Annotated in this window: 59 protein-coding genes (2 of these 59 only partly in view); 41 read left to right on the plus strand and 18 right to left on the minus strand. The window is 28.2% G+C overall.

The features are described from left to right. The 8 genes from INR60_RS10875 to INR60_RS10910 all read right to left on the minus strand — a co-directional run. On the minus strand, nucleotides 1–684 hold the 5' portion of the coding sequence (locus tag INR60_RS10875) for a lanthionine synthetase C family protein (protein ID WP_420797489.1). It extends 222 nt beyond the left edge of the window; the window shows 684 of its 906 coding nt (coding positions 1–684); its start codon is at nucleotides 682–684; the stop codon falls past the left edge of the window. 671 nt (nucleotides 685–1,355) lie between these two features. Next, a complete protein-coding gene (locus INR60_RS10880) occupies nucleotides 1,356–1,805 on the minus strand; it encodes a lanthionine synthetase LanC family protein (RefSeq protein ID WP_194191558.1) in 450 nt (149 codons plus the stop codon). After that, nucleotides 1,798–4,944, minus strand: a complete 3,147-nt coding sequence (locus INR60_RS10885) for a lantibiotic dehydratase (protein ID WP_194191559.1) — start codon at nucleotides 4,942–4,944, stop codon at nucleotides 1,798–1,800. Before INR60_RS10885 ends, INR60_RS10880 begins: the two co-directional genes overlap by 8 nt. A 178-nt stretch (nucleotides 4,945–5,122) precedes the next feature. After that, nucleotides 5,123–5,518 carry a dihydroxyacetone kinase phosphoryl donor subunit DhaM gene (dhaM, locus tag INR60_RS10890; RefSeq protein ID WP_194191560.1) on the minus strand — a complete coding sequence of 132 codons (396 nt, stop codon included), beginning with the start codon at nucleotides 5,516–5,518 and terminating at the stop codon, nucleotides 5,123–5,125. A 29-nt stretch (nucleotides 5,519–5,547) separates the two neighbouring features. Next, a complete protein-coding gene (gene dhaL / locus INR60_RS10895; protein ID WP_194191561.1) occupies nucleotides 5,548–6,171 on the minus strand; it encodes a dihydroxyacetone kinase subunit DhaL in 624 nt (207 codons plus the stop codon). A gap of 15 nt (nucleotides 6,172–6,186) precedes the next feature. Beyond that, a complete protein-coding gene (gene dhaK / locus INR60_RS10900) occupies nucleotides 6,187–7,185 on the minus strand; it encodes a dihydroxyacetone kinase subunit DhaK (protein WP_194191562.1) in 999 nt (332 codons plus the stop codon). 986 nt (nucleotides 7,186–8,171) lie between these two features. Further along, nucleotides 8,172–8,438 carry a hypothetical protein gene (locus INR60_RS10905; protein ID WP_194191563.1) on the minus strand — a complete coding sequence of 89 codons (267 nt, stop codon included), beginning with the start codon at nucleotides 8,436–8,438 and terminating at the stop codon, nucleotides 8,172–8,174. 240 nt (nucleotides 8,439–8,678) lie between these two features. After that, nucleotides 8,679–10,748: a sigma 54-interacting transcriptional regulator gene (locus INR60_RS10910; RefSeq protein ID WP_194191564.1), complete on the minus strand. Its 2,070-nt coding sequence runs from the start codon at nucleotides 10,746–10,748 to the stop codon at nucleotides 8,679–8,681. Nucleotides 10,749–10,875: 127 nt separating this feature from the next. Here INR60_RS10910 and INR60_RS10915 point away from each other — a divergent pair, with 127 nt between their 5' ends. The 7 genes from INR60_RS10915 to INR60_RS10945 all read left to right on the plus strand — a co-directional run bounded on the left by INR60_RS10915 (nucleotide 10,876) and on the right by INR60_RS10945 (nucleotide 18,276). Then, complete coding sequence (locus INR60_RS10915) at nucleotides 10,876–11,547, plus strand: response regulator transcription factor (RefSeq protein ID WP_194191565.1); 672 nt, start codon at nucleotides 10,876–10,878, stop codon at nucleotides 11,545–11,547. Beyond that, nucleotides 11,548–12,537 (plus strand): sensor histidine kinase, encoded by a 990-nt coding sequence (locus INR60_RS10920; protein WP_194191566.1) that lies wholly within the window; start codon nucleotides 11,548–11,550, stop codon nucleotides 12,535–12,537. It begins immediately after the preceding gene. A gap of 89 nt (nucleotides 12,538–12,626) precedes the next feature. Continuing rightward, complete coding sequence (locus INR60_RS10925; protein WP_194191567.1) at nucleotides 12,627–13,394, plus strand: ABC transporter ATP-binding protein; 768 nt, start codon at nucleotides 12,627–12,629, stop codon at nucleotides 13,392–13,394. After that, complete coding sequence (locus tag INR60_RS10930) at nucleotides 13,387–15,345, plus strand: FtsX-like permease family protein (RefSeq protein ID WP_194191568.1); 1,959 nt, start codon at nucleotides 13,387–13,389, stop codon at nucleotides 15,343–15,345. Before INR60_RS10925 ends, INR60_RS10930 begins: the two co-directional genes overlap by 8 nt. A 287-nt stretch (nucleotides 15,346–15,632) precedes the next feature. Next, a complete protein-coding gene (locus INR60_RS10935; RefSeq protein WP_194191569.1) occupies nucleotides 15,633–16,535 on the plus strand; it encodes a helix-turn-helix transcriptional regulator in 903 nt (300 codons plus the stop codon). Nucleotides 16,536–16,601: 66 nt separating this feature from the next. After that, nucleotides 16,602–17,042: a GyrI-like domain-containing protein gene (locus tag INR60_RS10940; protein WP_194191570.1), complete on the plus strand. Its 441-nt coding sequence runs from the start codon at nucleotides 16,602–16,604 to the stop codon at nucleotides 17,040–17,042. Between the two features lie 271 nt (nucleotides 17,043–17,313). After that, nucleotides 17,314–18,276 (plus strand): alpha/beta fold hydrolase, encoded by a 963-nt coding sequence (locus tag INR60_RS10945; RefSeq protein WP_194191571.1) that lies wholly within the window; start codon nucleotides 17,314–17,316, stop codon nucleotides 18,274–18,276. Nucleotides 18,277–18,561: 285 nt separating this feature from the next. Here INR60_RS10945 and INR60_RS10950 read toward each other — a convergent pair whose 3' ends face one another. After that, a complete protein-coding gene (locus INR60_RS10950; protein ID WP_194191644.1) occupies nucleotides 18,562–18,723 on the minus strand; it encodes a hypothetical protein in 162 nt (53 codons plus the stop codon). A gap of 270 nt (nucleotides 18,724–18,993) precedes the next feature. Then, nucleotides 18,994–20,226: a peptidase U32 family protein gene (locus INR60_RS10955; protein ID WP_194191572.1), complete on the minus strand. Its 1,233-nt coding sequence runs from the start codon at nucleotides 20,224–20,226 to the stop codon at nucleotides 18,994–18,996. Nucleotides 20,227–20,438: 212 nt separating this feature from the next. Between INR60_RS10955 and INR60_RS10960 the strand changes: the two genes are divergently transcribed. The 8 genes from INR60_RS10960 to INR60_RS10995 all read left to right on the plus strand — a co-directional run bounded on the left by INR60_RS10960 (nucleotide 20,439) and on the right by INR60_RS10995 (nucleotide 25,730). Beyond that, on the plus strand, nucleotides 20,439–20,948 hold the full coding sequence (locus INR60_RS10960) for a ClbS/DfsB family four-helix bundle protein (protein WP_194191573.1): 510 nt from the start codon (nucleotides 20,439–20,441) through the stop codon (nucleotides 20,946–20,948). Between the two features lie 75 nt (nucleotides 20,949–21,023). Beyond that, nucleotides 21,024–21,551, plus strand: coding sequence for an NUDIX hydrolase (locus tag INR60_RS10965; protein WP_194191574.1), 528 nt, complete (start codon nucleotides 21,024–21,026; stop codon nucleotides 21,549–21,551). 99 nt (nucleotides 21,552–21,650) lie between these two features. Next, nucleotides 21,651–22,184 carry a DUF1697 domain-containing protein gene (locus INR60_RS10970; RefSeq protein WP_194191575.1) on the plus strand — a complete coding sequence of 178 codons (534 nt, stop codon included), beginning with the start codon at nucleotides 21,651–21,653 and terminating at the stop codon, nucleotides 22,182–22,184. Between the two features lie 37 nt (nucleotides 22,185–22,221). Continuing rightward, the gene (locus INR60_RS10975; RefSeq protein WP_194191576.1) at nucleotides 22,222–22,701 is read left to right on the plus strand and encodes an NUDIX hydrolase; all 480 of its coding nucleotides are present in this window, start codon (nucleotides 22,222–22,224) and stop codon (nucleotides 22,699–22,701) included. A gap of 260 nt (nucleotides 22,702–22,961) precedes the next feature. After that, on the plus strand, nucleotides 22,962–23,438 hold the full coding sequence (locus tag INR60_RS10980) for a hypothetical protein (protein ID WP_194191577.1): 477 nt from the start codon (nucleotides 22,962–22,964) through the stop codon (nucleotides 23,436–23,438). 83 nt (nucleotides 23,439–23,521) lie between these two features. After that, nucleotides 23,522–24,142: a nucleotidyltransferase domain-containing protein gene (locus INR60_RS10985; protein WP_194191578.1), complete on the plus strand. Its 621-nt coding sequence runs from the start codon at nucleotides 23,522–23,524 to the stop codon at nucleotides 24,140–24,142. A gap of 132 nt (nucleotides 24,143–24,274) precedes the next feature. Then, nucleotides 24,275–24,877, plus strand: a complete 603-nt coding sequence (locus INR60_RS10990; RefSeq protein WP_194191579.1) for a DUF1349 domain-containing protein — start codon at nucleotides 24,275–24,277, stop codon at nucleotides 24,875–24,877. Between the two features lie 205 nt (nucleotides 24,878–25,082). Further along, on the plus strand, nucleotides 25,083–25,730 hold the full coding sequence (locus INR60_RS10995; RefSeq protein WP_194191580.1) for a hypothetical protein: 648 nt from the start codon (nucleotides 25,083–25,085) through the stop codon (nucleotides 25,728–25,730). A 181-nt stretch (nucleotides 25,731–25,911) separates the two neighbouring features. Here the strand turns inward: INR60_RS10995 and INR60_RS11000 are convergent, their stop codons facing one another. Further along, nucleotides 25,912–26,073 (minus strand): hypothetical protein, encoded by a 162-nt coding sequence (locus tag INR60_RS11000; protein WP_194191645.1) that lies wholly within the window; start codon nucleotides 26,071–26,073, stop codon nucleotides 25,912–25,914. Between the two features lie 273 nt (nucleotides 26,074–26,346). On the opposite strand from INR60_RS11000, the gene INR60_RS11005 reads away from it, so the two are divergent. The 9 genes from INR60_RS11005 to INR60_RS11050 all read left to right on the plus strand — a co-directional run bounded on the left by INR60_RS11005 (nucleotide 26,347) and on the right by INR60_RS11050 (nucleotide 35,424). Continuing rightward, complete coding sequence (locus tag INR60_RS11005) at nucleotides 26,347–26,892, plus strand: nucleotidyltransferase (protein WP_194191581.1); 546 nt, start codon at nucleotides 26,347–26,349, stop codon at nucleotides 26,890–26,892. Nucleotides 26,893–27,190: 298 nt separating this feature from the next. Continuing rightward, nucleotides 27,191–29,830 carry a calcium-translocating P-type ATPase, PMCA-type gene (locus INR60_RS11010; protein ID WP_194191582.1) on the plus strand — a complete coding sequence of 880 codons (2,640 nt, stop codon included), beginning with the start codon at nucleotides 27,191–27,193 and terminating at the stop codon, nucleotides 29,828–29,830. A 51-nt stretch (nucleotides 29,831–29,881) separates the two neighbouring features. Then, nucleotides 29,882–30,604: a helix-turn-helix domain-containing protein gene (locus tag INR60_RS17710; RefSeq protein WP_238480436.1), complete on the plus strand. Its 723-nt coding sequence runs from the start codon at nucleotides 29,882–29,884 to the stop codon at nucleotides 30,602–30,604. Nucleotides 30,605–30,679: 75 nt separating this feature from the next. Further along, nucleotides 30,680–31,657 carry a catalase family protein gene (locus INR60_RS11020; protein ID WP_194191583.1) on the plus strand — a complete coding sequence of 326 codons (978 nt, stop codon included), beginning with the start codon at nucleotides 30,680–30,682 and terminating at the stop codon, nucleotides 31,655–31,657. 123 nt (nucleotides 31,658–31,780) lie between these two features. Then, a complete protein-coding gene (locus tag INR60_RS11025; protein WP_194191584.1) occupies nucleotides 31,781–32,401 on the plus strand; it encodes a TetR/AcrR family transcriptional regulator in 621 nt (206 codons plus the stop codon). Further along, complete coding sequence (locus INR60_RS11030) at nucleotides 32,398–33,288, plus strand: ATP-binding cassette domain-containing protein (RefSeq protein WP_194191585.1); 891 nt, start codon at nucleotides 32,398–32,400, stop codon at nucleotides 33,286–33,288. Before INR60_RS11025 ends, INR60_RS11030 begins: the two co-directional genes overlap by 4 nt. Next, complete coding sequence (locus INR60_RS11035) at nucleotides 33,281–34,078, plus strand: ABC transporter permease subunit (RefSeq protein WP_194191586.1); 798 nt, start codon at nucleotides 33,281–33,283, stop codon at nucleotides 34,076–34,078. The genes INR60_RS11030 and INR60_RS11035 overlap by 8 nt, the downstream gene beginning before the upstream one ends. Before the next feature lie 121 nt (nucleotides 34,079–34,199). Beyond that, a complete protein-coding gene (locus tag INR60_RS17645; RefSeq protein ID WP_207729562.1) occupies nucleotides 34,200–35,219 on the plus strand; it encodes a GNAT family N-acetyltransferase in 1,020 nt (339 codons plus the stop codon). 40 nt (nucleotides 35,220–35,259) lie between these two features. Continuing rightward, nucleotides 35,260–35,424 (plus strand): hypothetical protein, encoded by a 165-nt coding sequence (locus INR60_RS11050; protein WP_194191587.1) that lies wholly within the window; start codon nucleotides 35,260–35,262, stop codon nucleotides 35,422–35,424. Between the two features lie 130 nt (nucleotides 35,425–35,554). On the opposite strand, the gene INR60_RS11055 is transcribed toward INR60_RS11050, so the two are convergent. After that, complete coding sequence (locus tag INR60_RS11055) at nucleotides 35,555–35,977, minus strand: pyridoxamine 5'-phosphate oxidase family protein (protein ID WP_194191588.1); 423 nt, start codon at nucleotides 35,975–35,977, stop codon at nucleotides 35,555–35,557. 117 nt (nucleotides 35,978–36,094) lie between these two features. Between INR60_RS11055 and INR60_RS11060 the strand changes: the two genes are divergently transcribed. Continuing rightward, nucleotides 36,095–37,027, plus strand: coding sequence for a helix-turn-helix transcriptional regulator (locus tag INR60_RS11060; RefSeq protein WP_194191589.1), 933 nt, complete (start codon nucleotides 36,095–36,097; stop codon nucleotides 37,025–37,027). A 273-nt stretch (nucleotides 37,028–37,300) separates the two neighbouring features. Next, entirely contained in the window at nucleotides 37,301–38,026 is a 726-nt protein-coding gene (locus INR60_RS11065; protein WP_194191590.1) for an MBL fold metallo-hydrolase, read from the plus strand. Nucleotides 38,027–38,101: 75 nt separating this feature from the next. Here the strand turns inward: INR60_RS11065 and INR60_RS11070 are convergent, their stop codons facing one another. Further along, the gene (locus INR60_RS11070; RefSeq protein WP_194191591.1) at nucleotides 38,102–38,305 is read right to left on the minus strand and encodes a hypothetical protein; all 204 of its coding nucleotides are present in this window, start codon (nucleotides 38,303–38,305) and stop codon (nucleotides 38,102–38,104) included. A 137-nt stretch (nucleotides 38,306–38,442) separates the two neighbouring features. Here INR60_RS11070 and INR60_RS11075 point away from each other — a divergent pair, with 137 nt between their 5' ends. After that, a complete protein-coding gene (locus INR60_RS11075) occupies nucleotides 38,443–38,976 on the plus strand; it encodes a cysteine hydrolase family protein (protein ID WP_194191592.1) in 534 nt (177 codons plus the stop codon). Between the two features lie 915 nt (nucleotides 38,977–39,891). Beyond that, entirely contained in the window at nucleotides 39,892–42,078 is a 2,187-nt protein-coding gene (gene katG, locus INR60_RS11080; RefSeq protein ID WP_194191593.1) for a catalase/peroxidase HPI, read from the plus strand. Nucleotides 42,079–42,119: 41 nt separating this feature from the next. Here katG and INR60_RS11085 read toward each other — a convergent pair whose 3' ends face one another. Next, nucleotides 42,120–42,752 carry a GNAT family N-acetyltransferase gene (locus tag INR60_RS11085; protein WP_194191594.1) on the minus strand — a complete coding sequence of 211 codons (633 nt, stop codon included), beginning with the start codon at nucleotides 42,750–42,752 and terminating at the stop codon, nucleotides 42,120–42,122. Nucleotides 42,753–42,871: 119 nt separating this feature from the next. Here INR60_RS11085 and INR60_RS11090 point away from each other — a divergent pair, with 119 nt between their 5' ends. From INR60_RS11090 to INR60_RS11125, 8 genes are all read left to right on the plus strand, one after another. After that, the gene (locus INR60_RS11090) at nucleotides 42,872–43,666 is read left to right on the plus strand and encodes a MerR family transcriptional regulator (protein ID WP_194191595.1); all 795 of its coding nucleotides are present in this window, start codon (nucleotides 42,872–42,874) and stop codon (nucleotides 43,664–43,666) included. Nucleotides 43,667–43,814: 148 nt separating this feature from the next. Further along, on the plus strand, nucleotides 43,815–45,749 hold the full coding sequence (locus tag INR60_RS11095; protein WP_194191596.1) for a KUP/HAK/KT family potassium transporter: 1,935 nt from the start codon (nucleotides 43,815–43,817) through the stop codon (nucleotides 45,747–45,749). Between the two features lie 41 nt (nucleotides 45,750–45,790). After that, nucleotides 45,791–46,186 carry a VOC family protein gene (locus INR60_RS11100; protein WP_194191597.1) on the plus strand — a complete coding sequence of 132 codons (396 nt, stop codon included), beginning with the start codon at nucleotides 45,791–45,793 and terminating at the stop codon, nucleotides 46,184–46,186. 165 nt (nucleotides 46,187–46,351) lie between these two features. After that, on the plus strand, nucleotides 46,352–47,509 hold the full coding sequence (locus INR60_RS11105; RefSeq protein WP_194191598.1) for a MerR family transcriptional regulator: 1,158 nt from the start codon (nucleotides 46,352–46,354) through the stop codon (nucleotides 47,507–47,509). A gap of 161 nt (nucleotides 47,510–47,670) precedes the next feature. Next, the gene (gene relB / locus INR60_RS11110) at nucleotides 47,671–48,219 is read left to right on the plus strand and encodes a type II toxin-antitoxin system RelB family anti-toxin (protein ID WP_194191599.1); all 549 of its coding nucleotides are present in this window, start codon (nucleotides 47,671–47,673) and stop codon (nucleotides 48,217–48,219) included. Nucleotides 48,220–48,282: 63 nt separating this feature from the next. Then, entirely contained in the window at nucleotides 48,283–48,741 is a 459-nt protein-coding gene (locus tag INR60_RS11115) for a hypothetical protein (RefSeq protein WP_194191600.1), read from the plus strand. A 23-nt stretch (nucleotides 48,742–48,764) separates the two neighbouring features. After that, nucleotides 48,765–49,379, plus strand: a complete 615-nt coding sequence (locus INR60_RS11120; RefSeq protein WP_194191601.1) for a sugar O-acetyltransferase — start codon at nucleotides 48,765–48,767, stop codon at nucleotides 49,377–49,379. 63 nt (nucleotides 49,380–49,442) lie between these two features. Next, nucleotides 49,443–49,634 (plus strand): hypothetical protein, encoded by a 192-nt coding sequence (locus INR60_RS11125; protein WP_194191602.1) that lies wholly within the window; start codon nucleotides 49,443–49,445, stop codon nucleotides 49,632–49,634. Nucleotides 49,635–49,680: 46 nt separating this feature from the next. Here the strand turns inward: INR60_RS11125 and INR60_RS11130 are convergent, their stop codons facing one another. After that, a complete protein-coding gene (locus tag INR60_RS11130) occupies nucleotides 49,681–50,943 on the minus strand; it encodes a cation:dicarboxylate symporter family transporter (RefSeq protein ID WP_194191603.1) in 1,263 nt (420 codons plus the stop codon). A 483-nt stretch (nucleotides 50,944–51,426) separates the two neighbouring features. Between INR60_RS11130 and INR60_RS11135 the strand changes: the two genes are divergently transcribed. Beyond that, on the plus strand, nucleotides 51,427–52,071 hold the full coding sequence (locus INR60_RS11135; RefSeq protein WP_194191604.1) for a hypothetical protein: 645 nt from the start codon (nucleotides 51,427–51,429) through the stop codon (nucleotides 52,069–52,071). 86 nt (nucleotides 52,072–52,157) lie between these two features. Here INR60_RS11135 and INR60_RS11140 read toward each other — a convergent pair whose 3' ends face one another. Next, the gene (locus INR60_RS11140) at nucleotides 52,158–52,607 is read right to left on the minus strand and encodes a hypothetical protein (protein ID WP_194191605.1); all 450 of its coding nucleotides are present in this window, start codon (nucleotides 52,605–52,607) and stop codon (nucleotides 52,158–52,160) included. 156 nt (nucleotides 52,608–52,763) lie between these two features. Here INR60_RS11140 and INR60_RS11145 point away from each other — a divergent pair, with 156 nt between their 5' ends. Together INR60_RS11145 and INR60_RS17650 are read left to right on the plus strand one after the other, a co-directional pair. Beyond that, the gene (locus tag INR60_RS11145; protein ID WP_194191606.1) at nucleotides 52,764–53,480 is read left to right on the plus strand and encodes a LytR/AlgR family response regulator transcription factor; all 717 of its coding nucleotides are present in this window, start codon (nucleotides 52,764–52,766) and stop codon (nucleotides 53,478–53,480) included. Further along, a complete protein-coding gene (locus INR60_RS17650; RefSeq protein ID WP_194191607.1) occupies nucleotides 53,477–54,718 on the plus strand; it encodes a GHKL domain-containing protein in 1,242 nt (413 codons plus the stop codon). The genes INR60_RS11145 and INR60_RS17650 overlap by 4 nt, the downstream gene beginning before the upstream one ends. Here INR60_RS17650 and INR60_RS11155 read toward each other — a convergent pair. Beyond that, the gene (locus INR60_RS11155) at nucleotides 54,695–54,838 is read right to left on the minus strand and encodes a hypothetical protein (RefSeq protein ID WP_194191608.1); all 144 of its coding nucleotides are present in this window, start codon (nucleotides 54,836–54,838) and stop codon (nucleotides 54,695–54,697) included. The two genes, INR60_RS17650 and INR60_RS11155, sit on opposite strands and share 24 nt — an antisense overlap. A gap of 1 nt (nucleotide 54,839) precedes the next feature. Then, on the minus strand, nucleotides 54,840–55,406 hold the full coding sequence (locus INR60_RS17715; protein ID WP_194191609.1) for an accessory gene regulator B family protein: 567 nt from the start codon (nucleotides 55,404–55,406) through the stop codon (nucleotides 54,840–54,842). Nucleotides 55,407–55,763: 357 nt separating this feature from the next. Here INR60_RS17715 and INR60_RS11165 point away from each other — a divergent pair, with 357 nt between their 5' ends. After that, nucleotides 55,764–56,054 carry a lactococcin 972 family bacteriocin gene (locus INR60_RS11165; protein ID WP_194191610.1) on the plus strand — a complete coding sequence of 97 codons (291 nt, stop codon included), beginning with the start codon at nucleotides 55,764–55,766 and terminating at the stop codon, nucleotides 56,052–56,054. Between the two features lie 56 nt (nucleotides 56,055–56,110). After that, nucleotides 56,111–57,671, plus strand: partial view of a DUF1430 domain-containing protein gene (locus INR60_RS11170; RefSeq protein WP_194191611.1) — the 5' portion only. 461 nt of this gene lie beyond the right edge of the window; the window shows 1,561 of its 2,022 coding nt (coding positions 1–1,561); the start codon lies at nucleotides 56,111–56,113; its stop codon lies off the right edge, out of view.

Genomic DNA, 57,671 nt, shown 5'->3' on the forward strand with positions numbered 1-57,671 from the left:
TAATTTATATAAATTTTTATTAGTATCTCTATACATTTCAGTAAGTATCATTATTAATCCACTTAAACCATGACAGATAGTTGGCGAAATTAATAGTAAATCTTTTGGTGATAAAGAGCACAATTTATTAAAGCATCGTAATGATAATTCAGAGCCTTCAGAGTCTTTTAATAAATTAGATGCAATAAAAATTGAACGTGCAATACTTGGACTACCATAGCACCAGCTGGCTCTATTTTTAACCTTAGATCTTTCAATTTTTTTAAATTCTCCTAGTGTTAATCGACCATACCACCATATTCCTAATTCATTTTCATAATTATAAATCTTTAAAAAGTTTAATATATATTTTATAGATTCCTTTTGGCCTGGCATTTCAATACCATCTTTTAATGATAATGATAAAAAGGAAAGAGGACCAGATATCCCATGGGCCATACCTTGGTCTAAAAGTTCACATTTTTTATCTGAAATAACACCATCTTCAATAAACTTATCATAAATAATAAAGAAATTAGGTAACATTGTTCCATTGTAATTAAATTCTTCTGTAAGAGATAATAATGTTTTAATGATATCTTTTAATATATTATTATTATCAAAAGATTTATTTAATTCTAACAAAACTGTTCCAATGCCTGTTAATCCACCGATTAATAGGAATAGGTAAAAATTTGAGATTATCTCCTTTTTTTCCCCTCCTCCACACCGTACATGAAACTTTCATCTCATACGGCGTTCCATCAATTAAATAATTAATTGACTAGTGGCTATCCCTCCATTTGTTTTAGCAAACTTCAAAGGTACTATGCCACCGCTTTCACTGATATAAAAACAAGTTATACCAAAGGATTTCCTTGTTAACACTTCATAGTAAATAAGTACTCTGTGTTATCAGATTACCACGTTCCAATAATTCTATCCTTAACATATATCCTTAGGTAATTCTTATAGGCCTGCTTGCTTTAAAACCGCCTTTAACAGTAATAAGGTTTTTCATAACGATAACTTTTACTAAACCTTACAAGCGCTACCAATAGGTAGTTAAAGCATTTCTACTTTAATACTTTCTAGACCTGTACATTCAGAAATTTTGTCAGTCATATTTGACATTCTTACCATAGATATTTTATGGACTCCCGACCTATATTACACTCGACCACCTCTGGTTCGCATTTCCTGAAATTAATCTTAGGGTGTAATCTTAGTCGACTTCACCGAGCTTATAACCAAACTTTTCTTATTAAAAATTTAGCTATTCGGAGTATTAGAGAAGCCCTTAAGGGCGTTACCCCTTCATTTGACTTTTCAAATTATTAGTTCTATTAATAAGTATTAATGGCTAATCTTTTAAATTAGCAACGTGTCGCACAATCATAAGTATAGTAAGTTGGCGGATTTGTATTAATGAATTTTTTAATATATTTTTCTGCTTCTTTAGTTAATAGATAATTTAAACTCTTTATGAGCGAATTATATCTTTTGCAGTTGTCTGAAACACGGTAAATAGAGTATAAAATTCCAGACAAACCAATGCTTAGAGAACCATCAATATATCCATTTTTTTCGATTTCTTTTTTCATTTTTAAAACATATTTATAAGCAATATCTAAAGGTTCTTCATCTTTCAAAAAATTACTAACTTCAGCTAAAAAAATCAAAATGGAAGGGTATCCATTAACTAGAGATAATCGCTCAACAGAGGAATTGATAAGGTTTTCCTCTAAAAAAGTATCTATAGAATTTATATCTTTTATTTGGTTATAAGATTTTTCAATTATATTTTTAATAGCTGAATCAAACATTTTTTTTAGCTCCTTTTTTAAAGAATTTAAGAGCATATAAACAATGCCTTACAGTTGCAAATATTTCTTTTTCTTTATTTCTATCAGTTCCGAGAACTCTATTACAAAGCATGTGAAAGGAACTGAAAATAATATTTAACTTTGTATTATAAAGGTTATCAGTGTTATCTATTTCATTAATTTTATCAAAGTAGTCCTTAGTAGATTTATTTTGTAGTGTAAGCAAGTTATATATATCTAATCCGCCTTTCTCAGATCTAAGACCATTCCAATCATCATCAGAATTACAAACTTTTAATAAATATTTTCTATTTTTTTGAAAAAAATCTCTCAATTCATTTTTATTTGAAATAGTATCAAAAATAGATAATTGATCCTCAAATTCTATTTCGCATGATTCCATAATATTTATTAAATTTAATACAACAAAAATATCTGTATTAAATGAGGATTGTTTTTGTTCTTTTAAGTTAAAGAAGCTTTCTATAGCAGAAGATTGATCGCTAAAAAAAGTTTCTGCAGCGTCTATAGTTAAAGGACCACCATATCTTTCAATTTCTCTTACATATGAATCAAGTGAAATATTATTTAGTATTTTATTTTCTAGTAGAAATTTTGTCCAAACACTTAACTCATTTAAGATTACTTTCGATGATTCTTTGCTTTGAGATTTTAGTCTAAGCCTTATATGGCTTCCATTTTCATCATATCGTATAAAAAAATGTTTTTCTAAAGAATTAGTAGATTTTAAATTATCGATTAATTGTTTTATATAAATGCCTATTATTTCACCTTGTTTTTTGGAATTACAATAAAGTTTTAAATAAATCCAATTATCTAATATATTAGTGTTTCTATTAGTATCAAAGCTACTAACTAAACTTCGTTTAGTTGTTAAGTCACTTTGAGTCGGAAAGAGTTTCAAATTTTTATTAATATTATTTTTTTCAAAACTTGTATAATTTTTATATGCTATAGTAGTAATTTCAGTTATATAACTTTGATCATTTATAGATAACCAATTTGAAAAGGAGTCAAACTCAAATTCTGTAAGAACACATTTATTTTTTTTATTTATTTGGTTTAAAATATCTTTTATAGAAGATGAATCTTCTAGATTAATGAGAGTTCTATTATCTGATTCAGTTATATAAACTAAATTTGGGATATTAAGTTCTATTCTTTTTTTAGAAAATTCTTTAGAAAAGTTTTCTAAGTTGTAAGGATCTGTAAAGCTTGTTTTAAATAGATTCCAAGTTGCTGTACGTAGCACTGTATTTTTATATTTTATTCTAGGGACAAAGGTAAACTTATTTAATAAATCATACGTTATAAAGCTAAAAGGTTCTCGTACTTGTCTATAATTACAAACCTCCCTTAAAAATCTATAAACATTACAGCCTTGCTGGTAGTTAAGCATATGATTAGATGAGATTATAATGCGTTTGTTTAGCGATTTACTCTTTAAATAGAATAAATTATTTTCTACACCAACTAAAATATCATCAATATGAATTCTTGTTTTTTCATTGCTAACTGGAACTAAAATATTTACAAAATAATCCCTAAAGATATTAGAAAATGTTATATTGCCATTACGGCCTTTAATAGGTGCAGCTATTATTTCTGCATTTAATGTGTCTTCATATAATTCTGCTTCACGTTTCAATACCTCTTTTTCGATGTTTGATAAATTCAATACATCATTAAAACGACCGAAAGATTTGCCAGCTCCAGGAGAACCAAGGTTTGGAGCTATCGTTAGAGTATAATTACCATTTTCTAAGTCATTACTAGTTAAAGAGGAGAGTAGAAAATTTATCTCTAGTGAATCGAGATATTCTTCAGATTTATATGAAGTTTCTTTAAAATTAATTAAATCGGAATCATTTATAAAAACATCAGTGTTCTTAGCTAATGCCTCTGTAATTTTAAGCATTAAGAAATCTCTCTTTTTTAAATCTTCATTATTTATACTATTGAAGAAAATAGGATTACTTGATGGTGGGTTTGTATAGTCAGAAGGGGAGCCTATCCCAAAATCTTCATTTAGTAGTTCTAAAACAGGGATTTCTCGATAAATTCCATATTTTTCGAGGAATTTATTTACGTGGTCTCTCATTTGATTATTATAGTTATTTGTAAGAGATAGTATAGAAAGCGCATCTATAACATCTTTTATTTCATCTTTAATAAAATTTGGAATGGTTACTTTAAATTGATTTTTATAGTTAACATTTATAAATTTATCATCATCACTGAAATATTTCATTTTGGAATATATTTTTTCTAATATAGAAGTTCCAAAGCCAAATGCAGAGTTATTATATTCGTAAAATAATTTATCAATATCTTCTAGAATTGGTAAGTCATAAAAATTTACAGAATAATGATGGAGTTTATCTATAAGATCTTTTAATGGGTTATTGGTATCAAATGTAGGTCTAAGGTCAGTATATAGATATTCTTCTGATAATAAATTAAGTATAAAATTTTCAATGCGATTAGAATCTAATTTATTGTTTAATTCTTTTAAAGTATCCACTAAATCATTATATTTAATCCCATTTTTAGACTTTTCCAAGATAGCAGATATATAGGGAGAGTTTTTAATGCTTGTAATCTCTAAAGTGTTAGAGTCCGAATCATTTTTTTGAGAGTATTTTGGGGAATAATAATTTATAATACGATTTCCAATACTGAATAAAGCTTCATTAGAAAATAAGGTAACATTTTTTAAATTCCCGTGTAACTCTATAGTTTTTACAACTTTCATAATCCACTTATAATCAGGGCTTATATGTTTTGTTTGATTATAAGTATTTGAATTAAATTCGCACTTGGTGTCTTTAAAATTCCCTAAAGAGACTCCAGCAAATAATCCAAATGGAGTTGCTCTAGTGCATTGCCTTACATAATATTTTTTAATAGAGTTTTTTAAAGCTGAATCAAATTTTACATTTTTTCTTTTGTAGTTAGATATAGTTTCGTGAAGGTTATAACTTGAGATTAAAATTCCTTCTTCTAATAAATTATCATAATAATTTTCCTCACTTTTTGAAGTATTAGAATTATTTAAAAAGGTACTATAAGATTTTAGGGGAGTTCTTAGCAAAAATACATCACTTAATGAATACATAGTTAATCTCCTTTTTGTATAATATTAAATACATTTTACCAATTATTGTAAAAATATGAAAGGCAAATAAAATTTTAATTTAGATATATGTTTTTTAATAGGTATGAAAGTAACAAAATTTTATAAGAAAAGCCCCATGTAAATTTACATGGAGCTTTTAATAATACTATAAAATTTTTTAAGGCATTTTATTTAAAGATAAGTCTTTAAGAGAAGCTTTAATCTCTTCTCTAGATTTACCTAAAAAGCTTTCTACAGCTGCTGTTATTGCGCCTTCTACTAGAGCGCAATCAACTGGTTCTATAATATCTAAATTATAACTTTCAGGGTCTAAAAATTCTTTTGCCATTTCTGTATTCATATAAGCACTTCCAAGGTCAAATAATATTAAAACCCCGTCATCTGAATATACAGATTGTATACCTTCTGATATTTTAAAAGCATCAGTTCCGATTCTCATATCAGAAGTACCACCTGCTGCAATCATCTTTGCTCCATCTGCCATTTGTTTTGACATTTCTACTACGCCTTCTGCGATTTTTGTGCTATGTGAAACTATAACTAAACCTACCATACGTAATCTTCCTTTCTTTATGTCTTTTTTTATACTTCTTCGCTTATTGTTTTTAATATTAAATACATTGAAGTTGCGCCTGCATCAGCATGTCCTATACTTCTATCTCCAAGGTAGCTTGCACGTCCTTTAGTAGCTTTTATAGTTTTAGTAAATTCCACTCCTTTTTTAGCTTTATTTACAGCTCTATTTAAGGCAGATTTATCTAAGTCGCCTTCTTGTATTGCTTTTTCTAGCTCAACTACAGCAGGAGATAATGCATCAATCATAGTTTTTTCACCTTCTGTTGCATGACCTCTTTGCTTTATTCCATCTAAGGCAACTTTTAAAATATTTAAAAAGTCATTTATATCTATCTCAGATTTATTATTTACTATCATAGAACCTTTCATAAAGGCAGTACCATATAGAGGGCCTGAAGCTCCGCCAACACTTGATACTAGAGTCATACCAGATTGTCTTAATATATCCCCTATATCATTTCCATCATGTGATTCTAGTTTAGACATAACAGCCTTTAAACCTTTGTCCATATTTAAACCGTGGTCTCCGTCTCCTATAGAAGCGTCTAATTCTGTTAAATAATCTTTGTTTTGAGAGATTACTTCTGTTACTTTTCCTAATATATCAATTACTTTATTTCCGTTTACCATAATTATTCCTCCAAGTTAGCCAAATATTTTAAATGCTGGTGTATCTGATTTTGAATCTAATAATTCTTTTAATTCATTATCTAATTTAATTAAAGTTACAGAGCAGCCTGCCATCTCTAAAGAAGTCATAAACTCTCCAACAAAAGTTTTGTGAATATTTATTCCCTTAGAAGTTAAAATTTCACGAACTCTTTTATTTACTATATAAAGCTCCATTAAAGGAGTTCCACTTAAGCCATTTACCATAACTGCTACTTCAGAGCCTTTATCTAAAGGCATATCTTTTAATATTTTATCTAGAAGTTGATCTGTTATTTCCTTTGCAGTAGAGATCTTTTCTCTGTGAGTTCCAGGTTCACCGTGAATTCCCATTCCGATTTCTATTTCATCTTCAGCTAAAGAAAAGTTTGCTTTACCAGCAGCTGGCACGATACAAGAGCTTAGAGCCATCCCCATACTTCTAGTATTTTTAACTACTTTGTTTGCGATTTCTGTAACTTCTTCTAAAGTAGCACCAGTTTCAGCTTTAGCACCTGCTATTTTGTGAACGAAAACTGTACCTGCGATTCCACGTCTTCCAGCTGTATATAAGCTATCTTCTACGGCAACGTCATCATTTACAACTACTTGTGAAACTTTTATTCCTTCCATTTCGGACATTTCTTTAGCCATCTCGAAGTTCATTATATCTCCTGTATAGTTTTTAATTATAAGTAAAACACCTTTTCCATTATCAGTAGCTTTTATTCCTTCTAAAACTTGGTCTGGAGTAGGAGATGTGAAAACTGAACCGCAAACAGCTGCATCTAGCATACCGTATCCTACATAGCCTGCGTGTGCTGGCTCGTGACCACTTCCACCACCACTTACTAAAGAAACTTTATCCTTTTTTTGATCTTTTCTAACTATCACATCAAAATTATCAAGTTTTTTTAAGTATTCTGGGTGCGCAAAAACCATACCATCCATCATATCTTGTAAAACTTCATTTGGGTTATTTATTAATTTTTTCATATTAAAAACCTCCTAAATATTTTAACTAATTCTATTTATTAAAATTAAACTGTATTCTTAAATTAATTCTCATAAGTAATTAAGAGCAAAAGCTGTGCCAAAAGTTTTTTAATTTAATAAATATGGCTTTAAGGGTAGGGAAATAGGGAGGTTAGATAGGATTATAGAAAATAGTTTTAAATAATAAAAATAAGGGTTGGTAAAAAAGAACAAAGAAAAAAAGAACAGGTTGTTCCTTTTTACCAAGTGAATTTGAGTTCTTTTTAATTACGATTTTTATAGGTTTATTTAATTATAATGCTGAGTGTAAAACAATAAGACTTAAAAAAGGCGTATACATACTAAAAAAAGGATGATTTACTTAAAAATCACCCTTTATAAATGGTTTAAAAACATCTAAAAAATTTAATTTAGCAAAACCGTATATTAATTTTTTAATAGTTTAGTTATTAAACTATTTAAGATGTATTTGATAATTAATAATAAAAAAAGTAAGGCATATATAATAGTTATATAATCAAAATAAAACAACCAACAGAATATAATCAAAGCTATAATTTGAAATAAAATCTCTAAAGAAAGTATAGATTTTATTTTTATAAATGATTGGTTTGAGTAAGTTTTTTTTGATAAAAGCTTTATATTTAATTCTGAAAGAATAAAATAAAGCAAACAACTAGTATAATCATTTTTTATAAATTTATAAAAAGCAAGTAAACTTAAAAAGACGAAAAAAATTATTAAGATTATCAAATATTTCAAAGATATAACCTCCTATACTAAGCTGGAGTTATTGCTTTTGGTACATATAAAACACAATCCAAACAGACTACTTTTAAATTCTCCTTAAAATTGTAAGGTAGTACAAGCAAATAATATCAAAATAATTTATTAAAAATGTAAATTATGGAATAAAGTTTATAAAAGGTTTATAAACTTTATAAAAATGACAACTGTATTTAGGTTAAATATAAAATATGATTATTTTATATTCCTAGATGCAATATAAAATAATCATTTTCTATAGCGTAAGTGATGAATTTAATTAGATTTGATAACTCATTTATTGATACATTTTTATTAATTAGTGTTAACCCTGATTCAACGTACAGGTCTTCACGACTTGTTATGATAGCTTCTATGCAATCATTTATATTATCTATAAATAATTGTAAATCATTATAAGTGATTTTATTTCTACCATGATAATCTATACGCTGATCAGTTAAGCCGTTAGCTAACTCACACTTCACATCTTTAAGAAAATCATAGAGGTATATAAAAGTCGGATCGGAAACAATGTAGCATAAATCAGGGTTTAAGCCATTTTCATAAAATAACGAAAGAACGGTTTCTATATAAGGATCGTTTTTATGATAACCTGATTTTATAAGTAAGAAATCGTGTCTAAGCATAGTATAACCTCCAAATTATTAATGATTAAATTATAACATAATTTGGAAATGAGGATAAAAACAATCAATCTAGAAATTTTAATTTAATGTATTTTTATCTTTAAAAAGGATTACTTTTTCTATTCCGAAGGCTCTTGCTTTAGCGGCGACTGTTTTGTGAGTTAGACCTAAAGCTTTACCGGCTGCATTAAAGCTTCCGTATTTTTTTAGGGCTTTTTCTATAATTAGTTTTTCGTATTCTTTCATAGTTAAAACTTCGTTTGAATTAGTTATTGTTTCTTCGATTTTATTTTTTTCTTCTTTTTCGAAGGCGTTTAGTTCGCTTCTTATGTGGATAGGTAAATCTTTTAAAGTTATATAGTCGTTTTCTGAAAGGGTAACTATTCGCTCTAAAAGGTTTTGAAGTTCTCTAACGTTTCCAGGCCACTTATAATTTAAAAAACATTCCATAGCGTCGTTATTTATTCCTAAGATTTCTTTTGAGTTATTTTTTGTAAACATCTCTAAAAAATGTCCTATAAGAAAGGCTAAATCTTGCTTTCTTTCTCTTAGGGGAGGAATATTTATAGGGATAACATTTAATCTATAATAAAGGTCTTCTCTAAATTCATAGTTTTTTACCATCTCTTCAAGGTTTCTGTGGGTTGCAGCTATTATTCTAATATTAGTTTTTATAGTCTCTGTGCCACCAACTCTTCCAAACTCCCTTTCTTGAATAACTCTAAGGATTTTAGCTTGCATATTAATTCCCATCTCTCCAATTTCATCTAAAAAGATAGTTCCGTTGTTTGCAAGTTCAAACTTACCTAATTTTCTTTTGAAAGCTCCGCTAAAAGAGCCTTTTTCGTGACCGAATAGTTCACTTTCAAGTAGGTTTTCAGGGATAGCTGCGCAGTTTACTCTTACAAAAGGGCCTTTGTTATTTGAAGAAGAAAGGTGGATTCCTTCTGCTATAAGCTCTTTACCTGTACCACTTTCACCTCTTATTAAGACAGTAGCATTAGTTTTTGCAGCTTTTTTAGCTAGGGCTAGTACATCTAAGGTTGTCCCGCTTCGCCCTATAAATTTAGAAAAAGCTTTATCTGGTTCTTCACGTCTGTAAAGTTCACCTTCTAAGTATTCTGCCTTTGCTGAGATTTCGTTAACCATCTCAGTTAAAATTTGAACTTCTGAAAGGTCTTTAATTATAGATAAAACTCCAACGATCTCTCCATCTAATTTTATAGGAGTGACAGACCCGACGACTACAGTTCCGCTTGGCTTTTTAATAATATTACCTGTAGATACTTTTCCAGTTTTTAAGACCATATGCCTTAGGCCATTTTTTGAGACGTCTTTAATATTTTTATTTAAAAGATTTTCTTCACTTTCACCAGTTAATTTTAAGTAGGCTTTGTTTAGATAAGTAATAAAGCCATCTTTATCTAAGAGACAAATACCATCGTGAACATTTTCAACTATAATTTGAAGTCTTTCTTTTAATTCTTTTACTTCGTATAATTCAGATTTTATTTTCTCAAGATTTGATATATCTTCAAAGATTGAAACAGCACCTTTTAGCTCTTTATTTATCTCTATGACGTTAGTATTTATTAAAAGCATCTTATCTTTTAGGTGAATTTTAGTGCCAAGTCTAGGTTTTTTATCTTTTAAAACTGAACTTATAGGGAATTTAGGTAAAATATCGTTTACATTTTTGCCGACGACATCTTTGTAATTTATAGATAAGATATTATCAGCAGATTTGTTTGTAAGAATTATATCTCCAGTGCTATCTACTACGATTATACCGTTAGAGGTGCTCTTTAAAACTTCTTCGAAAGTTATGTTGTTATCTGTTATTATATCGTCTATCTCTTCTTGAGAAGTTTCATCTACAATAAAATCACCTTCTATAAATTCTGAAAATTCCTTTAAAGGCTTAATATCGTCTGTATCACAAGTTAGATAAATTTCTTCTCCTTTTTTAACCTTTAAAAGAACTAAAGGCATTAAGCTAGTTGCAAGAATCTTTTCTCTATCTTTATATTTTATATATAAATTGCAGTTATATTTTTTATTAATCTCATTTGCTTTTATGACAACCATAGCCACAACACGGGCGTGAAGTCCTTTTTCGTGGTTTATGATAGATTTAATCTGTATCATAAAATTTCCTCCTTAAGTAGTTTAAATTAAGCATAATTTTATTATAGTAGAAAATAGAAAATTGGGCTAATAGAAATATATAGTATAATGAGGGTAAAATAGTAAATTTTAGATAGGAGTTAGATTTATGCACAAAATACTTATAGTAGAAGATGATTTAGTTATAAGCACAGAACTTTGTAATCATATGAAAACTTGGGGGTATGAAACTTTAGCTGTAGAAAACTTTAATGATGTTTTAAAGGAGTTTGTAGAGTTTGATCCTCAAATTGTACTTTTAGATATATCTTTGCCTTTTTATAACGGGTATCATTGGTGCAGTGAAATTAGAAAAATTTCTAAAGTGCCTATAATATTTATTTCTTCTACTTCTGACAATATGAATATATTATTAGCTATAACGCAAGGGGCTGATGATTTTATATCTAAACCTTTTGATTTAAATATAGTAACTGCAAAGGTTCAAGCACTTTTAAGAAGGACTTATGATTTTGCAGTTCAAAATAATCTTATAGAACATAGAGGAGTTATCTTGAATTTAAGTGATGCTTCTTTAAATTATAATGGGGAAAGACTAGAATTATCGAAAAATGAATTTAAGATTTTAGAGATTCTTTTAGAGAATAAAGGAAAGATAGTTTCAAGGTGTAATATAATGACTAAGCTTTGGGAGAGCGATAATTACATAGATGATAACACCTTAACTGTAAATGTTACTAGAATAAGAAAAAAGCTAAAAGATATAGGCTTAGATGATTTTATTTTAACTAAAAAAGGAATAGGATATGTGGTGGAATAGATGAAGCTTATATTTAATTATTTAAAAGATAATCTTAAGTTTTTAGGGGGAGTGCTATCTCTTACCATTATATATTTAATAGTGTTTTTCCTTTATAACTTGCCACTTGAACCTATATTTTACGGGTTAGTTTTATTTTCTGTAGCGGTTATTATTTCACTTATAATAGGCTTTATAAAATATAAAAATAAGCATTATAGATTAAAAAATATATTAGATAATGGAGTAATTTCTATAGAAAATTTAGAAGAGAGTAAGTCTTTAATAGAAGAAGATTATAAAGATATAATAAGTTTAGTTTTTAATGAAAAGGCAAGTGAAATAGCTAAAGGAGAGAGGGAGAGAGAAGAAATATTAGATTATTTTACCCTTTGGGCTCACCAAATAAAAACTCCAATCGCTGCAAGTAAGATTTTACTTCAAAGAGAAGAAAATGATTATAATCTAGCAATTTCAAACGAAGTTTTTAAGATAGAGCAGTATGTAAATATGGTTTTAAGTTACCTTAGGCTAGATGAGATGTCTTCTGATTTAGTTTTAAAGGAATATTCTTTAGATGATATAGTAAAACAAGCTGTTAGAAAGTATTCAAGGCTTTTTATAGGGAAAAGGATAAGCCTTAATTATGAACCATTAAACTTAAATATAGTAACTGATGAAAAGTGGCTTCTTTTTGTTATAGAGCAAGTCATATCAAATGCTATAAAATACACTAAAGAAGGTGGAAAAATCTCTATTTATAACATAGGGAAAACTTTAGTTATAGAAGATAATGGGATTGGAATTGAAAAGTCTGACTTACCTAGAGTTTTTGAAAAGGGATTTACAGGCTTTAACGGAAGAAGCGATAAGAAATCTACAGGGCTAGGTCTTTATTTATGCAACAATATTCTAAAAAAACTATCACACAAAATAGAGATAGAATCAGAAGTTTTAAAATTCACTAGAGTAAAAATAAACTTAGAAACAATAAACCTTACACAGATGTAAGGTTTAGCTTTACATTGTAAGGTAAATCGATGGAGGGGGAAACTTTAGCTTGTTATACTAAGGTTAACAGAGTTAAGGGGGAAACAAAGATGAAGATTTTAGAAGTAAAAAACCTTAAAAAAATATATCAAACATTACTTGGAGGAAATAAAGTACAAGCTTTAAGTAGCGTATCTTTTTCTGTAGAAGAAGGAGAGTATTTAGCTATTATGGGTGAGTCAGGTTCAGGAAAAACTACACTTTTAAATATATTAGCAGCACTTGATAAACCTACAAGCGGTAGTGTTTTGTTAAATGGAGAAGATATAACAAAGATAAAGGAAAAAGGATTAGCTGAGTTTAGACGTAAGAATTTAGGATTCGTCTTTCAAGATTTTAATCTTTTAGATACTTTTTCTATTAAAGATAATATATTTTTACCTTTAGTTTTATCAGGAGAAAAGTATAAAGAGATGAATGAAAAGCTTAAGCCTATAGCTAAAAAGCTTTTGATTGAAGATATCTTAGAAAAATATCCTTATGAAGTATCAGGAGGGCAAAAGCAAAGAGCGGCAGTTTCTAGAGCTTTAATTACAAATCCAAAGCTGGTTTTAGCAGACGAACCTACAGGGGCACTTGATTCTAAGTCAGCAAACAGCTTACTTAAGATGTTTAATGAAATAAATGAAGAAGGTCAAACTATTTTGATGGTTACCCACAGTACAGCTGCAGCTAGCCACGCTAAAAGAGTTTTATTTATAAAAGATGGTGAGGTTTTCCACCAAATCTATAAAGGGGATATGACAAACGAAGAGATGTATCAAAAGATAACAGATACATTAACGATAATTGCAACAGGTGGTGAGACTAATGAATAGCTCACTTTATCCAAAACTTGCATTAACTAATATAAAGAAAAATTCAAGGCTTTATATCCCTTATATTTTAACTTGCATTGTAACTATAGCTATGTTTTACGTTATATTTGAACTAGCTAATAACCCTGGGATGAAAAAGCTACCAGGGGCTACAGGAATAATCAGTTTAATGAGCTTTGGAGTAGTTATAATCGGGATTTTATCAGCTGTATTTATTTTTTATGCAAATAGCTTTTTAATAAAACAAAGAAAAAAAGAGTTTGGATTATTTAATATTTTAGGAATGGAAAAAAGGCATATAGCTAGGATAGTATTATTTGAAAACTTATATGTATCTTTAGGAAGTTTAGTTACAGGGATCCTTTTAGGATTATTATTAAATAAATTAATGTTTTTACTTCTTTTAAAGCTTTTAAAGTTTGAAGTACAGATGGGATTTGAGTTTTCTAGTATAGCATTAATCGGGACAGTAATTTTGTTTGCAATAGTGTTTACATTAGTACTTACAACTACGATAATTCAGATTTATAGATCAAAACCTATAGAATTAATAAAAGGAAAAAGCGTTGGAGAAAGAGAGCCTAAAAACAAATGGATAATAACTATAATAGGGCTTATATCACTTTCTATAGGCTATTATATTTCAGTAACTACAACTAATAAATTAGCAGTAGTAAACTTATTTTTTGTAGCAGTTTTATTTGTTTGTATCGGGGTGTATTGCTTATTTACATCAGGGTCTATAACTTTACTTAAAATCCTTAGAAAAAATAAAAATTATTATTATAAAACTAATCATTTTATTTCAGTTTCTACTATGATGTATAGGATGAAACAAAGTGCTTTCGGACTAGCTAATATCTGCATATTATCAACATCAGTTTTAGTAGTAGTATCGTCTACAGTAGCACTTTACGTAGGAAGTGAAGATATAATAAAGTCTAGATATCCTAAAGAAATAACTATAACTTTAAACAAAGCTTCAGATAAGTCTATAGAAGATGTAAACAAAACTGTAGACAAGATTTTAGAAGAAAATAAAGTAAGTGCAGTAGATTTAGCTTCTTACAAAATGAAAACAGGGATCCTTTCTAAAGAAGGAGATAAATTTATAGTAAATGATGGAGTAACTTTTATAGCAAATGGAGACGTAAGCACAGTAATTCCAATAACTTTAGAAGATTATAATAAAGTCATGAAAGAAAATAAAACTTTAAAAGATAACGAAGTTTTGATGTATTCAAATAGAGAAAAATATAATAAAGATTCTTTTAGTATCGATGGAAAAACTTTTAATATAAAAGAAAAACTAAAGGAATGTGTTCCAAATGGAATGAACACAGCAAGTATTTTTAATACAGATTATATAGTAGTTAAAGACGATAATACTTTTAAGGAGTTATTGAAAAATAGTAATGAAGAGTATTATTACGGATTTGATTTAAATAATAAAGATTTAAACGGTAAGGTTTATGATGAGATAAATAAAGAACTTAAGGGAGTACAAGACAAATATAAAATAAAAACAGAATTAGCAGATAGGGAAAGAGCAGACTTTTACTCTATATTTGGAGGGTTATTCTTCTTAGGAATATTCTTAGGAACTTTATTTATAATGGCAACTATTTTGATAATGTATTATAAACAATTATCTGAAGGTTACGACGATAAGGAAAGATACAATATAATGCAAAAGGTAGGCTTAAGTAAAAGGGAGATTAAAGCTACTATAAACAGTCAGGTTTTAACGGTATTCTTTATGCCATTAGCCTTTGCAATAGTAAATATAGCTTTCGCATTTCCTTCTATAACAAGGCTTTTAGAAGCTTTAAACTTCACAAACGCAAAGCTTTATGCAGTATACACAGGGGTAACTTGCCTTGTATTTGCTCTTTGCTATGGAGCAGTTTATCTTGTAACGGCTAAGATTTATTACAAGATTGTAGAGTAGAATTTAATAGATTTTTTGAAATAGCTAGTGGGACTTTTAGGAGAGGCGGTTTTACTAGCTATTTTGTTTTAGGATAATCAACTAGGAACCGTATCATAAGTAAATGAGGTTTTTAGCCTTAGGCATTTATATAACTTGCCTAAGGCTATTTTTATACGTAAAAATACCACATAATAAGTAATGGTTAATTTAAAAAATATGGTAATATTAATCATAAACAAATTTGTTAAATAGGAAAACAGTACGATTAATTATAAGATATATGTATAACAAAGGGGAAAATAATTATGCAAGTAAATAGATTATTTGAAATTATATATATTCTTTTAGAACGGAATATTATAACTGCAAAAGAGTTAGCACAAAGATTTGAAGTATCACAAAGAACTATTTATAGAGATATTGAAACACTATCAACAGCAGGAATTCCAGTATATATGAGTAAAGGAAAAGGTGGAGGTATATCTATATTACCAGACTTTATATTAAATAAAGCCATATTAACAGAAGAAGAAAAATCAGAAATATTATCATCTATAAGAGCAGTTAATGCTGTAAGTTTTAGCGATACAGAGACTGAAAAGGTTCTTAGAAAATTAAATAATATATTAGGTGAAAATGATACTGATTGGATAGAAGTTGATTTTTCAAATTGGGGAAATGCAGAAAGGGAAAAAGAAACCTTTAATAATCTTAAATCTGCAATATTAAATAAAAAAGTAGTGAAGTTTGATTATAGCAGTGGTAAAGGTGAAAATATTAGTAGGGAAGTATGTCCATTAAAATTATATTTCAAAGGTCAAAGTTGGTATATGTATGGACATTGTAAAATACGAAATGATTATAGATTTTTTAAATTAAGAAGAATAAAGGATTTATGTATTTTAAAAGAGAGTTTTAATATTAAAGTACCAAAAAATATAATGAAGGAAGATAATATTTTTAAGGATGAATTTGTTACTTTAAAAATGAGAATTTATCCTAAAATGGCATATAGGGTATATGATGAATTTCAAGATTTTAAGAAGCTAGATGATGGTAGTTTTATTGTTACTATTGAATATCCAAAAGGAGAATGGCTTTTTAGTTATATAGCTTCTTTTGGAGAAGAATGTACAGCTTTAGAGCCAAAAGAAATAAGAAAAGAAATAAAAAATAAAATTGAAAAAATGCTTTTAAATTATTCTTAATATGACATTAAGTTGTCATATTAAGACGAGTATAATAACCTTATCAAAGATATGGAGGTTATATATATGAAGTATGAAATTGTTAATTTAAAGGGAAAAACCTTGGTAGGAGTTAGTGCGGTTACAAGTAATGATGATCCTAATATGGGGAAAATCATTGGAGGACTTTGGGAAAAATTATATCAAGGTGGTATTAACGAAACAATAAAGAATAAGGCAAATGAATATGCAATAGGACTTTATTCAGATTATGAAGATAACAAATATTTAGTTACAGCTGGAAATGAGGTATGTAAGGCTGAAAATGAAGGACTTACAATAAAGAAAATTCCTGCAGGAAAATATGCTAAGTTTTCTATAGAAGGGCATATGGAAAAAGTAGTTGCAGAAGCTTGGAATGAAATTTGGCAAATGGATTTAGACAGAAGCTATGAAGCAGATTTTGAAGAATATTTAAATTCAGATTTCAATAATGCTAAAATTGATATTTATATTTCATTGAAGTAATAATTAAGAGATACAATATAGCTTTCGCATTCCCATCCATAACAAGGGTTTTTACAAGATTGTAGAGTAGAATTTAATAGATTTTTTGAAATAGCTAGTAGGACTTTTAGGAGATGGGTTTACTAGCTATTTTCTTTTAAAGAATGTTTAAATTCTGGGATAATATCTGGTGGGTAAGCAAAATAATAAGAAATTTAGAGATATAATGATAGATTGCTAAAATTATTTATGTTACAATTGATTGGAAAATATTTACAAAAGGTGGGATTTGATGAAAAATAAAACTATGTCAATAATTTTAGGTATAATTTTATTATTTAATTTATTGTGCGTTGGAACTGTTGCTAATGCATCAGAAGGTGATTTAACTCAAATAGGAAATGGGATTAATTTATATTCTGAAGTAAAAGGAGAAGGAAATTATACAGTAGTATTTGAAAGTGGTTATTGTGATGGAACTGAAACATTTGATTATTCTACTGAATCTATGGTTTCTAACTGGCAAGCAATACAAGATAACATTTCAAAGAAAGCTAATACTATTGCATACGATAGAGCAGGCGTTAAAAATAGTTCGGACACTGGAAACATTGTAATGTCTGAAAAAGACAAGATTGATGCACTAATGGGTAAAAAGATTGATATTAATCAATATGGTTATAATGGAACTACTAAGACAGCTAGGGATAAGGCGATGAATTTATATGAGCTATTAAAGAAAAAAAAGTTACCAGCACCTTATGTTATAGTAGCGCATTCTTTAGGGGGATATACAGCGATAGAATTTGCTAAGATGCATGGGGATGAGTTAGCAGGTATATTGTTTGTAGATGCATCAGGTAGAAATCAATTAGGAGAGAATTTGGAATTCTTCAAAAATTACCTGCCTGAGATGATAGATCCATTTTTAGCATCATTTACTAATACAGACGGAAATATTGATGATATTTTAGTAAGTCAATCACAAGTTTATGATGACAACAATGCTTTAAGAAATATACCTATAACTTTTATTGAATCAGATCCAATAACTACTGTTGGAAGTGATCCAATACAATTAGAAGCATGGAATGAAATGAGAAATAAACAAGTTAAAGACATCCTATCTTTATCAAATGATTCAAAACGTGTATATGTTCCAGAATCAACTCATTATGTTCATTTAAGCCATACTCAATTAGTAATTAATGAATTAAATGAACTCTTAGATACTAGAATAGATATAAATAAATAGTAATTAAATGAGGAAAGTGACTATATTCTAGACACCCTTAATTTAAAAAATAAATTTTATATAAAAAATCAATAGTGAAAATGAAGAATCAATCATAATAATAGAACATGAATTAAATTTATAATAAAAAATAGAAAATTTTAATAGGTTTATTTTTTATAGAAATTTGGTATAATAGAAATAAGAAAAGCTTAGTGCGCTAACACTAAGCCAATCCTTAGAACATTATTTTGTTTTAGGGCTATTGGATAAATTAAAAAAATATTTAATTAAGAGTAAAGCACACTAATCTTTGTCGGATGGGTGCTTTTTCTCTTTGCCATTAAGTTCTATATGAATTCCAAGAAATTTAATCTTGATAATTAATTTAGAAATAAAAAGATTATGTTTTAAAACTAATCTAATAATATAAATAGCAACAAAGCTTTTTATAGTCAATTCTAGCATGTCCAATACCACCCCCTAACTATGATGAAATATCACCAATAGTCCTAGGGGGATAAAACGTTCAAAACCCCCGTAGCCATCCACTACGGAATTCTTAAATTCTACCTTAAAATTATACCATAATTATGTAGAGAACATACATAAGAATAAAATGGAAAATAAATTTTTGGTTTTAAATAATAGAATATAATTATGTGTGAGGATTAAAAAAATATAGGAAATTACTATATATAAAAAAGCTTAGTGTAAAAACTAAGCTTTCTTCATATCTTATAATTCTTTTCTTAAGAAACTATCCTTTTCTACTTTAAAAGGAACCTTAATTGAGAAGATCATTCCAGGGTGTTGACATTCAGTTACCTTTTCATAAGCTTCATTATAGATTTCATCAGCTGTGAATGATTCATCAAAACAGTTTGGTGATAAGATCTCTAGCTTATCTCCTTGGATAAATTTATTTCTTTGCTTGCATAGTGCCATACCTGTTTCTTCGTTGTAATCTAGGACTATTGCAACCATATCCCATTCTTTTACGTGATCGTTTGTGTGATATATTATGCTATCTTCCTTTGGTTCGCTAAAGAAGAAACCTGTGTTGTATTCTCTGTGGCTTACTTTGAATAATTCATCTCTTACTTCTTTAGGTAGTTTGTAGTTTTCAGGGCCTTCATAGTATAAATCTATAGCTTTTCTATAAGCATTTACTACTATAGCAACATAGTATTCACTCTTGTTTCTACCTTCTATTTTAAGTGAAGATATGCCAGCATTTAAAAGTTCAGGCATATAATCTATCATACATAAATCCTTAGAGTTCATTATGTATGTTCCTCTTGAATCTTCTTCTATTGGGAAGTACTGACCTTGTCTTTTTTCTTCTACTAAAGAATATTTCCATCTGCAAGATTGAGCGCAAGTCCCTCTGTTTGAATCTCTTCCTGTCATATAGCTTGATAGTAAACATCTTCCTGAATAAGACATACACATAGCTCCGTGAACAAATACTTCAAGTTCTAAATCTTCTGGAATATTATTTCTTATAGTTTTAATTTCTTCTAAAGAACACTCTCTTCCTAAAACAACTCTTTCAGCTCCCATTTCGCCCCACATATTAACTGCGGCATAGTTAACTGTATTTGCTTGAGTACTTATATGTATTGGTAAGTTTGTGTGCTTTTTAACTACTGAAAAAACTCCAAGGTCTGATACTAAAACTGCATCAATATTAGCTTCTTCAAGTTTTTTAAAGAACTCTGGAAGTCTATCAATCTCTTCGCTTCTTGGCATAATATTTACTGTACAATACATCTTTTTACCAAGGCTGTGAGCAAGTTCTGCTCCTTCTTTCATATCTTCAAAGCTAAAGTTTTGAGCTGCTGCTCTTAGTGAAAAGTCTTTTCCACCAAAATAAACTGCATCTGCTCCATATTTAAAAGCTATTTTTAATTTTTGTAGATTACCAGCTGGTGCTAAAAGCTCTGGTTTTTTATATTTCATAATCATATATACCATCCTTATGTTTATCTCTTTTAATTTTACTACATAAATTATATATATCTTAAAGAAAAAAATCTAGTTTTATGTACTTATTAAATGATAATATCATAAATTTAAAACTTTAATTTAGTATAATAGAACTAATAAGAATCGGAAGTTATGGAAAGTATGTGCAAAAGAATGTTATCTAAAAGATAAATTAGAAGTGAGGGATTAGTTTGATAGAATATAAAAATAGAGAAGAATTGATTTTAGAAATTTCAACTCGTGCAAAATTGTTTATTGAAGAATTTGATAGCGTTAGTGAAAAAGATAAAGATGAATTGATTGAAGGGGTTGATAGAACACCTTCTCAAATGATTGCTTATCAATTAGGGTGGATGAATCTTATTCTTGATTGGGAAAAACAAGAAAATGAAGGATATGATGTTATGACGCCAACTGAAGGTTATAAATGGAACAACCTTGGATCATTATATGATAGTTTTTATAAGGAATATGATAACTATACTCTTAGTGAATTAAGTAATAAGTTTACAAATAAAGTATCTGAAATCATAGAATTAATTAACAGCTATACAGATGTTGAATTATTTGAGCAAGGGGGTAGAAGGTGGGCATCATCTACTCCTGCTAATTGGGCTATATGGAAATGGGTTCACATAAATACTGTTGCTCCATTTAAGTCATTTAGATCAAAGATAAGAAAGTGGAAAAAACTACAATAAATATAAGATAATTAAAAGAAGAATATTTTATTAGTAATTATATAAAAAGGAATTGTTATGGAGGTAGTATCTCATATGGAAATGATAGATATATATGACGAGATAGGTCAAAAAACTGGTGGTATTTTAGAAAAATATGAAGCTCATAAAAGAGGAGCTATTCATAAAGGTGTTTGCGTTTGGATAATAAATTCTAAAGATGAGATATTGCTACAAACTAGAAATGATAAAGGTATATTAAAAAATATGAAGGATATTTCTTTTTCAGGACATATTAAATCTGGTGAAACTTCTATAGAGGCAGCTATACGAGAAGGGAAAGAGGAGCTTGGCATTAACTTAGAATTAGATAAACTAAAGTTTCTATTTACCTGTCGAGAGTATGGAGAGCTTGATGGATATATTGAAAATGAAATAGATGATGTTTTCCTTTATAGAAAGGATATTCTTTTAGAGGATTGCTCTTTTTCTGATAATGAAGTGAAAGATGTATCTTATGTTTCACTTGAGAAATTTAAGGAGATGGTAGAAACAGAATCAGATATGCTTGTACCATACAAAAATCATTATATTTTCTTATTAAGAGCTTTAAGTAAGTGGTAAATTTTTATTTATAATGGTCATGCATTTATAAAATTAGGTTTATTATAATTAATAAAAGTATAGGGGGAAGGGGAGGAGAACCTCTCTTTAAAGATAAGTATGAAGGAAGTTGTAGTTTTATTAAGGGGTGTAATGCCTACAGGGAAAAATAAAATACCGAAGATGTCAGAATTAGCTACCGTATTAGAAGAAGTAGGGTTTAAAGACGTGAGGACTTATATTCAAAGTGGGAACGTGATTTTAAAAACAAATCTGTCAGACGAAGAAACAAAAAATAAGATACATAAGGTTATTTTAGATAAGATAGGTGCAGATTTAAAAATAATAATAAAAACTAAAAATGAGCTAGAGATAGCAATTAAAGAAAATAAGTTTAAAGAAGATTATGATTTTTCAAGGATTCATTTAGCTTTTACTAACGATGAGATAAATAGTGAAAAGCTTAAAGAAGTTCAGGATATAGTCTTTGAAGGAGAAATTTTAAACTTAGGTAGTAATTGTTTTTATATGTATCTACCTAGGGACTCTAAAAAGAAAAAGCTAAATAATAATTTCTTAGAAAAGAAGCTAGGAATTACGTTAACAACAAGAAAGTTAAATGTAATTCAAAAGTTATATGGGATGATGAGCTAGCAAAGGGAATTAGGGTGATTTTGAAGGAGGATAAAATATGGAATATGATTGCGGATTTACGAAAGAAAACGGGTGGTTCAGGTATAAAGCAGTTGCGATAATTATTGAAGACGGCTCTGTATTATTTGCTAAAAATGATAGGGATGATTATTACTATCCAGTTGGAGGCGGAGTTCATATAGGTGAAAAGGCTGAGGATGCTGTTTTAAGAGAGGTTTTTGAAGAAACCGGGGTGCATTATGAAATTGATAGATTAGCATTTATTCATGAGAATTTCTTTAATGGAAGTGGAAGTCTTGAGGGGTATAACTGTCATGAAATTGCTTTTTATTATTTGATGAAGCCAAGGGGGTCGCAAAAACTGAATAGTAATAGTTATTCAGGTGGCTATAGAGAGTATATGCGTTGGTTACCTATAGAAAAATTATCAGACTATAAGGCATTTCCTACATTTTTTAATGATAAATTATCCAATATAAAAGGCTATGTAGAACATATTATTACAGATGGAAGATAGATAAATTTATAAACTATTAAATGATAAAAATAATTTGTATAGGAGAATTATTTAATATCCAAAGGAGTACCAATTTTAGATTTTTATTCTCATAATTATTAGTTAATAGATTAATAGTTTTAATGTAAAAAAAGATATTATTTCTTCAAAGAGCATGAAGGAGAGTTTTAAGTAATAAAAAATCTAGATAGAGGTATAAGGGTTATGAGAATTAAGGAGTTTAATGGTGTTGAAAATATGTATTTAGAAAAGAGGAATAAATGAAAAAATTAGATAATAGAAGCGATTCTTTTAAAATAACAGTTATATATGTGATTTCTACTATAGCTACTATGATACTAGCTCAATTTATTGTTAAATATGGCTATATAAAAAGTGAGTTAAAAAATTATTTATGGGTTGTAGTATTTTTTACAGTTTTATTTTTAGCCTTAATAAAATTATTTAAAGTAAAATATAAGTCTATACTATTGTTTTTAGGAATAATTATGTTTTTTCTTATTTTTATACTTATAAATATTGATATCTTTGTTTCTATAGGAAGTACCCCAGATGCTGGTTTATTTCCAATACTAACATTTATAGCAATATATACAACATTACCATTTCAATGCATTATTATTACTTTAGTAGGGTATGATTTATGGGAGCTTTCATACGTAATAGTTCCAATATATATAGCTTTGTTAGCTTTATTTAGTTATCTTATAGCAAGAAATGAAAATAAGAGTTTATAAGGAGTGTAATATATTTTTATTGATAAATTAAGATTACATAAAAGTTATTCTTTAGGGTGAAATATAGAAATAGGAGATTTAAAATGAAAAATATAATAATGGATCATATAATCGATAAATATGAGCCACATACAGTAATTTTGTATGGATCTTATGCTGACGGTTCTAATAATGAAAACAGTGATTTTGATGCACTTGTAATTACAGATAAAGATTTAAATTTTCATGATGGAAGTATTGTTAATGGAGTACAGCTAGATATTTTTATTTATAATACATCGTTTAAAGATAATATTAATTACGAAGACTATGTGCAAATACATGATGGAGAAATAATAATTGATAAAAATGGAGTAGGTAAAGATCTTCAAGATAAGGTTTGTGAATTAATCAAAAATACAACTAAAAAGTCTAAAGAAGAAAAGGAACATCAGTTAGAATGGTGCGAAAAAATGCTTCTACGTTCTAAAAGGGATAATATAGAAGGCTATTTTAGATGGCACTGGCTTTTAGTTGATAGTCTTGAGATTTATTTCATTCTTTGTGATGAATATTATTACGGTCCTAAAAAGAGCTTATTAAAATTAGAAAAGACTAATAAAGACGCATTTGATTCTTATAGTAAAGCATTAAGAAATATTGATTCTAAATCTTTAGAGGATTGGGTGGAGTATTTAAAATATACTTTTAAAGATAAGCTATAGAAAATTATAAATAAATTTGAAAAGATTATATATTGTAAGATTACACAATTTAGAGTATCTAGATAACATAGTATAATTAGAGTTAATTAACCTTAATAAAAAGGATTAAATAGGTTACAAGGAGATAAAGAGATGAACTTTGATATCAAAAATTTAAAATGGATAAGGGAACCTAAAAGCTATTCTATAAACAAAGATAAAATAGAAATTATTACAAAACCACATACAGATTTATGGCAAAGAACATACTATCATTTTAGAAATGATAATGCACCTGTGCTTCAAATGGAGACTAGTGATAAATACTTTTCTTTTATAGTAAAGACTGAGTTTGAGAGTAAACACCGCTTCGATCAATGTGGAATAGTTATGTATTTAGATAGTGAGAATTGGCTTAAAGCTTCTATTGAATATGAGAATGAAGATTTTCAGCATTTAGGAAGTGTTGTCACTAATAACGGATATTCAGATTGGGCAACTACTTCAATAGATGCATCTATTAAATCTATGTGGTATAGATTTAACCGTAGGGAAGATGATTATTGTATAGAATGTTCTGTTGACGGAATAAATTACAATCAGATGCGTATATGTCATATGAGTAAAGGAGCAGATGCTATTCAATTTGGTATTTATGCTTGCAGCCCAGAGGACTCATCTTTTAAAGCAACATTTACTAATATGGAAATAACTGAATGTAAATGGTTAGCTCACAACGGACAAACTCCTGATTAAGGATATTAAAAATTGGATTTTTATAATAAGATAAAATTAATAATAGAGCTAAAAATAGTAGCCTTTAAAGAATATAGGCTACTATTTTTATTTACTTATATAAAAAACGATAATATTAAAGGTTTCTATTTACAATATATGGTATAATAAATCCTAATCTAAATTATAAGTTAAAGTAAGAAATCTATATTGAGGTGTAGGGGTTATGAGAATTAAAGAGTTTAATGGTGTTGAAAATATGTATTTAGTAAGAGTCGATGAATCAGAATCGTGGTACTATTCAGTATTATCTAAGTGCTCTGAAGCATATGAGGTTAAGGAATTTAAAAATGATTACCAAGGAACGAGATTAATTTTGATTGAATATCCTAAAGGCAAAATTTTAGAGCCAATCAAACAGGAAAAGAATGTGTTATTAGAAAGACCAGTGTATGATATTTTGAGTAAGTCCTTTGGAATAATAAAGTATGATTTTAATAAAGAGGTTATAGAGTTAATTGTTTTTAATCCAGAACTTGAAAGTACAGAAGTTTTAACTGAAATTCCATTTTCAGATTTAGGTGATATGATAAATGTAAGATTAATTACATCACCATTTGCTCTAGTTAAGCATGATTTGTTAGGAGATGCTATAGATTTTATATGGCCTAAAAAAATGCATATTCAGTTAGAAAATAATGAGACAGTAGAATTTAAAGGGGATGGAAAACTATTTGCTTCAAAGTGGATTGAAGATCCGGATTATCGAGAAGAAATAATTATTAGGGATATAGAAACTTTTGAAATAATAGAGAGAAGCAAGGGATATTTTAGAAGGATGCCTGACGGGTCTTTATGGAAGATGACACTTTAAATATCAAGTATTAAAAATTCAAAATAAAAATTAAAGCTTATTTATGTTTATTTTTCAAGAAAATTTGATATAATATAAATAAGAAAGCTTAGTGCTGAGAACACTAAGCAATCCTTAGAACATTTATTTTGTTTTAGGGCTATTGAATGAATTAAATAAATTTAATTAAGAGTAAAGCACACTATTCTTTGCGGGATGGGTGCTTTTTCTCTTTGCCGTTAAGTTCTATATGAATTCCAAGAAATTTAATCTTGATAATTAATTTAGAAATAAAAAGATTATGTTTTAAAACTAATCTAATAATATAAACAGCTACGAAGCTTTTTATAATCAATTCTAGCATATCCAATACCACCCCCTGACTATGATGAGGTATTCACCAATAGTCCTGGGAGATAAAACGTTCAAAACCCCCGTACCCATCCATTACGGAATTCTTAATCTCTACTTTTAAATTATACCATAATTATCTAAAATATAAATATAAGAATAAAATGGAAATTTAATTTTTTACATAATTCTTTAAAGTAAATTTAAATAGTTATAGTAATTACTTTTTTATAATGAAATAATGAATTTAAAAGGTAACAACAAAAGATAGGGGAGGTTATATTAAATGTTTAACACTTTAAGTTATATAGGGAAAAAATTAAACGATGAAGGGATACTATGGGGAGTTGGAGCTTCTATACTTTTAAATAGGTTTGGATTTATTGATAAACCTAATGATATAGACATTTTTATAAGTTTGGATGATATTGAAAAGGCTGATGAAATTTTAAAAAGTATTGGTGAAAAGAAAAAATGGGAAAAGACTTCAACATATTCAACAGAGTATTTTTATGAATATGTGATAAACGGGATTGATATTGATGTTATGTCAGGCTTTGCAGTTAATCATAATAATGGAACTTTTAGATATATATTTGATGAAAAATCTATTTCGGAATTTCAAATCATAAATGGAGTTAGTATACCATTCACTTCTTTAGAGGATTGGTATGTTATTTATCAATTGATTCCTAAAAGACAAGCTAAAGTAGAAATGATAGAAAATTACTTAAAGTTAAATGGAGTTAAAAGACCAATGCTTTTAGAAAGATCTTTAGAGGGATGTTTAGAAGCAAATGTAAGAAGAAAGGTTCAGGCAATGTTAGGATAATTAGATTAAAGAAATCTAAAAATTTAAGCCTTAAAATTTTAGTTCTTGACTTAAGGAGATATAATTATTAGAATATAATTTATAAATAATATTCTCGTGAGGGAGTAGTTGGCGTAGAAATATGTTACAAAGTCAACATACTAACTATTTATAGTCTGGCTTTGTATTAAACAACGAGACTCATGTATAGCAAAAGTGCTATACGTGCGTCTTTTTTTATTTTTTTAGATAAAGCCCATGTGTAGTTAATCTCTATGCATGGGTTTTTTATTTATTAAAATTAAGTTGGAGGGAATCTATGAAAGCTTTTATGAAAGAAAAGGATTTAGTTATTAAAGAACTTAAATCAGATGAAAAGGAAGGACTAACCCCTGAAGGAGTTAGAGTAAGTAGAGAAAAGTTTGGGGTAAATGAGTTACCTAAAAAAGAACAAGAGTCAGTACTTAGAAGAATTATTAATTCAGCAAAAGAGCCTATGATTATAATGCTTATTGTGGCAGGCTTAATTGCACTTGGTGTTAATGTGAGTAGAGGTTTAACAGGGGGAGAAGCAGATTATTTAGAATGCTTTGGTATATTTATGGCTATCTCTCTATCTGTTATTATCACTGTAATTATGGAAGGGAAAAGTGCTAAGGCTTTTGAAGCTTTAAGTAAAATCAATAATGATACTTTAGTTAAGGTTATAAGAAAAGATGAGGTTTTACTTATACCTCAAGTAGAGATAGTAGTAGGTGATATAGTCGTTATTGAAACTGGTGATAAGTTGCCAGCTGATGGAAGACTTATAAGTAGTACATCACTTATGGTAGATGAATCAGCATTAACAGGGGAGAGCATGCCTGTAAAAAAGAATGCTGAAATAGTTTTAGATAAAGAAAAAACTCCTGTTGCAGATAGAATAAATATGCTTTATTCAGGCGGATTTGTTACAGGTGGTAGCGGAAAGATGATAGTAACTGGTGTTGGTGAAAATACTGAGTTTGGTAAAATCGCAACTGAATTATCAATATCAGAAAAATCAACTACGCCACTACAAGAAAAGTTAGCGAATTTAGGAAAATTTATAACAATCCTTGGAACTTTAGCCGCTTTAATAGTTTTTATAGTTCAAGTTATTATTTTTATTATTAATGGTACAGCTTCTTTTGAAACAATTTCAGAAGCGTTTATAACAAGTATAGTCTTAATAGTAGCAGCAGTTCCAGAAGGGTTACCTACAATCGTTGCAGTTTCTTTATCTATAAATATTATAAAGATGTCTAAGCAAAATGCTTTAGTAAAGAAGATGATTGCTTGTGAAACTATAGGTTGTATAAATGTAATTTGTTCAGACAAAACAGGTACTCTTACAGAAAATAAGATGACAGTAAAAGAAATTTATATAAATGGAAGTAGCCTTAAACCTAATGAAATAAACTCTTCTAATGTTATAAATAATTTTGCTTTAAATAGTAATGCAGATTTAAATTTTGATGATAATGAATCTAAGTTTATCGGAAATCCTACAGAGTGTGCTTTGTTAGTAGCTTTAAAGAAGTCTAATATAGACTATCAAAAGGTTCGTGAAGAGTCAGATATACTACACGTATTCCCTTTCTCATCAGATACTAAAAATATGACAACTATAGTAAATGATGAAAACTTATTAGCTTATACAAAGGGGAGTCCTGAAAAAATAATTTCACTTTGTAATATAGATAATAATGAATTAAAAAATATTGAAGAAGAAATTGCAAAATATCAAGAAAAGGCTTATAGAGTAATAGCATTTGCACACAAAACTTTAGATATAAATTGTGATTTTGAAGAAAAGAGAGAAATCATTGAAAATAATATGATATTTGATGGATTTGTAGCTATATCAGACCCGTTAAGAGAGGATGTTTATGAATCTATTAATAAATGCAGAAATGCTGGTATAGATACAAAAATACTTACAGGAGATAATATTATAACAGCAACAGCTATTGCAAATGAATTAGAATTATTAGACGAAAATCATATTGCAGTTGAAGCAAAAGATTTAGAAGATTTAGACGATAAAGAATTAGCTAAAATAATCCCTAAAATCCGTGTAATCGCTCGTAGTACACCTTCTATAAAGATGAGGGTTGTAAAGATTTTAAAAAGCCTTGGAGATGTAGTTGCAGTAACAGGTGACGGGATTAATGATGCTCCAGCTATTAAAAATGCAGACGTAGGAATAGCTATGGGAATATCAGGAACAGAAGTTTCAAAAGAAGCAAGCGATATAGTATTATTAAACGACTCATTTTCAACAATAGTAAAAGCTGTTCAGTGGGGCAGAGGAATTTATCAAAACTTCCAAAGATTTATCCAATTTCAGCTAACAGTTAATTTATCTTCTGTAATAGTTGTGTTATTTTCAATATTAGCTGGGTTTAAATCTCCATTTACAGCACTTCAGCTTTTATGGATAAATATCATAATGGATGGTCCTCCAGCTCTTACACTAGGCTTAGAGCCAATAAGAGATGATTTAATGAATAGAGAACCAACAAAAAGAGAAGCTAACATAGTTACAAAGGATATGCTAAGAAGGATAGTTATAAACGGAGTATATATATCAATTATTTTCTTAGGACAAAATATATTTAACTTTATGGGAGCTAGTGAAGCTGAGGCTTCAACAGTTTTATTTACATTGTTTGTAGTTTTCCAATTATTTAATGCCTTTAATAGCCGTGAGTTAACAAGCACAAGTATATTTAAAAATCTAGGAAACAATAAGCTTATGCTTGGAGTATTTTCTTTAACATTTTGCTTGCAACTATTAATAACGCAATTTGGAGGGGCACTTTTTAATACTGTAGCACTTCCTTTAGTAATGTGGATCAAAATTGTAGCAGTAGCTGCATCAATTATTTTAGTTTCTGAAATAATTAAACTTATAATAAGAAAAACTTCAAAATAGACCTAAAAATAGTAGCCTCCAAATTGCATGTGAGGCTACTATTTATTAAATATGAACTCAGATTTTATAGGGATCTCTGATATTCATAGAGAAGTGATAAAGTTAATGGCTCAAGGGTTAACAGATAAAGAGATAGCAACAAAACTTGGTATAGCGCAGTCAACTAAGTTAGATGTAGATTACGAAAGGATAAATGATTTTATAAACTATGAAAGCAAATATAATAGGAACGTAATAATAAAGTCATACAAAAATATAAAAAGAAAATTAGAATCTAACAAAAATAAAATTAGAGAAAAGGATCCTAGGTGGCTTGTTCACAGCACAACCGAAGAAGCTTATAAGTTAATTAAAGAAAGTAATTTTTTATATTCTCCAAATGAGTTAAGAAAGCTTGGAAAAGAAATAAGTGAGATTGGTTTAAAACACTATCTAGAACCAAAGGATTACTCAGATTATATTATGTTAGATATTTTAAATGGTTGTGGGGAGTTAGTAGTAAATTCAAGGCAATTAGGGTATGTTTGTACTGATGGAAATATGGAATACAACCCTGGTGTAAGGTTATATTTTGATGCTCACAAGATAATAGAAGATGGTTTGGCGGAAAGAGACGGTCTTCATATCCTAAAAGTAGAGAAGGAGCTGTCTTTAGATAAATATCTAGTAATGGCAGTTACAAAAGATAAGGCGAAGGAAAAGGTAAGTTGGACTCCTACTACTTATACAGAGTGGGCTAACAATTATTTTTTAAGAAAAAATAATAAGAAATAGATTTTAATCTAAATTAAGGTAAAAAGTTATTTTTTGCATATACTACTCTTAACTGTTAGTTTTGGAGGTAATTAAATGACTGAAGAATATTATATAGAATCCTTAATTTCTATGCTTAAAAAGGATATGGAAAAAGATTATTTAAAAGGAACTACAAAAAGGGATGCACACCCTAAAACGTTAGGGCTTTTAAAAGCAGAATTTAAAGTTATGGAGGGCTTACCAGAAGAGCTTAAAGTCGGATTATTTAAAGAAGCTAAATCTTATAAAAGCTTTATAAGGATTTCTAGTTCATCGCCTAAAGTAGAAGGGGATGATAAAAAAGACGCTAGGGGTTTTGCTATAAAGCTTATAGGAGTAAAAGGTAAAAAAGTTTTAGAAGACGAAAAATATACTCAAGATTTTATACTTTTAAGTAATGAGGTTTTCCCTTTTAGAAACTTAAAATCCTTTCACGATTTAGTTTATGCTAGGGATAACGGCAAACTACCTCTTTATTTAGTTAAAAATATTTTAAAAGGGAATCTACCTAATTTAATTAAGCTTTCATTAGTTCCTAAAAATCAAACTAGTCCTTTTGATATAAGTTATTTCAGTACTACTGCTTATAAATTTTCAGATAAGGTTGTTCGCTATAGTATTGTTCCTAGAAGTCACATTAAAAGCAAGATTCCAAAAGCCGGGGGAGCGTCCTACCTTTCTAACAATATGCAAAAGGCGTTAGATAATGGCAAAATAATATTTGATTTTAAGATCCAATTTAAAAAGCCTAATATGAAAGACGACCCTTCAGTTGTATGGAATAAAAAAATATCTCCTTATATAAAGGTCGCTGAAATCATAATAGATAAACAAAGTGTTATGGATAAAAGGAGAAATGAATTAGCTGAAAAATTATCTTTTAATGTAGGACATTCTTTAATTGAACATACCCCTATAGGAGAATTTAATAGGGCTAGGATGAAGATATATACGGAGTTATCAAAATTCAGACACCTTAGAAACGATGAAAAAATGCTAGAACCTACAATCAGCGATTTTAATTCAATATAAGATTATATAAAAAGTTTTAAAATATTAATTTATTTTAGAACTTTTTTATTTTTAGGTCTTCTGCAAAACGGTCAATAATAATATAATCTTATTAACCGAAATGGTAAATGAGAGGTGATATAAATGAATCAAAAGTTTTTTAATTTACCTACAGAAAAGCAAAACACTATCATAAATGCAGGTTACAGAGTCTTTTCTGAAAATAAATATAAAAAATCACCAATATCAGAAATTGCCCTAGAAGCTGGAATATCAAAATCCTTAATATTTCATTATTTTAAGAACAAAAAGGAGTTATATTTGTATTTATATCAGTATGGGGTAGAAGTACTTATGAAAGAAGCAGTAAAAACTCAAGTATTCGAGGAAAAAGACTTTTTTAAGCTTTATTTAGAAGGTGCAAAGTGTAAGTTTGAAATTTTTAAGAAACATAAATATTTATTTAATTTTATGGTAAGAGTTTATTATGAGGAAGATGATGAAATTAGATCAGAAATAGAGGGCAAGAATGAATCATTAATTAATTACAAAAATAATTTACTTATGAATAATATAGATATGTATAAATTTAAAGATGATATAGATATTAAAAACTTAGATAAAATGCTTAATTGGTGCACAGAAGGATATATGAAAGAAAACTATAGGGATGGAAATTTGGATTTAGATGTACTTATAGATGATTTTAGTGGGATTATAGACTTTTTTAGAAAAAATAGCTATAAGGAGGAGTATTTAAGGTGAATGTAATTGAAATAAAGGACCTTACGAAGGATTATGGAAATAGGCGAGGTATTTTTGATGTTAATCTTAATATTAAAAAAGGTGAGGTTTTCGGCTTTTTAGGACCTAATGGAGCTGGAAAAACTACAACTATAAGGCACTTAATGGGATTTATAAGATCAAACAAAGGGAGCTCTAAAATAGATGGGATGGATTGCTTTAAAGAAAGTAACAAGATTCAAACTAAACTTGGATATCTTCCAGGAGAAATTGCCTTTATGGATGATATGACAGGGATGGAATTTATTCATTTTATTGCAGGTATGAAAGGCTTAAAGGATTTTAAAAGAGCAGAAGAATTAATAGAGTTATTTGAACTTAACCCTAAAGGTAAGATAAAAAGGATGTCTAAGGGGATGAAGCAAAAGATCGGGATTGTTTGTGCTTTTATGAGTAACCCAGATATTTTAATTTTAGATGAGCCAACTAGTGGGCTTGACCCTTTAATGCAAAATAAATTCGTTGAACTTATTTTAGAAGAAAAATCTAAGGGTAAAACTATTTTTATGTCATCTCATATTTTTGATGAAATCGAAAAGACTTGCGATAGGACTGCGATTATAAAAGACGGGTATGTTGTCGCTATAGAGAATGTAAAAACTTTATCTAATTCTAAACATAAATCTTATGTTATTAAATTTAAGGACAAAGAAGTAGCTAAAGAGTTTTCAAAAGAAAAGATAAAGGTAGAAGAAATAAAAGATGATGTTGTAAATGTTGATGTAAAAGGTGATATAAACGCATTTATAAATATTTTAAGTAAGTATGAAGTAAAGAGTTTAGACGTAAAAACTCAAAGCTTAGAAGAATTATTTATGCATTTTTACGGAGGTAAAGAGAATGATTAGTTTAACTCTTTTTAAGAAAGAAATAAAGTCAAATTATAAAATCATATTTATATTTTTAGCTATACTAACTCTTTATTCTACGAGTATTGTTTTTATGTATGACCCTTCAACTACTAGTGCTTTTGAAGAAATGGCAAAAAGTATGCCAGAGATGATGAAAGCTTTCGGGATGGCAGCTGCAGTAACTAATATTACTGAGTATATTGCAAATTATTTATACGGATTTATAGTCCTTATGTTTCCTATAATCTGCACTATAATCCTTGGAAATAAACTAATAGTATCTTACGTAGATAAAGGGTCTATGGCGTACTTATTAGGAACTCCAAATAAAAGAACTAAAATAGCTTTAACTCAAAGTGTTTTTATGATGGTATCTAGCGCAGTGTTACTTATCTACACTTCAGGACTAATAATAATTTTAAGCAATATAATGCATCCAAACTTATTAGATACTAAAAGCTTTATTTTGTTAAATATAGTGCTTTGGTTTCTTCAACTTGCAGTAAGTGGAATATGCTTCTTTGCATCTTGTATAAGCAACAATTCAAAGCTTTATTTTATGATAGGTGCAGGGGTTCCTATAATGTTTTATTTATTACAAGCTTTAGCTAATATGGGTGACAAGCTTGAATGGCTTAAGTATTTTACCTTATTTACTTTATTTAACCCGTCAGATATTATTTCTGGAAAAGGTATAGCCCCTGAAATAATAGCACTAGCAGCGGTTGCTATAGCTTTTTACGCAATAGGAATATATATATTTTCAAAGAGAGATTTATCTTTATAGATAGAGTTATTATAATAGATTAATTTAAAATAGACCTTATCATTTGATATTAAATGATAAGGTTTATTTATGTTTTGATATAATATAAATTAATATTAAATAATTAAAAGAGGTAAACAATATGATTTTTTTAATATCAGGAAGTTCGCATACAGGAAAGACACTTTTAGCTCAGAAATTATTAGAAAAATATAAATATCCTTATATATCTATAGATCATTTAAAGATGGGTTTAATTCGTAGCGGGAAAACAGAACTTACTCCAGAAGACGATGATAAACTTACGGATTATCTTTGGCCTATAGTTTGTGAAATGATTAAAACAGCTATAGAAAATAAGCAAAACTTAATAGTTGAAGGGTGTTATATTCCTTTTGATTTTAAGAAAGATTTTAAAAAGGAATATTTACCTTTTATAAAGGATATATGTCTTATTTTTAGTGAAAATTATATTGAAAACAACTACGATAAGATTATTAATAAAGGTAGAGTTATAGAGAAAAGGTTAGATTATAATTATCCTAAAGAATTAATGATTGAAGATAATAAAAAGGTTCTTAAAGGAAGCTTAAAATATAAAAATGATTATATTTTAATCGATAAATATTATGAGGTAGATGTTTGTATGGATACAGTTTTAACTAGCGAAAGGTTAATATTTAAGAGGATTAATAAAAATGATTTTAAGAATATTTCAGAAATGCTAAAAGATCCAGAAGTGATGTACGCTTGGGAGAAAGGCTTTACTTCTGAGGAAGTTGAGCGTTGGATAGATAAAAGGTTAAAAGGGTACGAAGAGTTTGGGTACGATTATTTTTTAGCTATAGATAAAAATACTAAAAAGGTAGTAGGACAAATAGGTTTATTAGATGAAGTAGTTTTTGGGGAGCATTTTACAGGGCTTGGCTACATACTAAAAAAAGAGTTTTGGCATAAAGGTTACGCCTTAGAAGGTGCAAATGCTATGATAGAGTATGCATTTTCCTTGCTAGGAAAAGAAAAGGTTATAGCTACGATTCGCCCAGAAAATGAAGCATCTTTAAAGGTAGCTAAAAAGCTCAAAATGAATTTAGAAAGTGAATTTATAAAAGTATATAAAGGCAAAGAGATGAAACATTTAGTTTATAGTATTTTAAAGTAAGAGTTTCGTTAAATTTAAATTGATATTTTTAGGAGTAATTATGAAAAAAGAAGATATAAATTTATTTGATATTTTTAAGAGCTATTCTTATAGTGATGTGATGGAATTGCTTGGAAATTTAAAGGATAAAGAAGAGAAAGATTTTTATGCAGCTTTAGTTAATTTTATATTGCAAAGAGAGCAAAGGAAAATTATCGATAAATAAAGATGGAATTGCACTATATTTGCTGGAGTTAATGGAGCTGGAAAAACCGCTATATACAAGTCGATATATTATAAAGATAATATTAGTGAAAAAATCCAAAGATAATTCAACTATCTTTGGATTTTTTTTATTATAAAGTTATGGTATCGCTTTGGGTGTAATTTAATGTTACAGTAGCCTGATTGAAGTGAATTTCGTAAAGAGATAAGTATTCAGAAGCCTCATTTATTGTAGTTTCATAATCAGGAATCTTTTTTGTAAATTCTTCTTTTAAATCCAATATAGTTAAGTTGCTTTTAAAAATATTTGCCTTATTAACTCTAATATGCTCTATTTCGTTAGAAGGTATAGTAGTAAATGCGACTATATTATTTTTTTTAAACTCTTCAACTTTTAAATTATCAGAGAAGGTTGAAAAATATATAACACCTTTCTTTGAAATATCATAGTAAAAATTTACGATTCTAACGTTTGGAATATTATCTACGCTAGTTGCTAGTGCTAGTTCAGTTTGGGATAACATAATCCTTTTAAATTCTTTTAAAAAATTCATTTACAATAACCTCCATTTTTTATATATTATTACTAATAGATTTAATATATCACACCAAAATTGACAACAGTATGTCAAGGTTAAAAATATATATTCATGAATTAAGGAGATAAATTAATGAAGATAGATAGATTGATATCAATCATTATGGTATTGCTAAATAATGAAAGAGTTAGTGCAGTAGAATTAGCTGAAATGTTTGAAGTTAGTACAAGAACCATATATAGAGATATAGAAACTTTATCTTTAGCGGGAATACCGATAGTAACTTTTAACGGAGTTAATGGTGGTATTAGCATTATGGAAGAGTACAAGGTCGATAAGAAACTTTTTACAATATCAGATATATCTACTATCCTAATGGGATTATCTAGTGTTTCAACTACTATATCAAATAAAGAGCTTATAGGAACTTTAGAGAAGGTTAAAAGTTTACTTCCAAAAGCTCAGGTTAAAGATATAGAATTAAAATCAAACCAAATAACAATTGATTTAACAACTTGGATGGGAAATAAGAGCTTTAAATCTAATATTGATAAAATAAAAAGTGCTTTAAATGATAATAAGCTTTTAGAATTTGAATATTATGGAACTAATAGAATTAAAGATAAACGAATTATCGAACCATATAAGCTAATACTTAAAGAAAATAACTGGTATTTACAAGGGTATTGCACTTTTAAAGAGGATTTTAGAGTATTTAAATTATCTAGAATTTCAAATCTTAAAATATTAGATGAAGTATTTTGGCAAAGAGAGTTTATAGAAAAACCACTAGATGGAAGTGGTTGGATAGATAAAAGGCTTATTAAAATTAAGCTTTTAGTTGATTGGTCCTTAAGAGAACAGATGGTTGAAAGGTGTGGAGAAGATAATGTTAAGGCTTTTTCTGATGATAAATTTATAGTCGACTTTCCCTTTGTTGCAGATGATTTAGGATATAATATTTTAATGGGATTTGGGGATAAATGTGAATGTATAGGGCCAGAAAATATGCGTTTAGAACTTATTAAACGTATTAGAAAATTATTGTCTGTTTATGAAAAGTGATATTTATAATATAGTAAAATTGACTCCAACTTATTTGGATAAGAACTTCATTAAATATGGCATTAGAAGGACTCGGAATAAATAGTTATATATTTAATATAATTATTGTTTTAATGTTTATATTTTTATTTATGTTTATATCAAGTATTAAAGAAAATCATAAAAATGTAACCTAAATATCTTTGATTTATCTTAAAAAAGAAGATAATATAAACTATATAATAATTGAAAGTAGTAATTAAGAGAATTAGATTACTATTAGGAGGAAACGAAATGAGTAAGATAAAAGTTTTAGAAGTGCCATTAAAACTTAGTGCACAAAACGATAAACTTAATTTAGTAATTTTAGAAGATGACAACGAAATGGTGCTTATAGATAGCGGACACCCAGGGTATGTAAATACTATAGAAGAAATCGCTGAAAATAATGATGTTGATATAAAAAGATTAACTAAGATAATCATAACTCATCACGATTATGACCATATGGGATCTTTAGCTGAATTTAAGAGAAAATATCCTAAAATTCAGGTTTTAGCTTCAAAAGAAGATGAGCCTTATATAAATGGAAGCGAGAAATCACTTAGATTACAGCAAGCAGAAGGGATATTTGAAACATTAACAGATAGAGAAAAAAGGCATGCTTTATATTTTCATAAGATGCTTGAAGGCGTAGAAAACTGTGATGTAGATATTACTGTTCAGGATAAAGATTACTTTGATATTTGTGGTGGGATTGAAATAGTATCAACTCCAGGGCATATGCCAGGCCACATATCTGTTTATCATAAGGGAAGCAAATCTTTAATAACAGGGGATGCCTTAGTTGTAGAAGATGGTGAATTAGCACCAGCAGTCCCTAAGTACACTTTAGATATAGAAGAATCTAAGAGATCTATTAAGAAGTTATTAGATTATGATATTGATAGAATAATCTGCTATCACGGTGGAAGTTATACTAAAGATATAAAAGAATCACTAGATAATTTAACTAAATAATATTAGGTGAATTCAAAGAACAACTATTTTTATTTAAAGTAGTTGTTCTTTTTGGTTAATATAACGTGCATATTGCTAGTTTTCATTAGGTATTACAGAAGACTCCTTTGTAGCAAAAAACCAAGCGAATGCTGCAAACATCTTAAGAAAAACTATTAAAAATTCTCTTAAATCAAACTCAGTACTACCTATAGAAAATATCATTCCCAAGAAATTCATAAATAATATCAAACCAATCAACAATACAAATATTCTAAATAGTTTCTTTGTTTTTTTCATTATTTACCTCTAATTACTTTTTTTATTTAATGATACAATAAAAAATATACTTTTTATTACTTATTAGATAATTTTTACAGTTTGTTTATTAAATTATAGATGGTAGTATTATTAATTAAAGTTTAGGAGGAAATTGGATGGTTTTATTAATTGTAGATACACAAAAACTACTAGTAAATAATGAATTATATAATTTAGAGGATTTTGTTAAAAATATAAAAGAGTTAATAGATATAGCTAGAAAGAATAATATAGAGATAATCTATATAGTTCACGATGAAGGAGCTGGAACTGAGCTAACTAGAGGAAAAACAGGTTTTGAAATCTATGAAGACTTTAAAGCTTTAGGGGATGAAAAGGTATTTGTTAAAAATTTTAATAGTGCATTTAAAGGAACAGGACTATTAGAATATTTAAAAGAAAAGAATGAGAAAAATATAATTGTTGCAGGTCTTCAAACTGATAAATGCATTGATGCGACTATAAAGTGCGGCTTTGAACACGGGTTTAATAAGATTGTTCCAAGTTACGCGAATTCAACTATAGATAATGAGTTTATGGATAGTGAAATGAGCTATAAATATTACAATGAGTTTATGTGGAAAGATAGATATGCAGAGTGCATTTCATTAAAGGAAGTAATAGATACAATGAAAAGCTTAGTGCGCTAACACTAAGCTAAGGCTTAAAACATTGTTTTAAATTATAGACAATATTATTTATTAATGAAATAAATGAGGATATAAATAGTGCATAGGTTAAATAGTAATAGTACGTATAAAAAACTGGTAGGTATACATTTCGGTCTATTATTAAAACTTTATAGTTAATAAATAGTATTAATATCATCAAAATATCTATGATTATTGAAAACATATAAATTATTTTAAGCGTTTTTCTATTTTTGATACTTTTAATAATTTTTGATGAAAACATAATAAAAACTATATTAATACAAAATAATATAGGTAATATAATTGGTAACTGATACACTGAAAAAAGAGGTGGGATGCGATATATAAACATTGTTACAGGATTAGTTGGAAATTCTATTAGATTACCTGATATAGATCTAAAAAGGGCTAAAAGTAAAAAGATATAAAATACATTTCTAATAGTTAAGAATATTTTTTTCAAAGTCAAATACCTCCAAATTGTCGTTTATATACATTATATACTATTTATAGAATGCTTGTATTGAAAGGGAAGCGACTGGTTTAAATAGATTTTCATTGGAATTAATTACAAGTAATTTAATTAAGATTTTGATGTTTATTTTTTGTGAAACTTTGATATAATTCAAATAGGAAACTCACTCAGTTAAGCTGAGGAGTGCAGAATTCTAAAGAAACAAGTTTCTAAGAATTCTAGCAAGAAAAGCTTAGTGCGCTAACACTAAGCTAATACTTAAAACGTTTATTTGTTTTAGGGCTATTGAATTAAACGAAATATGTTAACAAAAAAGATGCTAATCTTCGCTTGATGGGGCATCTTTTTTTTGCTAGAAAATATATCATAGCATCCGCCTTATAACTATATAATTTACTGTAATAGTATTTTGTAAGGAAGGTATTAGAAAAAGTGTTATGTTAGAAGGAAGATGTCCAGTGACTGGAAGATCTAGTAGGGATATGACTAAGGAGGGGACTACTAACGAGTATTGGTGGCCTAACCTTCTGAATTTAGATGTTCTTCGTCAAAACTCAGAATTAAGTAGTCCTATGGATAAGGATTTTAACTATGCTGAAGAATTTAAGAAATTAGATTATTATGAACTAAAGAATGATTTGTTTAAACTTATGACAGACTCTAAGGACTGGTGGCCTGCGGATTACGGACATTATGGGCCATTTTTTATTAGGATGGCTTGGCATAGTGCTGGAACCTATAGGATAGGGGATGGTAGAGGGGGCGGAGGGCTTGGACTTCAAAGATTCCCGCCTCTTAATAGTTGGCCTGATAATATCAATTTAGATAAAGCTAGAAGGCTTCTTTGGACTATTAAAAAGAAATACGGAGATAAAATTTCTTGGGCTGATCTTATAATACTTACTGGGAACTGTGCTTTTGAATCTATGGGTTTAAAACCTATTGGGTTTGGAGGAGGAAGAATTGATGTATTCCAGTCTCAAAAGGATATTTATTGGGGAAAAGAGAAGAAATGGCTAGGTTCTGATAGAGAAAAGGATAAGCTTGAAAACCCTCTTGCAGCAACTCAGATGGGTTTAATCTACGTAAACCCAGAAGGGCCTAAGGGGAATCCAGACCCGCTAGAATCAGCAAAAGACGTTCGTGAAACTTTCTCTAGGATGGCTATGAATGACGAAGAAACTGTGGCGCTTATTGCGGGAGGGCATACTTTTGGAAAGTGTCACGGAGCTGCATCGCCATCATTTGTCGGGCCAGAGCCAGAAGCTGCACCGATAGAAAATCAAGGACTCGGTTGGCAAAATAGTTATAAAACAGGTAAGGGAGAAGATACAATAAGTAGTGGGATAGAGGGAGCTTGGAAGGCTAATCCTATAAAGTGGACTATGGGTTATTTAAAGACTTTATTTAAATACGAATTCGAATTAGTGAAAAGTCCAGCTGGAGCACATCAATGGTTAGCTAAAGATGTAGATGAAGAAGATATGGTAGTAGATGCCTTTGATTCTTCAAAAAAACATAGACCTATGATGACTACAGCTGATTTATCCCTTATCTACGACCCAACTTATAAAAAGATAGCAAAGAATTATTTAGAAAACCCAGAAAAATTTAAAGAGGACTTCGCTAAAGCTTGGTTTAAGTTAACTCATAGGGATATGGGACCTGTTTCTAGATATCTAGGACCAGAAGTTCCTAAGGTTAATTTTATCTGGCAAGACCCACTTCCAAAACCAAATTATAAAAGTATAGATAAAAAGAGTATTTCAAAGCTTAAGAAAAGTATATTAAATTCAGGGCTATCTATATCAGAATTAGTTTCTACAGCTTGGAAGTCAGCTCAAACTTTTAGAAATTCAGATAAAAGGGGAGGGGCTAACGGAGCTCGTTTAAGGTTAAGCCCTCAAAAAGACTGGGAAGTTAATGAACCTAAAAAACTTACTAAAGTTTTAGATACTTTAGAAGAAATCAGAAATGATTTTAATAGATCTCACTCTAAAAAGATGCAGGTTTCTCTAGCGGATATTATAGTTTTAGGGGGAGCTTTAGGGATAGAAAAAGCTATTAAAAATGCAGGTTATAATATAGCTGTTCCTGTTACCTTTGGAAGAGTTGATGCAACTAAAGAAGATACAGATATTAAATCTTTTAGCGTTTTAGAACCTAAAGCTTGCGGGTTTAGAAATTATATAAAAGAAGGTGTTTTAGAAAGACCTGAAGATATGCTAGTAGATAAAGCTCAGTTATTAAACCTAACTATTAAAGATATGACAGTTTTAATAGGTGGAATGAGGGTATTAAATACTAACTATAAAGATTCAAAAGAAGGTGTGTTTACAGATAAAAAAGAATGCCTTACAAACGACTTTTTCGTAAATCTTTTAGATATGAGGACTTTGTGGAAGGAACTTCCTGAAAAAAAAGGTCACTTTAGAGGGTTTGACAGGAAAACTGGAAAGATAAAGTGGGATGCAACTAGAGTTGACCTTATATTTGGTTCAAACTCAGAACTTCGTGCATTTTCTGAAATTTATGCAAGTGATTCAAAGGAGGAAAAGTTTATACGTGACTTTGTTTTTGCTTGGAATAAGGTTATGAATGCAGACAGGTTTGATGTTAAATAAATTATTAAAAGAGTAAGTAATTTTTTACTTACTCCTTTAAGTTAGCTTAATTTATAACTATATAAAAACACATCTAAATCAGAATTTGCACGATCAAACTTGATTCTCTTTTCGTTTATTCTTTTAAAGTTTTGACTATCGTAAAAACCGTAGTTACATCTAGTATCAGTATAAAGATATAAAGATTTAACCTTCATTTTATCCATATATTGAAGTAAGCTTTTAACTAAAGCTTTTCCAACTCCTAGCCCTCTAGATTCTTCTGACACTATAAAAAGTTGAATACATCCGTCAAAAGAATCTTCTTTTCCTTTTATTATTTCTTTATAAGTTTCAGTTACTTTAGAAAATTCTTTTATTAACTTTTTATTTTCTTTATTTATAAAGATAAGCTTTGTTAATGTAGTTAAATAGTTAAATCTATTATGGAATTTTTTTATTTTTACTGGATCACTTTTAGCCTTCCCGAGTATTATTCCTATAACTTTATTATCTTTTACGCAAACCTTACTAAAAGTACTATCTAATATGCACCCTTCTAGGTAAATAGTTAAAACCTTATCTAAAACATCCTTATCTTTAATAAATTCATTAAAACCAAAGGCTGTGCAGATAAGTTCTTTAATTCTTTCATAATCCTCTTTACATAAGGCTCTATATTTAACATCTCTCATAAAATCAATCCTTTCAATTTTTACAAAAATTATTTAATATTTAGTATTTTTTATCTTATAATTATAGTAATATCTCCTCTAAGGGGAGAGTCAACCTTAGATTTAAAGGAAGTGAAAAAATGCAAAATTTATTTTCTATAGGGGAAGTTTCAAAGATTAAAGGAATAACTATAAAGGCATTAAGGTACTATCAAAAGGTAGGAATTCTTAGCCCTAAATACATAGATGAATCTACTGGATATAGATATTATTCTATAGAGCAGTTTGTTTATATTGATATAATTAAGGCTTGCAGGGAACTTGGAACTAGCATAAAAGAATTACAAGATATTTTTAAAAAATGTGATATGGAAAACTTAATAGAGTTTTTAGATAAAAAGAGAAGTGAAGCTGAAGAAAATATAAATAAAATGAAAGAAATTATAAAAAATATAGATACCTTAAAAGATGGGGTAGAGCATTCTAAAGATATCTTGCTTAAAGAAGATATAGAAATCAAAAATTTTAAAGAAAGATATATTGTTATAGCGCCTTGCAGTGAGTCAGGAGATTTAAAAGAACTCCTATACTTTTCTAATTTAAATAAAATAATAAGAGATAATAATATTGATATATCTATGGAACAAGGAATAATATATGATGTTTTAAAAGAAGACCAAGTTAAACCTAAGTATGTTTTTAGAGTTATAAAAAATATTAAAGGGCTAAAAGAAAATGATTTTATAAAAAAGTTACCAAAGGGAGAGTATTTAACTTTATCTTATAAAAAAGAAAATGAGTCAGAAAGAGTAAAAAAGATAGGCGAGTACGCTAAAATTAACAACATAGAGATAAAAAGTTTTATTGAATTTGATTTGTTTGACGATTTATTCAATATCGATTCATATAGCTGTCAGATACAGATTTTAGTTTAGGTGAAAGAAAAAGGTCTTAATTTTAAAATGTTAAAATTTGTTCACAATAGTTAAATGTATGTTAGTAATATATACATATAAAATTAGGGAGAATATAATGGGGGAATAAATTTTATTAAGACATGCATTAGAATGGAGATTATGAGAAATGAAGAAAAAAGTAAGTATAGCTTCTTTATTAGTAGCACTCGGGATTGTGTATGGGGATATAGGAACATCACCTCTTTATGTTATGAAATCAATGATAGGAGTAAATAATGGTTACATTTCAAAGGACCTTGTCTTAGGTGGGGTATCTCTTGTAATTTGGACCTTAACACTTCAAACTACTATAAAGTATATAATGTTAACTTTAGAAGCTGACAACAATGGTGAGGGTGGGATATTTTCTTTATTTACCCTTGTTAGAAAAAAAGCTAAATGGCTGATAGTGCCTGCACTTATAGGAGGAGCTACCTTGCTTGCAGACGGGATGATAACTCCGCCAGTAACGGTAACATCAGCAATAGAAGGTCTAACTTTAGTTTTACCTATTGATACTGAAAGTATAATAATAATTGTAATAAGTATATTAACTGTACTATTTTTACTTCAAAGGTTTGGAACAGATATAATAGGAAAGATGTTTGGACCTATGATGGTAGTTTGGTTTTCAATGCTTATGATATTAGGACTTAACGAACTTTTAAAATACCCTGAAATTATTAGGGCATTTAATCCGTATTATGGGATTCATTTATTAATTACTAGTCCTGAAAGTGTTTATATATTAGGTGCAGTATTCCTTTGTACTACAGGTGCAGAAGCACTATATTCTGACTTAGGGCACTGTGGTAAGAAAAATATAAGATACACTTGGGTTTTTGTGAAAATATGTTTAATAATTAATTACTTAGGTCAAGGAGCTTGGTTAATTCTAAGAGAAGGAAGTGTAATTAAGGAGAATCCATTCTTTTTAATTATGCCAAGTTGGTTTGTAATACCTGGAACTATAATAGCAACTATTGCAGCAATAATTGCGAGTCAGGCACTTATTACAGGATCATTTACTTTAGTATCTGAGGCGATTAAATTAAATCTTTTCCCAAAACTCCAAGTCAGATATCCAAACGATGATAAGGGGAAAATTTATATACCTGCGGTAAATTATTTACTTTATATAGGGTGTGTATTATTAGTATTAAAGTTTCAAAAATCAGAAAATATGGAAGCTGCATACGGGCTTGCAATAACTATAACGATGCTTATGACAACTTTATTATTATTTGAATACATAAGATGTATTAAGAAAAAATTAGTTATGTCTATAATTGTACTTGTAGTGTTTATGACAATTGAACTTGGATTCTTATATGCTAATTTATTTAAATTTATAAATGGTGGATATATAACTGTCTTAATAGCATGTGCAATTATTTTCCTAATGTATATATGGATTTACGGTACAATAATCAGAAAGAGATACAGTCAATACGTAGATATACTTGATTACAAAGATGATTTTGAATCTTTATATGAAGATAAAGAATTACCTCTTTATGCAACTAATATAGTTTATCTAACAGAGTCACAAAACTACGAAAAAATCGAAAGCAAAATAATGTATTCAATTTTTAATAAGCAACCAAAGCGTGGAAAATACTATTGGTTTATAAATGTAAAAGTAACAGATGAACCTTACACTAAGGCGTATAGCGTAAAAACTATAGTACCAAACAAGGTATTTTGTATTCAATTTAATTTAGGGTTCCGTATAAACCAAAAGATAAATGTTTTCTTACACCAAATAATTCAAGAGATGGTGCGTGAAGGTGAAGTTAAGTTTAAACCAAAAGAATATATGCTTAATAACAGCAGATGTTCTGTAGGTGATTTTAAATTTATTTTATTAAAAGAAATACTTTCAAATGAAAATGACCTTTCAAAGTGGGATAGCTTTGTAACTAGCGCAAAATTAACAATCAAAAAAATAACAGTTTCTCCTGCTAAATGGTTTGGAATAGATACAAGCAACGTTGAAACAGAACAAGTTCCAATCATTATAGGAGAAAGAGAAAATATAAAATTAACTAGGATAGATTAAAGGTTTTAGACTTTAAATCTAAGCAGGATAAGGAGATTTTAATGAGTCAATCGATAGTAAATATTTCATTAGTAGTAAGAGATTATGATGAGGCAATAGACTTTTTCACAAAAAAGCTGAGCTTTGATTTAATCGAAGACACCTATATAAAAGAGCAAGATAAAAGATGGGTAGTTGTAGTTCCAAAAGGTTCAAAAGGGGCGTCAATACTTCTTGCAAAAGCATCTAAGGCTGAGCAAGAATCTTTTATAGGAAACCAAACTGGAAATAGGGTATTTCTATTTTTAGGAACTGATGATTTTTGGAGAGACTATGAAAAAATGATTAAAAACGGAGTAGAATTTGTACGGGAACCTAAAGAGCAAGAATATGGAATTGTAGCTGTATTTAAAGATTTATATGGTAACCTTTGGGACTTAGTTCAATACAAAAAGTAAAAGATATTAAAAAGCTAGGAGTTTAAAAACTTCTAGCTTTTTTGTTGACTCTAACATTATGTAATAGTTTATTATAAAATCATAGAGAGATAGATACAAAAAATTTATGTGCCGGCAAATAAATAAAAGTATTAAAACTCTAAGCTTAAAAGAGGAGATGAAGTTATGAGAACAGTAAAACAAGTTTCAGATATAACAGGTGTCAGCGTTAGAATGTTACACCACTACGACAAAATAGGTTTATTAAAACCTAAAGAGCTAACAAACGCAGGGTATAGACTTTATGATGATGAGTCTCTTGAAACTTTGCAGCAAATATTATTTTTTAAGGAACTTGATTTTAGTTTAAATGAAATAAAAGAAATTATAACTACTCCAAATTTTGATAAGACTAGGGCCTTAGAAAACCATAAAAAACTTATAACTTTAAAAAGGGATAGGTTAAATGGGCTTTTAAAGCTAATAGATGAAAGTTTAGAAGGAGCAAAAAATATGAGTTTTAAAGAATTTGATATGAGTGAATATTATGAGGCACTTAATAATTTTAAAAGGGAAAATACAGAAAAAGTAATAAAGCTTTGGGGGAGCTTAGAAAATTTTGATAATATGATAAATAACATAAAATCAAAAGAAGAAGATTTTTATAAAATGGCAGTAGAACAGTATGGAAGCATTAATAAATACACAGATTCAGTTTTAAAAAATATAAATGAATCTTTAGCTATTAAAAATGCTGAAAAAGTAGATAAATATAAAGAAGATATATTAAATGGTAATAATAAAATACTCCAAAACTTTTATAAAGAACTTACAAAGAATCTAAAAGAGATGCCAAGTTCAGATAAGGTACAAGCTATAGCAAATAAAATTAAAGAGTTATCTAAAGAAGAATATGAAATTTTTAGGGGGGAGTTTGGAGACGACTACTGGTATTCTTTAGTACAAGCTTTTAGAGCTAGTAATGAATGGATAAAGGAAGTTAATTATATTTTTAAAAGTGGAGCTTCAGAATTTATATTTAAAGCATTAAATTATAATTTGGGAAATTATGAGACAAAGTTAGAATCTTTATATAAAAAACTTACCTTTGATTTAAATAAAGATATAAAGTCTAAAGAGATTAGAAAAATAGTCTCTTTAATAATAAAAGAAACGGAGTTTAGAAATAAGCGCTTAAATATTTCTTTAGGAGAGAATTATTGGAGTTATATAGGAAATCAATACCTTTCTAATTCTATTTTAAGAGAAGGAATTGATAAAAAGTATGGAAAAGGTGCCTCGGATTTTATAGGTAAGGCTATAGAATTTTATTTTGAAAACTAGATAATTTTAAAAACGCCAAAATAGCATTAGTTTTATGCTGTTTTGGCATTAAATTTATAATTGCAACTTCAAGTTTCTAAAATGCAAAGGGTAGTTGGTGTTTTATTTAAAGAATAGATTTTATAATTTTAGTATAATTAAATAAGAGAGGATTGAAGTTTATGAGTTTTTCAGAGAATTTAAAATCAATTAGAAAAGAAAAGGGTATTTCACAAGAAGATTTAGCGGAGATAATAGGAGTGAGCAGGCAAGCTGTTTCTAAGTGGGAACAAGGCTCAGGATATCCTGAGATGGAAAAGTTACTTATATTATCAAAAAAGCTTAATATTTCTTTAGATTATTTGATGTTAGGTGAAGTAAAAGAAAAAGATGAGGGCAAATTAAATAATGTAATAGTTCCAACTGGGAAGATTACGATTAAATCTTTTGATGGTAAATCTATAGTTAATTGTTATAAAGTTTTAGCGTCAGAGGTTATGTATAAAGCTAAGGATGATGAACCTAGATATTGGCTTATAGGAGTTAATAGTGGAGCATTTTGGGGTGAAAAATCCATAGTTTTAGGTTGGTATAAAGATGAAGATAGTATAAAGGGTGAGATGAGCGAGATAATAAAAGCTATGAATAAGGGAATGCCAGCTTACACCTTAAAATACGCAGTTAATGTTAAAAATAAATTATTAAGAGTTAAAATTGATAAAGAAGAATAAAAATGATATGCTAAAATATGTAAAATACAAATTTTAGGGGTTTTAAAAGGAGAGGTAAAGGGCATGGTGCATTTAGCTTATTGCGATGATAAATCTAAAGAATTATCAAAAATATTAGATGGAAGTAAAACTATGATTATTCGAGGAGCGGCTGGAAGAAAAATTCCGCACAGTAGGATTTTTAAAGATGAAATAATATATTTTATGGAAAAGGGAAGCAAAAAAATATCGGCTAAAGCAACAGTTAGTGATGTTAAAAATCTTATTAAACTTACAGAAGAAGAAATAACAAAAAATATTGAAGAAAATAATGAAAAGTTACAATTAACTGAAAAACAGAAACAAAGATGGCATAAGAAATGTCTATGTTTAGTAGAGTTTAAAGATCTTGAAAAAATAGAAGAATTAGATTTCGATCATCAAAGCAATATGGATGATTGGCTAATTATTGATAAAATAGAAGATGTAGTAGTTGGAACTAGTATTCCATATAATTATGATAAATCTAAATTTAATAAATAACTAAAGGTAAGGTGGAATATACTATGGATTTAAATGATATAAAAGAGAGACAGTACAATAAAAAATTATATTTTTGTAATGATGAAGAATTAGTTAAAGAGCAGCTAAAGTGTTTAGATTTGCTTTATGACTTTAATAATACAAGACCTACAGAGCAAGAAAAGAGAACTAATTTATTAAAACAAATGTTTAGTGAACTAGGAGAAGATTGCTATATAGAGCCACCTTTAAGAGCAAACTGGGGTGGGAAAAATGTTCATTTTGGAAAGGGCGTTTATGCTAATTTCAATTTAACTTTAGTAGATGATGGTGAGATATTTGTGGGAGATAACGTTATGTTTGCTCCAAATGTAATTATAGATACAGCAACTCATCCAATCCACCCAGAACTTAGAAGAAAACAAGCACAATATAATCTTCCTATCTATATAGGTGATAATGTTTGGATAGGTGCAGGTTCAATAGTTCTTCCAGGAGTTAAAATTGGGAAAAACTCTGTAATAGGTGCAGGAAGTATCGTTACTAGAGACATACCAGAAAATGTAGTAGCTATAGGAAGTCCTTGCAAAGTTTTAAGAGAGATTAATGAAGATGATTTAAAGTATTATCATAAAGATATGATAATAGATATAAAGTAAAGATTATAATTTAATAAGAAACTATTGTTAAAGCGTAAGAAAATATAATAGAGGGGGAGTTATATGTATAAGTTTTTTATAGCTATAGGAGCAATGTTAGTATTTTTTGCTACTAATATTGTACTTGTTTTAAACGGTAACATATGGGGGGATATAGATATCTCAAGAGCGAGTGATATAAGAACTTTTGGGGTACTATTCTTTGTTTGGGGTTTAGCAATTAAATTTAGTAGTAATAAATTAAAAAATGAATAATAGAAAAAATATAGCCAATCACAATAGTGGTTGGCTATATTTTATTTTAAATAGCTTCGCTAATAGAATTTATTTCTTCTTCACAAACAGGTGTAAATTCGTTTTCCCATTTGGAGATAACTACAACTGCTAATGAGTTTCCAAGTACGTTAACTACAGTTCTTGCCATATCTACTATACGGTCTATTCCAGCTATAAAAGCTACCCCAGCTACTGGAATTCCTAAAGAACCAACAGTTGCTAAAAGCACTACGAAAGATGCACCAGGAACACCTGCCATACCTTTTGAAGTAAGCATTAGTACAAGTACTAAGTTTATTTGAGCAGAAAGTGGTAGATGGATTCCGTATATTTGCGCAATAAAAAGTGCTGCAATTGATTGATATAAAGTAGAACCATCTAAGTTAAATGAGTAACCTGTTGGGATTACAAAAGAAGTGATCGCTTTAGGGCAACCAAACCTTTCCATTTTCTCCATAAGCTTTGGTAAAACTGCTTCCGAACTTGCAGTAGTGTAAGCTAAAATAAGTTCATCTTTTAGAAGTTTTATAAGTGTTAAAATGCTTGTCCCTGCCATTTTAGCAACAAATCCAAGAACAAAGAACACAAATAAGAACATAGCCCCGTAAACAGTTATTATTAGCTTTCCAAGAGGGATTAATGATGTTAATCCAAACTTAGAAACAGTTACTCCGATTAAGCCAAATACACCAATAGGTGCAAGTTTCATGATTTGGTTAGTTACCCAAAACATTGCATCAGCTATTCCCTGACAAATTGAAAGTACAGGCTTTCCTTTTTCTCCTATAGCAGCTACCCCTAAACCGAACATAACTGAGAAGAAAATAATAGGAAGTAAATCTCCTTTTGCTAGAGATTCAAAGATATTAGTAGGTACAATGTTTATAAATGTATCCATAAACCCATGATTTGATGCAGCTTCTGCTGTATTCATGTATTGATCAATGTTAGTAGTTGCAAGTGAACTTATATTAACACCATCTCCAGGCTTAAAAATATTTGCAACGACTAAACCTATTATAATCGCAAATGTAGTTACAACCTCAAAATAAAGGATTGTCTTACCACCGATTTTACCAAGTTTTTTAATATCACCAACACCAGCGACGCCGACAACAAGTGATGAAAAGACTATAGGTACTACTATCATCTTAATTAATCTTATAAAGATGTCTCCTAGTGGTTGCAGATATGAAGTAACTGTAGGGTTACCATAAAAAACAGCACCAACTATAATACCTAGCACAAGTCCTATAATTATTTGAAATGCTAGACCAAATTTTTTCATTAGTTTAAAAGCCCCCTTTGGCAGTTTATTACTTAAAGTCGAATAAAATAAAACTTTAGTTAAGTGAAATTTGCAAGTTTGACTTAGTTAAAATTTCATTTTACATGCTTTAGTATATCATAAAAGAAATAATATAAATTTGAACTTTTTTTAAACAAGGGGTTAAATGTATGTATGATGACTTATGATTTGTGAAAAAAAAGGAACTTAAAAGGAGTTTTTGATAAAAATCCTGCATAAATTTTAGAAAAGTGCAAGATGACCATTCATTTTACATTAAAAATCACGAAAAATAATATTTAAATAAATGATAATATTCGTTTTGAGAATTTAGAAAATAAAATAATAAATGCAATTTTAAGAAGAATAAAATTACATATTTAAAAAATCGACTTAAAAAATATAATTATAAGTCACTAATATATGAAGAGTATTAAAAATATAATATAAAAATAGACTTTAGACAGGCTAGGAGGGGAAACTTTGGTATCTGTATGTAGAAAATATTCAAGAAGAATAGGAAATGAAGTAGGGCTTCCAGATATGCTTTTAGAAAATAAAATAGATGAAATGATAGAAAGAGATATTCTGAAAAATGAAGAAAGCATAAGGATATTAAATATACAGGCAAAACAAGCAAACTATAAAAAGAGCATAATATATTTGATGAGTTTGTTTGAATCCTTTATGCAAGACTATATATCTGAAATAGAGGGATTTTCAAATAAAAAGATAGATATAAATAAATTTTTAGATGAAGAAAAAAGAAAATGGCAGTCCTATTCTAGAAGTTTAAACGAGCCAATCAGCACTTCGACTTCTTTTATGAATGTTAGATTTTCTATATTTGTTTTAAAAAGACGGTATGGAATTAGCTACCCTAAAGGCTTATCTAATTTGATTTTAGAACTTGGGAGTTTAAGAAATTGTATAGTTCACCACAACGGAAATTTACTTTTGAAAGATAAGGGTGGCAAGTACTTATTTAAAGATACCTTGGTTGAAACTATTAGATTTTTAAATATAAAAAATGAAGATAATATTTGTGATTTTATAAATTATGAATATATTAAGAAAGTTACTTTTGAACTCCAAAGTTTTATTGAACTTTGCGGTAGATATGTATAAATGTAGTATTAGGTTACGCTTTTAGAAAAAAATATATAGTAAAGAGTTATTAAAAAAGCTCCCACATTTAAAATGTGGTAGCTTTTTTATTCTTTAATTGATTTATAGATAATACAATTTTCTAATTCTTTAGTAATTAAGTAGTCATATGAATTTAGCTTAGAGTTTATTAGTAAAGTTAGTGTATTTGTAACTAAAATATTTAGATGATTTGAGGGATATATCTTACTTACTTTAATTAAATTACTTATGCTAGGAAATTGATTCTTAAAATAACAAGAAATAAAAATAGATTTAGAACCATCTAGTATGAATATCTTCTTATAATTTTTTAATGTGTTAAGTAGTGGATCTAATGAATTATAAGAATAGTTTATTTTAGAGTAGATAATAAAAATATTAATTTTGTTACTTTGGATTGATGATAAGTTTTTCAGGACAGCTTTTTTGTCATTAATTGATTTTATAAAGATAATGTTGAATGTTTTGAACAATGAATTTAGGTCGTATACATGATTTAAAATTATAGTTTCCATATATGTCTCCTAATAAATATTTAAGAATAGTATAGAATTAATAAATTAGATTAATCTTTCTAAAACGTGAAAGGGACAGAAATTTACATGAAAATATGAAAAATATTGAAAAAAAGTAGTAAAAAGGATAATATATAGTTGTATGGGGGTGGGAAAATGAATATTTTAGTAGTCGAAGATATAAAAGATCAAAGAGATAGACTTAAGAGAATTATTGAAAAAAACTTTTTAGATTCAAGAGTGTATGCTGTAGGATGCTTAAAAGAGGCAAAGGAAGTTTTAAAAAAGCGTAACGTTGATTTGTTTTTCTTTGATATAGAGCTCCCAGATGGGCTTGGTGTTGATTTTGCAAAAAAAATTAGAAAAGAAAAGAAGTATGCTCTAACAGGAATTATATTTATTACGGCTAATGTTGTTTATATGCTTGAAGCATTTAAAGATGTACATTGCTATGATTTTTTAGTTAAACCTTACGATGAAGAAGAAGTGATAAAAATAGTTAATTTATTTGGTGAGGATAACAATAATTTAGAAAAAGAGGGTAAGCATATCTTAGTTAATATATCTAGCACTATAAAAACTAAAGTGTATACAGAAGACATAATATTTATTGAGTATCTAGATAGAAATTGTATATTAAGAACTAAAAATGGGAAAATAGTTGGAAAAGGTTATGGACTTAGTAAAATCTTAAAGCTTATAGATGATACTGAAATTATTCAATGTCATAAAGCATTTGCATTAAATAGAAGATACATTGAGGAAGTAAAGAGAATTGATAATAAGGTATGGGAAGCAAAATTTTGGTCTTGTGAAGATATCATACCTATAGGATACAAATATAAAAATGATATATTGGAGAAAATTAGGTGATTATTTGGATAATAAATGTAATAGAGATTTTATCATCGATTCTCTTTTATAATGTTCTATTTAATAGAGATAAGAAAAAAAATATATTTAAGTATATTATTATTGCAATTATCTTAGGAATTTCATTTTCAATATTTAGCTCATTACATTCGATCGTAAGAATAATGATTTTCTTATTAAAGGTAGTTTTAGTTGGGTTTGTTGATAAAAAGGAATACTTTGAGACGTGTATTGAACTTATTATTGGAAGTATTATTAGCTTTGCAATAGATGGAATAGGAATAATTATAATAATGCCACTTTTAGGTGATGCTATAGGCATGTATGGTGTATTCTTTTTAGTGGTTGTTCCACTTCTAATTATAGCATTATTTGCAATTGGAATCCTGTTAAGAAAGAAAAAGCTTAGTATGGGAGGACTTGTAAATAAAAATAAGATAATAAGTACGTTTATAATTAACTTAGCGTTCTTTATGGTTTTTACATTAAATACTGTAAATGAAAATAGGTTTGGGGATCCGATTTATATCCAATACTTAATTTCGCTAATTGCACTTATCTGTGTAAATGTTTATTCGTATAAAGTTATTTATACAGAGTTAGAAGAAAAAAAGGAATTAAAGGCATTAGCAGAGTATAGATTAGTTTTGAATGATTTATTAGAACAGTTTAGGGCAAACGAACACGAATATAAAAACCACTTAGCGACTATAACATCTATAATTGAACTTAGTGAGGATGAAGACCTTATAAAAAGTATCAAAAACTACATTGATGGATCGATTAATTTAGATATGTATTCTAATTTGAAATACATTGATAATGTAATAATTAAAGCAGTTATTTATAATAAAATAAAGGAATGTGAGAAGAGAGGTATAACTTTTTCATTTGATATAAGAACTTCATTAAAGTTTATTTCTATGGAAGATTCAGAAATATCAGTAGTTTTGAATAACCTTTTGAATAATGCAATTGAAGCTATAGAAAATGAAACTGTTAAAGAAATTAAATTAACAATAACTAAGTTGAAGCATAGCTATAAAATAATTGTTTCTAATACTATAAATAAGGAAAAAATAATAGAAATAGATAAGATGTTTAAAAAGGGTGAATCAACAAAAGGAAAAGGCCGTGGTTATGGACTTTTCAATGTAAATGAGTTAGTCCAAAAGCACGGCGGTACAATACAAGTTGATATTGAGAAAAAATACTTAAATATCAGTATCATTATCTAAAAGTGAATCTGGGGGAGTAGTTTCACCTGACCAAAACCAACAAGGTGAAGCAAGTACAACTACAGAAGCTGCTACGCAAAGTAGTGAAATATTTTTAGCTATAAATTTTTTTAATCTCATTTTAAACATTCTCCTTTTTAATAAATATAAAATCAAAACTTAATAATATTATTAATATAAACCCGAATGTTGAGTTTATATTAGATAGTGTGTTAGATATAATGAAGAATCCTAATACGATCAATGAAGAGTAAAATCTAAGTTTGTAAATATATGAACTAGTTCTTTTTGGTCTATTAGGATTATTTATGCACTTTTTGAAAGTTACTGATAGTGTAAACAAGGTAAGCCCAAAGACTTTAACTAAGATAAATAAATCTTTAAACAAAAAAGATAGTAATATCAAAGAAATATAAATACTTACACTAACAAGTAAACAGCTAATATAATCTTTAGCATGATGGCCTCCAATAAGGCTTCTTATAGGAAGCAGAAGTATCAATATCAAAAACTTATCTAATGTGTTTGTTACTGCTGCTAAAGACAGCAATATAAAAAATTTAGAAAGTTCCGAGTTAATAAAGGATAAACCATATCTCATCTTATCTATCGTTTTTAAATCTGATATATTTGTATATCTTTTTAGAAAATCTAATTGATAATTTACTAATGTTTCTATAATAATCACCTCGTTTTGGTTCTATATATCTATCATAAATAAAATAATTATTTTATTTATGATAGATTGCATAAAAGGGAATAAAATGTTAATAAAAGTAATAAAATTAATTTTAAAATATTTTTTTATATTAAATGGGAAAAATGATAATTTATTTGAATAAAAAGAAGGTCTCTTGAAAATAACTAATTTTTGTGTAAAAAAAATTGCTTTTTATGAATTAAGTAGTAAACGGTGTTATAAAAAATTTAGAATAAGGTCATAAAGTAAATGACATAAAAGCGAGGCAGAAATCCTAGTACATACTAATATTAGTTTGAAGTAACGTTACAAATTTTAAATATTAAGTAAAAGGGAGAGATTATTATGAAACAAAAATTTATAGCAATAGCATTAATGAGTATTTTAGCAGTAGGTACAGTGACAGGGTTAGCAAAAACAGTACAAGTAGGAGGAGGAACTTGGAATTATGGAACTGGATCTGGCAGAGTTTACTCTGAGTATTATCATGCAAGTGAGATACATGGATCATCAGTTGTTAATGGAAATGGAGTGAAGGATACAGATTATAATAGAGCAAAAGGTCAATGGTCAGATGCATCAACATCATCAACTTGGAAAGTAGATAATTCTTATTACCATGTAGGAAAAAAATAAGAAGTAAAGAAGGCTAGTTTACTAGCCTTCTTATAATAATTTTTAGGGGGTAGGCTATGAAGAAAATAATGCATTCGATATTTGTAGTTAGTTTATTATTTATTTCTATATTAAATTTCTTTGATTATAGCAATAATAACAACAATAAATTTAAAAATGATAAAGAGAGTATACAAATATCTAAAAAGGAAGGGCAAAAGAGTAAAGATTTTGTTTATGATATTCAAAGGATAGTAAAAGGATTAAATACGGATATCATGATGGCAAATACAGAACTTACAAAAGAAGATAAAGTTAATTATGTATATTACATAACTTGTAATTCAGGTGATTTTTTAGATGTAGGAATAGATAATTACGTAGAAGTTTTAAAAGGTAAAGGGGAATTAAAAACATCTGGTGAAAATAGAATTCCAGGGTCTACTTTTACGGGTCATACTACTATTTATACTTTTGAAGATGTAAGTAAATATAATCTTGAAAACTCAAAATACTTTGTTAAATCTGAAAAAGTAGATGAGGTTTTAAATGCTATAAATAAGGAAGGGTACTTGGTTTCTAAAGATAATGGAGTCAGCATTCAAAGAGAGTTTTTAAATATTAAAAATATTATTATCCCGTTATTTTTATTAACTATAAGTATGATTTTTTATAGTTTAGGTAAAGGTAAAGAAACTGTATTAAGAAAGATAAGTGGATTTTCTAATTTAGATATATTAAAAGAATATCTAAAGAAAGAAGGAGAAATTTTTATAGTTAGTTTTGTATTTATTAGTTTATTAAATATGGTTTTTATAGCGGCATTATATAGAAATTCTTTATTAGATTTCTTAAGCTTCTCGATGTTTAAATTTATCTTATTCTTTGCAGTATCAATATTTATATTTATCTTAGCAAATACAAATATATTATTTCAAAAAGAATCATCTGTTATTAAAGGTAAAAAGAAAAATAGAGATATATACGTTGTAACACTTATATCAAAATTTATATTTATAGCATTACTCCTAACAAATTTAACGGCTATTATTTCAGGGCTTTTAGAAATATCAAAAACTAATAAAATATTAGAAGACGTGAATTTAAAGGCTAAAAACTATGTAGTTCTGCCATTTATGAGCAATATTACTGATGTTTCTGATAACAACCAATTAGAGTATAATAAAAGACTTAGTAAATTCTACGAAGAAACTAAGGATAAATTTAATGGTATTTTAATTGATAGCAGGAACTTATCTAATCCAGAAAAATTAGAAAGAAATAAAAAAACTTTCCAAAATTATATTATGATAAATGAAAATTACCTTAAAGAAAATGAAGTTAGAGATTCTAAGGGAGATAGGATTGAAGCTGAAAAAATTGATAAAGATAAACTAAATCTATTTGTTACAAAAGATATGGACAAAGAAGCTATAAAGGAAAATTATAAAAATATATACGATTTAAAAGATGAGGATATAGTAATAAGTATTTATGATAAAAATACAAAATTATTTTCATATAGTGCTAAAGTAAGTCCTGATAGTTTTGGGTTTATAGAAGAACCTATAATAATCTTATATAAAGGTGATATTTTTTGGGATCAGATGATGAACTTTATCTCTGGTGGATACTATA

Source organism: Clostridium chrysemydis (genome assembly GCF_015234215.1).
GTDB lineage: Bacteria > Bacillota > Clostridia > Clostridiales > Clostridiaceae > Clostridium > Clostridium chrysemydis.

Bases quoted from the DNA above. Each gene is read 5' to 3' on its own strand.
- INR60_RS10880 (WP_194191558.1), bottom strand. From the start codon at position 1,805: ATGTTTGATTCAGCTATTAAAAATATAATTGAAAAATCTTATAACCAA.
- INR60_RS10885 (WP_194191559.1), bottom strand. From the start codon at position 4,944: ATGTATTCATTAAGTGATGTATTTTTGCTAAGAACTCCCCTAAAATCT.
- dhaM (WP_194191560.1), bottom strand. From the start codon at position 5,518: ATGGTAGGTTTAGTTATAGTTTCACATAGCACAAAAATCGCAGAAGGC.
- dhaL (WP_194191561.1), bottom strand. From the start codon at position 6,171: ATGGTAAACGGAAATAAAGTAATTGATATATTAGGAAAAGTAACAGAA.
- dhaK (WP_194191562.1), bottom strand. From the start codon at position 7,185: ATGAAAAAATTAATAAATAACCCAAATGAAGTTTTACAAGATATGATG.
- INR60_RS10910 (WP_194191564.1), bottom strand. From the start codon at position 10,748: ATGATACAGATTAAATCTATCATAAACCACGAAAAAGGACTTCACGCC.
- INR60_RS10915 (WP_194191565.1), top strand. From the start codon at position 10,876: ATGCACAAAATACTTATAGTAGAAGATGATTTAGTTATAAGCACAGAA.
- INR60_RS10920 (WP_194191566.1), top strand. From the start codon at position 11,548: ATGAAGCTTATATTTAATTATTTAAAAGATAATCTTAAGTTTTTAGGG.
- INR60_RS10925 (WP_194191567.1), top strand. From the start codon at position 12,627: ATGAAGATTTTAGAAGTAAAAAACCTTAAAAAAATATATCAAACATTA.
- INR60_RS10930 (WP_194191568.1), top strand. From the start codon at position 13,387: ATGAATAGCTCACTTTATCCAAAACTTGCATTAACTAATATAAAGAAA.
- INR60_RS10935 (WP_194191569.1), top strand. From the start codon at position 15,633: ATGCAAGTAAATAGATTATTTGAAATTATATATATTCTTTTAGAACGG.
- INR60_RS10940 (WP_194191570.1), top strand. From the start codon at position 16,602: ATGAAGTATGAAATTGTTAATTTAAAGGGAAAAACCTTGGTAGGAGTT.
- INR60_RS10945 (WP_194191571.1), top strand. From the start codon at position 17,314: ATGAAAAATAAAACTATGTCAATAATTTTAGGTATAATTTTATTATTT.
- INR60_RS10950 (WP_194191644.1), bottom strand. From the start codon at position 18,723: ATGCTAGAATTGACTATAAAAAGCTTTGTTGCTATTTATATTATTAGA.
- INR60_RS10955 (WP_194191572.1), bottom strand. From the start codon at position 20,226: ATGATTATGAAATATAAAAAACCAGAGCTTTTAGCACCAGCTGGTAAT.
- INR60_RS10965 (WP_194191574.1), top strand. From the start codon at position 21,024: ATGGAAATGATAGATATATATGACGAGATAGGTCAAAAAACTGGTGGT.
- INR60_RS10970 (WP_194191575.1), top strand. From the start codon at position 21,651: ATGAAGGAAGTTGTAGTTTTATTAAGGGGTGTAATGCCTACAGGGAAA.
- INR60_RS10975 (WP_194191576.1), top strand. From the start codon at position 22,222: ATGGAATATGATTGCGGATTTACGAAAGAAAACGGGTGGTTCAGGTAT.
- INR60_RS10980 (WP_194191577.1), top strand. From the start codon at position 22,962: ATGAAAAAATTAGATAATAGAAGCGATTCTTTTAAAATAACAGTTATA.
- INR60_RS10985 (WP_194191578.1), top strand. From the start codon at position 23,522: ATGAAAAATATAATAATGGATCATATAATCGATAAATATGAGCCACAT.
- INR60_RS10990 (WP_194191579.1), top strand. From the start codon at position 24,275: ATGAACTTTGATATCAAAAATTTAAAATGGATAAGGGAACCTAAAAGC.
- INR60_RS10995 (WP_194191580.1), top strand. From the start codon at position 25,083: ATGAGAATTAAAGAGTTTAATGGTGTTGAAAATATGTATTTAGTAAGA.
- INR60_RS11000 (WP_194191645.1), bottom strand. From the start codon at position 26,073: ATGCTAGAATTGATTATAAAAAGCTTCGTAGCTGTTTATATTATTAGA.
- INR60_RS11005 (WP_194191581.1), top strand. From the start codon at position 26,347: ATGTTTAACACTTTAAGTTATATAGGGAAAAAATTAAACGATGAAGGG.
- INR60_RS11010 (WP_194191582.1), top strand. From the start codon at position 27,191: ATGAAAGCTTTTATGAAAGAAAAGGATTTAGTTATTAAAGAACTTAAA.
- INR60_RS17710 (WP_238480436.1), top strand. From the start codon at position 29,882: ATGAACTCAGATTTTATAGGGATCTCTGATATTCATAGAGAAGTGATA.
- INR60_RS11020 (WP_194191583.1), top strand. From the start codon at position 30,680: ATGACTGAAGAATATTATATAGAATCCTTAATTTCTATGCTTAAAAAG.
- INR60_RS11025 (WP_194191584.1), top strand. From the start codon at position 31,781: ATGAATCAAAAGTTTTTTAATTTACCTACAGAAAAGCAAAACACTATC.
- INR60_RS11035 (WP_194191586.1), top strand. From the start codon at position 33,281: ATGATTAGTTTAACTCTTTTTAAGAAAGAAATAAAGTCAAATTATAAA.
- INR60_RS17645 (WP_207729562.1), top strand. From the start codon at position 34,200: ATGATTTTTTTAATATCAGGAAGTTCGCATACAGGAAAGACACTTTTA.
- INR60_RS11050 (WP_194191587.1), top strand. From the start codon at position 35,260: ATGAAAAAAGAAGATATAAATTTATTTGATATTTTTAAGAGCTATTCT.
- INR60_RS11055 (WP_194191588.1), bottom strand. From the start codon at position 35,977: ATGAATTTTTTAAAAGAATTTAAAAGGATTATGTTATCCCAAACTGAA.
- INR60_RS11060 (WP_194191589.1), top strand. From the start codon at position 36,095: ATGAAGATAGATAGATTGATATCAATCATTATGGTATTGCTAAATAAT.
- INR60_RS11065 (WP_194191590.1), top strand. From the start codon at position 37,301: ATGAGTAAGATAAAAGTTTTAGAAGTGCCATTAAAACTTAGTGCACAA.
- INR60_RS11070 (WP_194191591.1), bottom strand. From the start codon at position 38,305: ATGAAAAAAACAAAGAAACTATTTAGAATATTTGTATTGTTGATTGGT.
- INR60_RS11075 (WP_194191592.1), top strand. From the start codon at position 38,443: ATGGTTTTATTAATTGTAGATACACAAAAACTACTAGTAAATAATGAA.
- katG (WP_194191593.1), top strand. From the start codon at position 39,892: ATGTTAGAAGGAAGATGTCCAGTGACTGGAAGATCTAGTAGGGATATG.
- INR60_RS11085 (WP_194191594.1), bottom strand. From the start codon at position 42,752: ATGAGAGATGTTAAATATAGAGCCTTATGTAAAGAGGATTATGAAAGA.
- INR60_RS11090 (WP_194191595.1), top strand. From the start codon at position 42,872: ATGCAAAATTTATTTTCTATAGGGGAAGTTTCAAAGATTAAAGGAATA.
- INR60_RS11095 (WP_194191596.1), top strand. From the start codon at position 43,815: ATGAAGAAAAAAGTAAGTATAGCTTCTTTATTAGTAGCACTCGGGATT.
- INR60_RS11100 (WP_194191597.1), top strand. From the start codon at position 45,791: ATGAGTCAATCGATAGTAAATATTTCATTAGTAGTAAGAGATTATGAT.
- INR60_RS11105 (WP_194191598.1), top strand. From the start codon at position 46,352: ATGAGAACAGTAAAACAAGTTTCAGATATAACAGGTGTCAGCGTTAGA.
- relB (WP_194191599.1), top strand. From the start codon at position 47,671: ATGAGTTTTTCAGAGAATTTAAAATCAATTAGAAAAGAAAAGGGTATT.
- INR60_RS11115 (WP_194191600.1), top strand. From the start codon at position 48,283: ATGGTGCATTTAGCTTATTGCGATGATAAATCTAAAGAATTATCAAAA.
- INR60_RS11120 (WP_194191601.1), top strand. From the start codon at position 48,765: ATGGATTTAAATGATATAAAAGAGAGACAGTACAATAAAAAATTATAT.
- INR60_RS11125 (WP_194191602.1), top strand. From the start codon at position 49,443: ATGTATAAGTTTTTTATAGCTATAGGAGCAATGTTAGTATTTTTTGCT.
- INR60_RS11130 (WP_194191603.1), bottom strand. From the start codon at position 50,943: ATGAAAAAATTTGGTCTAGCATTTCAAATAATTATAGGACTTGTGCTA.
- INR60_RS11140 (WP_194191605.1), bottom strand. From the start codon at position 52,607: ATGGAAACTATAATTTTAAATCATGTATACGACCTAAATTCATTGTTC.
- INR60_RS11145 (WP_194191606.1), top strand. From the start codon at position 52,764: ATGAATATTTTAGTAGTCGAAGATATAAAAGATCAAAGAGATAGACTT.
- INR60_RS11155 (WP_194191608.1), bottom strand. From the start codon at position 54,838: ATGAGATTAAAAAAATTTATAGCTAAAAATATTTCACTACTTTGCGTA.
- INR60_RS11165 (WP_194191610.1), top strand. From the start codon at position 55,764: ATGAAACAAAAATTTATAGCAATAGCATTAATGAGTATTTTAGCAGTA.